This window comes from Pseudomonas sp. IPO3778 (assembly GCF_013386825.1).
Classification (GTDB): Bacteria; Pseudomonadota; Gammaproteobacteria; order Pseudomonadales; family Pseudomonadaceae; genus Aquipseudomonas.
In genome coordinates, this window is record NZ_JACARC010000032.1 from 56,926 (window position 1) to 113,553 (window position 56,628).

At 61.0% G+C, this 56,628-nt stretch carries 51 protein-coding genes, 1 tRNA gene and 1 pseudogene (2 of these 53 cut by a window edge); 25 read left to right on the forward strand and 28 right to left on the reverse strand.

Translation table 11 applies throughout. From position 1 onward, the window contains the following. A protein-coding gene (locus tag HX855_RS15670; protein ID WP_177088849.1) for an amidase crosses the window boundary here: on the forward strand, positions 1-52 show its end. The gene continues 1,202 nt to the left of window position 1, outside the view; only the last 52 of its 1,254 coding nucleotides appear in the window; the start codon falls outside the window, past its left edge; the stop codon is at positions 50-52. A 69-nt stretch (positions 53-121) separates the two neighbouring features. Beyond that, the gene (locus tag HX855_RS15675; RefSeq protein WP_177088848.1) at positions 122-523 is read left to right on the forward strand and encodes a type II toxin-antitoxin system HicB family antitoxin; all 402 of its coding nucleotides are present in this window, start codon (positions 122-124) and stop codon (positions 521-523) included. 69 nt (positions 524-592) lie between these two features. Here HX855_RS15675 and HX855_RS15680 read toward each other — a convergent pair. The 6 genes and pseudogenes from HX855_RS15680 to rpsU form a co-directional block, all read right to left on the reverse strand. After that, a pseudogene (locus HX855_RS15680) lies at positions 593-829 on the reverse strand (hypothetical protein); the annotation flags it as partial. Between the two features lie 205 nt (positions 830-1,034). Beyond that, a tRNA-Ile gene (locus HX855_RS15685) sits at positions 1,035-1,111 on the reverse strand. A gap of 15 nt (positions 1,112-1,126) precedes the next feature. Next, positions 1,127-4,870: a bifunctional diguanylate cyclase/phosphodiesterase gene (locus HX855_RS15690; RefSeq protein ID WP_177088847.1), complete on the reverse strand. Its 3,744-nt coding sequence runs from the start codon at positions 4,868-4,870 to the stop codon at positions 1,127-1,129. A 136-nt stretch (positions 4,871-5,006) separates the two neighbouring features. Continuing rightward, positions 5,007-6,857: an RNA polymerase sigma factor RpoD gene (gene rpoD / locus HX855_RS15695; protein ID WP_063026748.1), complete on the reverse strand. Its 1,851-nt coding sequence runs from the start codon at positions 6,855-6,857 to the stop codon at positions 5,007-5,009. A gap of 67 nt (positions 6,858-6,924) precedes the next feature. Beyond that, a complete protein-coding gene (dnaG, locus tag HX855_RS15700) occupies positions 6,925-8,886 on the reverse strand; it encodes a DNA primase (RefSeq protein WP_177088846.1) in 1,962 nt (653 codons plus the stop codon). 445 nt (positions 8,887-9,331) lie between these two features. Further along, the gene (rpsU, locus tag HX855_RS15705; RefSeq protein WP_002551877.1) at positions 9,332-9,547 is read right to left on the reverse strand and encodes a 30S ribosomal protein S21; all 216 of its coding nucleotides are present in this window, start codon (positions 9,545-9,547) and stop codon (positions 9,332-9,334) included. A 203-nt stretch (positions 9,548-9,750) separates the two neighbouring features. Between rpsU and tsaD the strand changes: the two genes are divergently transcribed. Next, on the forward strand, positions 9,751-10,776 hold the full coding sequence (gene tsaD / locus HX855_RS15710) for a tRNA (adenosine(37)-N6)-threonylcarbamoyltransferase complex transferase subunit TsaD (RefSeq protein ID WP_177088845.1): 1,026 nt from the start codon (positions 9,751-9,753) through the stop codon (positions 10,774-10,776). Positions 10,777-10,809: 33 nt separating this feature from the next. On the opposite strand, the gene plsY is transcribed toward tsaD, so the two are convergent. Then, positions 10,810-11,379 carry a glycerol-3-phosphate 1-O-acyltransferase PlsY gene (gene plsY / locus HX855_RS15715; protein ID WP_088423353.1) on the reverse strand — a complete coding sequence of 190 codons (570 nt, stop codon included), beginning with the start codon at positions 11,377-11,379 and terminating at the stop codon, positions 10,810-10,812. A gap of 74 nt (positions 11,380-11,453) precedes the next feature. Between plsY and folB the strand changes: the two genes are divergently transcribed. Then, positions 11,454-11,807: a dihydroneopterin aldolase gene (gene folB, locus HX855_RS15720; protein ID WP_003211007.1), complete on the forward strand. Its 354-nt coding sequence runs from the start codon at positions 11,454-11,456 to the stop codon at positions 11,805-11,807. Then, positions 11,798-12,316, forward strand: coding sequence for a 2-amino-4-hydroxy-6-hydroxymethyldihydropteridine diphosphokinase (folK, locus tag HX855_RS15725; protein WP_177088844.1), 519 nt, complete (start codon positions 11,798-11,800; stop codon positions 12,314-12,316). Before folB ends, folK begins: the two co-directional genes overlap by 10 nt. Here folK and HX855_RS15730 read toward each other — a convergent pair. The 11 genes from HX855_RS15730 to HX855_RS15780 form a co-directional block, all read right to left on the reverse strand. Further along, positions 12,286-13,521 (reverse strand): multifunctional CCA addition/repair protein, encoded by a 1,236-nt coding sequence (locus HX855_RS15730; protein WP_177088843.1) that lies wholly within the window; start codon positions 13,519-13,521, stop codon positions 12,286-12,288. The genes folK and HX855_RS15730 overlap by 31 nt on opposite strands. Before the next feature lie 63 nt (positions 13,522-13,584). Beyond that, on the reverse strand, positions 13,585-15,147 hold the full coding sequence (locus HX855_RS15735; protein ID WP_177088842.1) for a SpoVR family protein: 1,563 nt from the start codon (positions 15,145-15,147) through the stop codon (positions 13,585-13,587). Further along, entirely contained in the window at positions 15,144-16,415 is a 1,272-nt protein-coding gene (locus tag HX855_RS15740; RefSeq protein WP_003211000.1) for a YeaH/YhbH family protein, read from the reverse strand. Before HX855_RS15740 ends, HX855_RS15735 begins: the two co-directional genes overlap by 4 nt. Positions 16,416-16,541: 126 nt before the next feature. Then, positions 16,542-18,464: a PrkA family serine protein kinase gene (locus HX855_RS15745; protein ID WP_003210999.1), complete on the reverse strand. Its 1,923-nt coding sequence runs from the start codon at positions 18,462-18,464 to the stop codon at positions 16,542-16,544. 285 nt (positions 18,465-18,749) lie between these two features. Next, complete coding sequence (gene glpE, locus HX855_RS15750) at positions 18,750-19,079, reverse strand: thiosulfate sulfurtransferase GlpE (protein WP_088423358.1); 330 nt, start codon at positions 19,077-19,079, stop codon at positions 18,750-18,752. Positions 19,080-19,113: 34 nt separating this feature from the next. Next, the gene (locus HX855_RS15755; RefSeq protein ID WP_177088841.1) at positions 19,114-19,965 is read right to left on the reverse strand and encodes a symmetrical bis(5'-nucleosyl)-tetraphosphatase; all 852 of its coding nucleotides are present in this window, start codon (positions 19,963-19,965) and stop codon (positions 19,114-19,116) included. Next, positions 19,965-20,345, reverse strand: coding sequence for a Co2+/Mg2+ efflux protein ApaG (gene apaG / locus HX855_RS15760; protein ID WP_003210996.1), 381 nt, complete (start codon positions 20,343-20,345; stop codon positions 19,965-19,967). Before apaG ends, HX855_RS15755 begins: the two co-directional genes overlap by 1 nt. Before the next feature lie 107 nt (positions 20,346-20,452). Continuing rightward, positions 20,453-21,265, reverse strand: a complete 813-nt coding sequence (rsmA, locus tag HX855_RS15765; protein WP_177088840.1) for a 16S rRNA (adenine(1518)-N(6)/adenine(1519)-N(6))-dimethyltransferase RsmA — start codon at positions 21,263-21,265, stop codon at positions 20,453-20,455. Next, entirely contained in the window at positions 21,262-22,251 is a 990-nt protein-coding gene (gene pdxA / locus HX855_RS15770; RefSeq protein ID WP_177088839.1) for a 4-hydroxythreonine-4-phosphate dehydrogenase PdxA, read from the reverse strand. Before pdxA ends, rsmA begins: the two co-directional genes overlap by 4 nt. Then, on the reverse strand, positions 22,248-23,585 hold the full coding sequence (locus tag HX855_RS15775) for a peptidylprolyl isomerase (protein ID WP_375140084.1): 1,338 nt from the start codon (positions 23,583-23,585) through the stop codon (positions 22,248-22,250). The genes pdxA and HX855_RS15775 overlap by 4 nt, the downstream gene beginning before the upstream one ends. Then, positions 23,566-26,379, reverse strand: coding sequence for an LPS-assembly protein LptD (locus tag HX855_RS15780; RefSeq protein WP_177088837.1), 2,814 nt, complete (start codon positions 26,377-26,379; stop codon positions 23,566-23,568). The genes HX855_RS15775 and HX855_RS15780 overlap by 20 nt, the downstream gene beginning before the upstream one ends. Positions 26,380-26,509: 130 nt before the next feature. Here HX855_RS15780 and HX855_RS15785 point away from each other — a divergent pair, with 130 nt between their 5' ends. From HX855_RS15785 to HX855_RS15795, 3 genes are read left to right on the forward strand one after another with little or no spacing between them, the layout of a single operon-like run. Next, on the forward strand, positions 26,510-27,529 hold the full coding sequence (locus tag HX855_RS15785; protein ID WP_177088836.1) for an aminoglycoside phosphotransferase family protein: 1,020 nt from the start codon (positions 26,510-26,512) through the stop codon (positions 27,527-27,529). After that, positions 27,526-28,200, forward strand: coding sequence for an N-acetylmuramate alpha-1-phosphate uridylyltransferase MurU (murU, locus tag HX855_RS15790; protein ID WP_177088835.1), 675 nt, complete (start codon positions 27,526-27,528; stop codon positions 28,198-28,200). Before HX855_RS15785 ends, murU begins: the two co-directional genes overlap by 4 nt. Before the next feature lies 1 nt (position 28,201). Next, positions 28,202-28,969, forward strand: a complete 768-nt coding sequence (locus tag HX855_RS15795; protein ID WP_177088834.1) for a TerB family tellurite resistance protein — start codon at positions 28,202-28,204, stop codon at positions 28,967-28,969. A gap of 118 nt (positions 28,970-29,087) precedes the next feature. On the opposite strand, the gene HX855_RS15800 is transcribed toward HX855_RS15795, so the two are convergent. After that, complete coding sequence (locus HX855_RS15800) at positions 29,088-30,062, reverse strand: alpha/beta hydrolase family protein (protein ID WP_177088833.1); 975 nt, start codon at positions 30,060-30,062, stop codon at positions 29,088-29,090. Between the two features lie 77 nt (positions 30,063-30,139). Here HX855_RS15800 and HX855_RS15805 point away from each other — a divergent pair, with 77 nt between their 5' ends. The 10 genes from HX855_RS15805 to trpE all read left to right on the forward strand — a co-directional run bounded on the left by HX855_RS15805 (position 30,140) and on the right by trpE (position 42,307). Continuing rightward, positions 30,140-32,527: a PAS domain S-box protein gene (locus HX855_RS15805; protein ID WP_177088832.1), complete on the forward strand. Its 2,388-nt coding sequence runs from the start codon at positions 30,140-30,142 to the stop codon at positions 32,525-32,527. A gap of 25 nt (positions 32,528-32,552) precedes the next feature. Beyond that, positions 32,553-33,182: a response regulator transcription factor gene (locus HX855_RS15810; RefSeq protein ID WP_003210977.1), complete on the forward strand. Its 630-nt coding sequence runs from the start codon at positions 32,553-32,555 to the stop codon at positions 33,180-33,182. A 214-nt stretch (positions 33,183-33,396) separates the two neighbouring features. After that, entirely contained in the window at positions 33,397-34,509 is a 1,113-nt protein-coding gene (locus tag HX855_RS15815; RefSeq protein ID WP_177088831.1) for an ABC transporter ATP-binding protein, read from the forward strand. Positions 34,510-34,552: 43 nt separating this feature from the next. Continuing rightward, the gene (locus HX855_RS15820) at positions 34,553-35,593 is read left to right on the forward strand and encodes an ABC transporter substrate-binding protein (protein ID WP_177088830.1); all 1,041 of its coding nucleotides are present in this window, start codon (positions 34,553-34,555) and stop codon (positions 35,591-35,593) included. A 173-nt stretch (positions 35,594-35,766) separates the two neighbouring features. Next, on the forward strand, positions 35,767-36,999 hold the full coding sequence (locus tag HX855_RS15825) for an ABC transporter permease (RefSeq protein ID WP_010167250.1): 1,233 nt from the start codon (positions 35,767-35,769) through the stop codon (positions 36,997-36,999). 13 nt (positions 37,000-37,012) lie between these two features. After that, positions 37,013-37,837, forward strand: coding sequence for an ABC transporter permease (locus HX855_RS15830; RefSeq protein ID WP_003210970.1), 825 nt, complete (start codon positions 37,013-37,015; stop codon positions 37,835-37,837). Positions 37,838-38,035: 198 nt separating this feature from the next. Next, the gene (locus HX855_RS15835; protein WP_177088829.1) at positions 38,036-39,184 is read left to right on the forward strand and encodes an iron-containing alcohol dehydrogenase; all 1,149 of its coding nucleotides are present in this window, start codon (positions 38,036-38,038) and stop codon (positions 39,182-39,184) included. 83 nt (positions 39,185-39,267) lie between these two features. Then, the gene (rpe, locus tag HX855_RS15840) at positions 39,268-39,942 is read left to right on the forward strand and encodes a ribulose-phosphate 3-epimerase (protein WP_088423373.1); all 675 of its coding nucleotides are present in this window, start codon (positions 39,268-39,270) and stop codon (positions 39,940-39,942) included. Next, the gene (locus tag HX855_RS15845) at positions 39,939-40,757 is read left to right on the forward strand and encodes a phosphoglycolate phosphatase (protein ID WP_177088828.1); all 819 of its coding nucleotides are present in this window, start codon (positions 39,939-39,941) and stop codon (positions 40,755-40,757) included. The genes rpe and HX855_RS15845 overlap by 4 nt, the downstream gene beginning before the upstream one ends. A gap of 68 nt (positions 40,758-40,825) precedes the next feature. After that, on the forward strand, positions 40,826-42,307 hold the full coding sequence (gene trpE / locus HX855_RS15850) for an anthranilate synthase component I (protein ID WP_010167244.1): 1,482 nt from the start codon (positions 40,826-40,828) through the stop codon (positions 42,305-42,307). A gap of 138 nt (positions 42,308-42,445) precedes the next feature. Here the strand turns inward: trpE and estP are convergent, their stop codons facing one another. Further along, complete coding sequence (gene estP, locus HX855_RS15855; RefSeq protein ID WP_177088827.1) at positions 42,446-44,368, reverse strand: esterase EstP; 1,923 nt, start codon at positions 44,366-44,368, stop codon at positions 42,446-42,448. 412 nt (positions 44,369-44,780) lie between these two features. On the opposite strand from estP, the gene HX855_RS15860 reads away from it, so the two are divergent. The 4 genes from HX855_RS15860 to HX855_RS15875 are packed head-to-tail and all read left to right on the forward strand — an operon-like array spanning position 44,781 to position 47,964. Further along, positions 44,781-45,374, forward strand: a complete 594-nt coding sequence (locus HX855_RS15860; protein WP_177088826.1) for an aminodeoxychorismate/anthranilate synthase component II — start codon at positions 44,781-44,783, stop codon at positions 45,372-45,374. Positions 45,375-45,383: 9 nt separating this feature from the next. Then, positions 45,384-46,433 carry an anthranilate phosphoribosyltransferase gene (gene trpD / locus HX855_RS15865; protein WP_177088825.1) on the forward strand — a complete coding sequence of 350 codons (1,050 nt, stop codon included), beginning with the start codon at positions 45,384-45,386 and terminating at the stop codon, positions 46,431-46,433. Then, entirely contained in the window at positions 46,430-47,266 is an 837-nt protein-coding gene (gene trpC / locus HX855_RS15870; RefSeq protein ID WP_177088824.1) for an indole-3-glycerol phosphate synthase TrpC, read from the forward strand. The genes trpD and trpC overlap by 4 nt, the downstream gene beginning before the upstream one ends. A gap of 2 nt (positions 47,267-47,268) precedes the next feature. Continuing rightward, positions 47,269-47,964 (forward strand): lipoate--protein ligase family protein, encoded by a 696-nt coding sequence (locus tag HX855_RS15875; protein ID WP_177088823.1) that lies wholly within the window; start codon positions 47,269-47,271, stop codon positions 47,962-47,964. Here HX855_RS15875 and crp read toward each other — a convergent pair. Continuing rightward, positions 47,961-48,605, reverse strand: a complete 645-nt coding sequence (gene crp / locus HX855_RS15880; RefSeq protein ID WP_177088822.1) for a cAMP-activated global transcriptional regulator CRP — start codon at positions 48,603-48,605, stop codon at positions 47,961-47,963. The two genes, HX855_RS15875 and crp, sit on opposite strands and share 4 nt — an antisense overlap. A gap of 249 nt (positions 48,606-48,854) precedes the next feature. On the opposite strand from crp, the gene HX855_RS15885 reads away from it, so the two are divergent. Then, on the forward strand, positions 48,855-49,277 hold the full coding sequence (locus tag HX855_RS15885) for an OsmC family protein (RefSeq protein ID WP_005792019.1): 423 nt from the start codon (positions 48,855-48,857) through the stop codon (positions 49,275-49,277). Positions 49,278-49,442: 165 nt separating this feature from the next. On the opposite strand, the gene coq7 is transcribed toward HX855_RS15885, so the two are convergent. The 6 genes from coq7 to hemJ all read right to left on the reverse strand — a co-directional run bounded on the left by coq7 (position 49,443) and on the right by hemJ (position 53,958). Further along, on the reverse strand, positions 49,443-50,090 hold the full coding sequence (coq7, locus tag HX855_RS15890; RefSeq protein WP_177088821.1) for a 2-polyprenyl-3-methyl-6-methoxy-1,4-benzoquinone monooxygenase: 648 nt from the start codon (positions 50,088-50,090) through the stop codon (positions 49,443-49,445). A gap of 181 nt (positions 50,091-50,271) precedes the next feature. Beyond that, a complete protein-coding gene (locus HX855_RS15895) occupies positions 50,272-50,610 on the reverse strand; it encodes a histidine triad nucleotide-binding protein (protein WP_010167221.1) in 339 nt (112 codons plus the stop codon). Positions 50,611-50,656: 46 nt separating this feature from the next. Further along, positions 50,657-51,445, reverse strand: coding sequence for an SDR family oxidoreductase (locus tag HX855_RS15900; RefSeq protein ID WP_177088820.1), 789 nt, complete (start codon positions 51,443-51,445; stop codon positions 50,657-50,659). Between the two features lie 62 nt (positions 51,446-51,507). Beyond that, on the reverse strand, positions 51,508-52,473 hold the full coding sequence (locus HX855_RS15905; protein WP_177088819.1) for a DUF805 domain-containing protein: 966 nt from the start codon (positions 52,471-52,473) through the stop codon (positions 51,508-51,510). A 63-nt stretch (positions 52,474-52,536) separates the two neighbouring features. Then, positions 52,537-53,505 (reverse strand): nitronate monooxygenase family protein, encoded by a 969-nt coding sequence (locus tag HX855_RS15910; protein ID WP_177088818.1) that lies wholly within the window; start codon positions 53,503-53,505, stop codon positions 52,537-52,539. 24 nt (positions 53,506-53,529) lie between these two features. Then, a complete protein-coding gene (gene hemJ / locus HX855_RS15915; RefSeq protein WP_088423386.1) occupies positions 53,530-53,958 on the reverse strand; it encodes a protoporphyrinogen oxidase HemJ in 429 nt (142 codons plus the stop codon). A gap of 136 nt (positions 53,959-54,094) precedes the next feature. Here hemJ and argC point away from each other — a divergent pair, with 136 nt between their 5' ends. Beyond that, positions 54,095-55,129: an N-acetyl-gamma-glutamyl-phosphate reductase gene (gene argC / locus HX855_RS15920; protein ID WP_177088817.1), complete on the forward strand. Its 1,035-nt coding sequence runs from the start codon at positions 54,095-54,097 to the stop codon at positions 55,127-55,129. 162 nt (positions 55,130-55,291) lie between these two features. Beyond that, positions 55,292-55,642, forward strand: coding sequence for an iron-sulfur cluster insertion protein ErpA (erpA, locus tag HX855_RS15925; protein WP_003176443.1), 351 nt, complete (start codon positions 55,292-55,294; stop codon positions 55,640-55,642). A 66-nt stretch (positions 55,643-55,708) separates the two neighbouring features. Here the strand turns inward: erpA and HX855_RS15930 are convergent, their stop codons facing one another. After that, positions 55,709-56,628, reverse strand: partial view of an anhydro-N-acetylmuramic acid kinase gene (locus HX855_RS15930; RefSeq protein WP_177088816.1) — the 3' portion only. The gene runs 172 nt beyond the window's last position; 920 of the gene's 1,092 nt are visible here — the last part of the coding sequence; its start codon lies beyond the right edge, outside the window — the gene reads right to left on this strand; its stop codon occupies positions 55,709-55,711.

The window sequence follows — 56,628 nt, forward strand, 5'->3', positions numbered from 1 at the left end:
TGCGTCGTTGCTAGCGACGGCGCAAGTCATTGTTGATGCGCTGGTGGGCTGAAAGGCACTATGGGGGAACACGTCGCTAATCTGTTGAGTGAGCCCAGGTGGCTCATTCAGAGGATGGAAAATGAAGTTCCCCGTGGTGATGCATAAAGACGCTGAGTCAGATTGCAGTCTGACAGTGCCCGATATTCCGGGCTGTTTCTCGGCAGGTGCCACCTTTTCCGAGGCTCTGGATAATGTCCGTGAAGCGTTGGCGCTGCACTTGGAAGGGTTGGTTGCTGATGAGGAGCGTCTTCCCCAGGCAAGGGAAGTCGACTTTCACTTGGAGAATCCGGACTTCGCGGGCGGCGTGTGGGCGGTGATTGATTTTGATCTCACTCCTTACCTGGGCAAGTCAGTTAGGTTCAACGCTTCCTTGCCGGAGCAGCTGTTGAATCGCATCGATGAGCGAGTACAGAAGGACCATCGCTATGCCTCACGCTCAGGGTTTCTCGCGACGGCCGCGTTGCGTGAACTTTCCGTTTGATTTCGGGCGGAGAAAGCAAAAAATCCACAGTACAAAAAAGGCTTACGCCGCAAAGCGTAAGCCTTTCTTCTATTCAAGGCGTTTTGCCCGGCGAGAGCAAGACGCCTTGCACTCCTTCGCAGCAGCAGGATCGTTCGGGATAAACGAATCCGGTGCGCCAGGCTTCAACACCACGTACCCGCGTCGCCACGGTTGATCATCCACCGGATTCCAGCGATGGCCTGTGCCGGTATTGTCTTCGGCAATCAGTACTTCACCCGGATGCAGCGTGAACTTCTCACCGCCTCGCGTCACGAACACCAGCGTGCGGCACGCAGGCCCAGGCTGAGGATAGCGTTTTGCGGCGAACGTTTCTTCGGATGCATGGAACAAGTTTCCGTCGTGCAGGATTGGCATTGACTGGGAATCATGGTCTTTGCCGTAGCAGGTCGGGACAACTGACTAATGTTTCATTGCTGCACGACTCAGGCGCCAAAAACGACAAAAGCCGCGCAGTGCGCGGCTTTCAAGATGGTGGGCCCAGTAGGACTCGAACCTACGACCAAGGGATTATGAGTCCCCTGCTCTAACCAACTGAGCTATAGGCCCTCAGTAGGCCGCGGATTATAGCGATGGTTTCTGCACTGTGCCATCCGAAAAGTCCGAAACACTCATACGAAGGAACGTAGCCGCGAATTGCTCCGGCGGCAGGGGCAGGCTGACGATGTAGCCTTGCATCTGTTCGCACCCTTCAGCCGCCAGGAACGCTTGCTGGGCAGGCGTTTCCACCCCTTCGGCAATGATGGTGAATTGCATGCTGTGGCCCAGGGCGATGATGGCGCGCACGATCGCCGCATCATGGGGGTCATCGGGCAGGCCGCGCACGAACGATTGGTCGATCTTCAGGAAGTCCAGCGGCAGGCGTTTCAGGTAGCTGAGGGACGAGTAGCCGGTGCCGAAGTCGTCGATGGCCAGTTGCACGCCGAGGCGCTTGAGTTGGTGCAGCACCTCCAGCGCTTCTTCGGCCTGGCTCATGATGAAGTTTTCGGTGATCTCCAGTTGCAGGCAGCCGGGTTCGAGGTGGTTGTCCCGCAGCAGTTGCTCGATGCGTGCCAGCAGGTTGGGGTGGCGCAGTTGCGCGCCGGCGAGGTTGACGGACAGTGGACCAAAGTCTTCGAAGGCCTCTCTCCAGTCGTGCATTTGGCGGCAGGCCTGTTCGAGTACCCAGTCGCCAATCTGCAGGATCATGCCGTTCTCTTCGGCCAGGGCAATGAAGTGCTCGGGCGGCACTTCGCCGAAGGTGGGGTGCCGCCAGCGAATCAGGGCTTCGGCGCCGATCAGTTGTTGGGTGTCGAGGCTCAGCTTCGGCTGGTAGTAAAGAAACAACTCGTCGCGTTCGATGGCCCGGCGCAGTTCGTGTTCCAGCGCTACCCGCTCGTTGGCCTGGGCGGTGAGGTCCTGGGTGTAGCTTTCGACGCGGTTGCGGCCTTTGGCCTTGGAGCGGTACATGGCGGCGTCGGCGTTTTTCACCAGGGTGGCGACGTCGACGCCGTCCCGTGGATACAGGCTGGTGCCGATGCTGGCGCTGATAAAGAACTCATGCTCGCCCGCCTGGAACGGCGGGGTGAAGCAGGCCAGCAGTTTATTGGCCAGGTGTTCGGCGTCGCTGGCTTGTTGCAGGCCGGGCAGCAGGATGATGAATTCGTCGCCGCCCAGCCGCGCGACGGTGTCGACGTCCCGCAGTTGGTCCTTGAGGCGTACGGCGATGTCCTTGAGCAGCAGGTCGCCAATCGGGTGGCCGAGGCTGTCGTTGATGTGTTTGAAGCGGTCGAGGTCGAGGAACAGCACCGCGCCCTGGCTGCCGGTTTCCTGCTGGTTGATCAGTGCGGCCTGCAGGCGGCTTTCAAACAGAGTGCGGTTGGGCAGGCCGGTCAGCGGGTCGTGGTGGGCCTGGTAATCGAGCCGCGCCTGGGCGTGCTTGAGGCTGGAAATGTCGGCAAACACGGCGACAAAGTGGGTGATCGACTGCTCGCGGTTACGCACCGCGCTGATGGTCAGCCAACTGGGGTACAGCTCGCCGCTCTTGCGCCGGTTGGAGATCTCGCCCTGCCAGTGGCCGTTGGCCGTCAGTTGGTGCCACATCGCCGCGTAGAAGGCGCTGTCGTGAAGGCCAGAGGCGAGCAGGCGCGGGGTGTGGCCGAGGGCTTCGGCTTCGCTGTAGCCAGTGATCTCGCTGAAGGCACGGTTCACGGCGCTGATGTTTTGGCGGATGTCGGTGATCAGTACGCCTTCGGCGGTGCTCTCGAACACGGTGGCGGCCTGTTGCAGTTTTTCCTGCATCAGTTGGCGTTCGGTGATGTCCCGGGCGATGGTCAGCATGCAGTCTTCGTCGCCGATGGGCAGCGGGCGGCTGGAGACTTCACAGAGGCGAATCTGGCCATCGTTGCGCCGAATATGGCAGACAAAGTCGCGGACAAATCCGTCCCGCTGCAACCGCTCCAGCATGTCCTTGCGTTCGTTCAGGTCGACCCAGATTCCGAGGTCCAGGGTTGACTGGTCCAGTGACATCACGCTGGTGAAGCCGGTTATGTGGCTGAATCCTTCGTTGACCTCAATCAGTAAGCCATCGCTTTGGCGGGTCAGCAGCAGCCCATCGGGAGAGGCGTGGAAGGCCTTGGCGAATTTCTCTTCGGAGGTTTGCAGGCGCTGCTGGGTTTCTTTCAGCTCGGAGATGTCCCGTACCGCTACCACCAGTGCTTCCGTGGTCTCGAGTTGAAACGGTTCGGCTGAAATCAGCCCGGTGAAGACTTGGCCGTTGCTGCGCAGGAAGGGCATTTCCAGGTTGCGGATACTGGTGGTCTGTACCCGTTGCAGCAGGCCGGGGCCTACGCCCTGAATGCCCCATATGTTCAGTTCGGTGGCGGTTTTTCCCACAACTTCTTCGGCGCTCAGGCCGATCTGGTCCTCGAATGCCTTATTGACCTCCATCAAGCAACCGTCGGACAGCCGGGCGATGACCAGGATGTCGGGGCATTGCTGGAACACCGAGGCGAACTTCTGTTCCGAAAGCTGCAACGCCTCCTCGGTACGCTTGGCTTCGCTGATGTCGATCATCAGGCCGCGCAGCACCGGCTCGTGGCCGTGTTCGATCAGGCTGACGATGTCCCGAACCCACAGGCAGCGACCGTCGGCGGTAATGACCCGGTAGTCGATGCTGTGGTCGCGGGCGGCGCGGGTTTCGGCGTAGCAATAGGCTTCTGTGCGGGTCAGGTCGGCCGGGTGAATGATGTTGCGCCAGAACCCCGGAATCAGCCAGTGGGCGCGTGGGTAGCCCAACAGCTCCTCTGCGTGGGGTGACACGTAGCTGTAGGTGAAGTCGCTGATGCTGGCCTCCCAGGCAATCGCCGAAAGGCTCTCCACCAGGCCGCGATAGTGGTATTCGCTGCTGCGCAGTTCCTGTTCGAGGGCGACCCGGCGGGAAATCTCCGAACTGAGCCGGCGATTGATCCGGATGACAATGGCCAGCACGATGCTCAGCAACAGTACGGCCGGCAGCCCGTAGAGCAGCACATCCGTCCAGAGCGTGCGATGGTCGACGACATTGCCGACCCAGCGTTGCTGGATGGCCTCGGTCTCTGCCGGGCTGATGTCGGCCAGGACTTTATCGAGGATGCCCACCAGCATCTTGTCGTCCTTGGGGACGCCCATGGCCAATTGATAGCGGTAAGGTGTTTCGCCGCTGATGTACAGGCCTTCCAGCTTGAGTTGGCGCAGGCTCCATACGCTGGATGCCAGGTCGCCGACCACCGCATCGACCTTGTCGGTGGCCAGTGCCTGCAGGGTGGCGCTGACATTGGGCATGGCCACCAGGTTGAGGTCCGGGTGGTGAGTGCGCAACAGTTCGTGAGGGGCGTAGTTCTCCACCACGGCGACCTTCAGCCCATACAAGTCCTTGAGGCTGCGCGGTTGCGGGCCGCCTTCATGGGCGAGGATGACGATGGGGAAGTCGAGATAGGGCCGGGTAAACGACAGGAAGTCCTGGCGTTCCGGGGTGGACATGATGCCCGGCAGCAGGTCGATCTGATTGCTGCGGGCCTGTTCCAGCACGGCGCTCCAGTTCGCCGGCTCGACCAGCTTGATCCGGACGCCGAGGCGGTCCTGCATCAGCCGCACGTAATCAGCGGCCAGGCCTTGGTAGCGGCCATTTTCATCACGGTATTCAAAGGGTGGCCAAGAGGCATCGACGCCCAGGCGCAGCTCTTGATGGTCCGCCAGCCAGCCACGCTCTTCATCGGTGAGAGTCAACGCGCCAGCCGTTGCGGTCCAGGTCAGCAGCGACAGCAGTAACACAGTCGGCAATCTGGGCATAACGGTCTCGTTATGGCACGGGGAATGTTTCGAGTGTAGACGGGCATTTCAGGGCAGGGGATGCAGCGGGGCAGTTAATCGGTAGAAAGCAATCTGCAGAAAGCAAAAACCCCGGCCTGGGCCGGGGTTTCTGTGATCACTCGTCGAGGAAGGAGCGCAAATGCTCGCTTCTCGTCGGGTGGCGCAGCTTGCGCAGCGCCTTGGCTTCGATCTGACGAATCCGCTCACGGGTAACGTCGAACTGCTTACCGACTTCCTCAAGGGTGTGGTCGGTATTCATGTCGATACCGAAGCGCATGCGCAGTACCTTGGCTTCACGGGCAGTGAGGCCGGACAGTACGTCGCGAGTCGCTTCTTTAAGGCTCTCAACGGTCGCTACATCGATTGGCGACTGCATGGTCGAGTCTTCGATGAAGTCACCCAGGTGGGAGTCTTCGTCATCACCGATCGGGGTTTCCATGGAGATCGGCTCTTTAGCGATCTTCAATACCTTGCGGATTTTATCCTCAGGCATTTCCATGCGTTCGCCCAGCTCTTCCGGGGTCGGTTCGCGACCCATTTCCTGCAACATCTGCCGGGAAATACGGTTGAGCTTGTTGATCGTCTCGATCATGTGCACCGGAATACGGATGGTGCGGGCCTGGTCGGCGATCGAGCGAGTGATCGCCTGACGGATCCACCAGGTGGCATAAGTCGAGAATTTGTAGCCGCGACGGTATTCGAACTTGTCCACCGCTTTCATCAAGCCGATGTTGCCTTCCTGGATCAGATCGAGGAATTGCAGGCCACGGTTGGTGTACTTCTTGGCGATGGAGATCACCAGACGCAAGTTCGCTTCAACCATCTCTTTCTTCGCGCGGCGGGCCTTGGCCTCACCGATCGACATGCGACGGTTGATGTCCTTGATCTCGGCAATCGTCAGACCGGTTTCGGTCTGCAATGCGGTCAGCTTCTGCTGGCAGCGAACGATGTCGGCCTGGAAGCGACCAATGGCTTCAGCGTATTTGCTTTTGCCTTTGGCCAGTGCGTCGGTCCAGCTTTCGTCGACTTCGTTGCCCGGGAACTGGCGCAGGAAGTCGGCACGCGGCATGCGCGCATCACGGACACAGAGCTGCATGATCGCGCGCTCTTGTGCACGCAGACGCTCAAGGGCGCTACGAACCCGCTCAACCAGGCCTTCGAATTGCTTCGGTACCAGTTTGATCGGCATGAAGAGTTCAGCCAGTGCCAGCAACTCAGCAGTTGCCTGCTTGCTGCCGCGACCGTGCTTCTTCAGGGCCTTGCGAGCCAGTTCCATCTGATCGGAGACCGCGCCAAAACGCTGGGCTGCGATGATCGGATCCGGGCCGCTTTCGACTTCTTCTTCGTCATCGGTGCTGGCTTCAGCTTCTTCATCGTCGGTGTCGTCGTCTGCTTTCGCAGCCTTGGCGTCGATCGGTGGAGGAACTTCAGCCGCCGGTGGCGCAATGCCGTCGTCCGGGTCGATATAACCGCTCAGGACGTCGGACAGGCGACCACCTTCGGTGGTGACGCGAGTGTACTCGGAGAGAATGTGGTCAACCGTGCCTGGGAAGTGCGCGATTGCGCCCATCACTTCACGGATGCCCTCTTCGATACGCTTGGCGATTTCGATTTCGCCTTCACGTGTCAGCAGCTCTACCGTACCCATTTCGCGCATATACATGCGCACAGGGTCAGTCGTGCGACCGATGTCGGTCTCGACCGCTGCCAACGCGGCGGCTGCTTCTTCAGCGGCTGCCTCGTCGGTATCGGCGTCGGCCAACATAAGGGCGTCCGCATCCGGAGCACTCTCGTGTACGGGGATCCCCATGTCATTAATCATGCGGATGATGTCTTCCACCTGCTCTGGATCTGAAATATCCTCAGGCAGGTGGTCGTTGACCTCTGCGTAAGTCAGATACTTCTGCTCACGACCAAGGGTGATCAACTCTTTGATACGAGACTGCTGTTGCGCTTTTCCGGACATAACACCCTATCCACTGAAGGTCTTGGCGGGCAAAAAACAAGCCGAGGATTATACCCGAGCTATGACCTCACACGCCAGCTGAGGTCGGGTTTGATGCGGAAACATTGCGACTTAAAAGGTCGCGCAGTTGATTTTTCTCTTCGGCGGTCAATTCACTCTGACGCGCTTTTCGAAGAAGTTGTTCCAGGTTTCGCTCGCGTTGACGAGCTACCAGGCTAGTAATGGTGTCGAAAAACTGTTGTTCAAGGTTGTCGCCATCAATCAGCCATTCCTTTTCTGCCAATGCCTTCAGCAAGCGGCCCTGTTCGGTGCCGTGCCAGCGTGCAATCAGCTGGAATGAGTTTAGCTTAGGATTCTTCTGTACGGCTTCGAGCAGCGCCACCAACAGTTGCGTATTGGTGTGGTCTTCGGCCGCAAAGTGCCCCGCGTCTTCGACTTTTTGTGCCAGTTGCGGGTGGTGCAAAAGCGTACGCAGGGCTGCCATGGTGGGCGGCTCTACTGCTGCTGGGACGCGTGGGCCGCGCGGTTCGTCACGGTCACCGCCACGTTTGCCGTTTTTATCCCAGGGTTTCTTGTCCCATTTCTTGCCGCCGGCGCCGGGTTTCTTCGGTGTCCACTCTTGCTGGGGCGTGTAGGCCTCCTGCGGTTGGTGGAAGTCGGAATAGTCCGGCATGGCGTCGTAATCCATGCCCGGGTCGTAGGCCGGCGGCGCCTCTTGCGGCGCGCTGCGCGCCAGCTGGCTGATGGCCTCGCCACTCAATCCGGTAATTTCCAACAGGCGCTGACGCATCAGGGTCCGCAGGTTGGCGCCTGGAACCTTGTCGATCAACGGTGCCGCGAGGGTGACCATGTGGGCCTTGCCTTCGAGGGAGCGCGGGTCGGACTCTTCAGTCAGTTGCTGGAAAAAGTAATCGGCCAGCGGTTGTGCATGTTGGTTGATGCGCGCGCGGAACGCGTCGGTGCCTTCGGAGCGGACCAGGGTGTCCGGGTCTTCGCCTTCGGGCAGGAACAGGAAGCGCGCGCGCCGCCCGTCCTGCAGGCTCGACAGTGTCGACTCAAGGGCGCGCCATGCCGCATTGCGGCCGGCCTGGTCGCCGTCGAAGCAGAACAATACGTTGGGCACCACGCGAAACAGGCGCTTCAAGTGCTCTTCGCTGGTCGCGGTGCCAAGGGTGGCCACGGCATTGCGCAAACCTTGCTGGGCCAGGGCAATCACGTCCATATAGCCTTCAACCACGATGATTTCATCGAGATTGCGGTTGTTCTTGCGCGCTTCAAACAGGCCGTAGAGTTCCTGGCCTTTGTGAAACACCGGGGTTTCCGGTGAGTTCAGGTATTTGGGCTTGTCGTCCCCCAGCACCCGGCCGCCGAACGCGATGATACGGCCGCGACTGTCACGGATCGGGAACATCACCCGGTCGCGGAAACGGTCATAACGCTTGCCGGTCTCGGCGTTTTCCACCAACAGGCCGGCGTCGATCATGGCTTTTTGCTGCAGGGTGTCGCTGCTCAGGTGCTTGTACAGGTTGTCCCAGCCGGGAGGGGCGAAGCCGAGGCCGAAGTCGCGGGCGATTTCACCGGTCAGGCCGCGGCCCTTCAGGTAATCGACGGCGGCTTTGCGCTGCGGGTGGCTTTTCAGCGCCTGGCGGTAAAAGTCGGCGGCGGCGGTGAGCAGCGGGTACAGCGGCGAGTCGGTGGGTTGTCGCGGTTTGTGCGGGCGGCCACTTTCTTCGCGGGGGATTTCCATGCCGGCGGCTTTCGCCAGTTCCTCGACGGCCTGGGGGAAGTCCAGGTTGTCGTGGTCCATGATGAAGCCGAGGGCGTTGCCGCCGGCGCCGCAGCCGAAGCAGTAGTAGAACTGCTTGTCGGGGCTGACGCTGAACGACGGCGTCTTTTCTTTGTGGAACGGGCAGCAGGCAGTGTAGTTCTTGCCGGCCTTTTTCATTTGCAGGCGCGAGCTGACAACATCGACGATGTCGGTGCGGTTCAGAAGGTCGTCAATAAAGCTCTGGGGAATTAGCCCGGCCATGGCGTTCTCGTCATCACTGCGTGTAAAAGAGGGCCCGCAAAGTGCTCAAGGCGCGCGTATCGTGCGGCTCGATCAACTGTCGTCTGCTTGGTCTGTCAGGAAGTGTATCTGCCGAACATTCACTGACGTTAGTTCCGATCAGTGCCCGGCGTAGAAATGTTGCCCGGGAGTCCGGTCTTGGCCATGTGGGGGCCTCGGAAGCTCATCGTTGGGCGCAGCCGACCTGTTGATCGCCTGTTAAAAAATAAGTGTGCTCGTCAGTAGCCTTGTTAGGCTCGTCAGAAGAGACGTGCACCGCTGGCAAAAGAGCCAGTCCTGACGTGTGAAGCAGTTCGTTTCAGTCGCGTGTGCGGCGTCAACGGTGAAGCATCAAGCGATATCCGCAAATGCCAACAGCCCGGCTGAGGGCCGGGCTTGGCAGAAGCTTGCTACGAACGTCTGTGTATTAGTACAGACGAACGGCGCGGCGCTGCTCGCGCTGAACTTTCTTGGCGTGACGCTTAACAGCGGCTGCTGCTTTACGCTTACGCTCAGAAGTTGGCTTCTCATAAAATTCGCGGCTACGAACTTCAGCCAGAACACCGGCTTTTTCGCAGGAGCGCTTGAAACGACGCAGAGCTACGTCGAAGGGTTCGTTCTCTTTTACTTTGACGGCTGGCATCCAGAGCTACCTTCTTTCATTACCGGGAATCAACGTTCTCGTCGCAAAAAATTCGCGGCTGAGGTCGTCGGTTTTTAAGGGTTGCGGATGTTAACCCCTCATTGCCCGGAATGCAAAGCCTCTGATCGAAAACCGCTAGTCGGGAGGGGGAGCGACGACTATTATGCGCGCCTTCGAATTCAGCCTCTGCAAGGCGCAAACCCATGCTAGTTCTGGGATTAGAAACCTCGTGCGACGAAACCGGTGTCGCACTTTACGACAGTGAACGCGGGCTTTTGGCCGACGCACTGTTCAGTCAGATCGACCTGCATCGCGCCTATGGCGGCGTGGTGCCGGAGCTGGCCAGCCGTGACCATGTGAAGCGCATGCTGCCGTTGATTCGCCAGGTGTTGGACGAGGCCGGCTGCGTGCCGACCGAGATCGATGCCATTGCCTACACCGCAGGCCCCGGATTGGTCGGGGCCCTGCTGGTTGGGGCGTCCTGCGCCCAGGCGCTGGCATTTGCCTGGGGCATTCCGGCCCTCGGTGTGCACCACATGGAAGGCCATTTACTGGCACCGATGCTGGAAGAAAACCCACCGCAGTTCCCGTTCGTCGCTTTGTTGGTTTCAGGGGGCCATACGCAGCTGGTTCAGGTGGACGGAATCGGCGAATACACACTCCTGGGTGAAAGCCTGGACGACGCGGCCGGTGAAGCGTTCGACAAGACTGCGAAGATGATGGGCCTCAATTATCCTGGCGGTCCGGAAATCGCGCGGCTGGCGGAAAAGGGCGTGGCGGGGCGCTACACCTTTCCGCGTCCGATGTGCGATCGCCCTGGCCTGATGTTCAGCTTCAGTGGCCTGAAAACCTCTGCGCTGAATACCTGGCAGCAGAGCGTCAGCGCCGGAGACGACAGTGAGCAAGCCCGTTGCGACATCTCGCTGGCGTTCCAGCAGGCCGTGGTGGAGACTTTGACCATCAAGTGCAAGCGGGCCTTGAAGCAGGCGGGTATGAAGCGCCTGGTGATCGCCGGCGGCGTCAGCGCCAACAAGGCGTTGCGCAGCTCCCTGGAGAAGATGCTCGGCGACATGAAGGGCGAGGTGTTTTATGCCCGTCCGGAATTCTGCACCGATAACGGCGCGATGATCGCCTATGCCGGCTGCCAGCGTTTGCAGGCAGGGCAGCATGAGAGCCTGGCGATCAGTGTGCAGGCGCGCTGGCCGATGGAACAGTTGCCGCCGCTGTAACCGGCGAACGTGAGACGGGCTCATCGGACGTATTTAAAAATGCCGTTCGCGCCCGGCAAACAGGTCGCGTAAATTGCCCCGGTGGCGCCAGACGATCAGCAGCGTCAGCACGCTCATCGGCACCAGCGCCGCCGGCTCCTGCCAGGCCAGCAATGGCAGGGTCAGGGGCGTGGCGATCAGTGCGGCCAGCGAGCTGGTACGGGTGAGGTAGAACGTCAGCAGCCAGGCCAGGATGGCCAGCAGCGCCGCCGGTGGGTAGATCCCCAGCAGCATGCCGGCGGCCGTCGCAACGCCTTTGCCGCCGCGAAAGCGGAAGTACAGCGGGAACAGGTGGCCGAGTACGGCGCAGACGCCAATCCAGGCTTGCTGTTGCAGCGAAAGCCCGGCCAGGTCGGCGATCAGCACCGGCAACAGGCCCTTGCAGACGTCGCCGAACAGCGTCAATACGGCGAGTTTCTTGCCGGCCAGGCGCAACATATTGGTGGCGCCGGCATTGCCTGACCCACTCATTCGCGGGTCGGGATTTCCCGTCAGGCGGCTGAGCAAAATGGCAAAGGACAGCGAGCCGAGCAGGTAGGCGAGAGTCGCCAGTAACCAAAACATGCTAACTATTCCGGGCGAGGACGCCCTGATTCTAACGGGGCATTGCGCCCTTGTCGTGCAGCGGAGAAGAGTGCTTGGACAGAGTGTTTATCGAAGGCCTGGAAGTCGACACCGTAATCGGGGCCTACGACTGGGAGCGCGGTATCCGGCAATGCCTGCGTCTGGACCTGAGCTTCGCCTGGGATAACCGCCCGGCCGCTGCCGGCGACGACCTGACCCTGGCGCTGGATTACGCCAGTGTGTCCGCACGTATCCAGGCCTTCGCCGAGCAGGCGCAGTTTCAACTGGTGGAAACCTTCGCCGAGCGCCTGGCCGAAGTGTTGATGAGCGAATTCCAGATCCCCTGGCTGCACCTCAAACTGACCAAGCCTGGCGCCGTTCCGGCTGCCAAGGGTGTGGGCGTGGAGATCGAGCGCGGATGTCGCTAACTCAGGTTTACCTTGGCCTTGGCAGCAATATCGAGCGCCAGGCCCATCTGTGTGCAGGCCTCGATGCGCTGGCGGGTTTCCTGACGGATGTGCGCTGCTCGCCGGTGTTCGAAAGCCAGCCGGTGGGCATCAAGAGCGGACCCTTCTTCAATCTGGTGGTGTCGGCTTATACCGACTTGCCGTTGATGGAGCTGGACCGCCGACTGAAGTTCATCGAGGCCGACAATGGCCGTTACGCCCCGGATCGCAAGGGCTTGCCGCTGGACATCGACGTGCTGCTGTATGGCGAATTGGTGGGTAACTTCGACGGCCTGATCCTGCCCCGGGCCGAAATCCTGAAGAACGCGTTTGTGCTGTGGCCGCTGTCGTTGATGGCGCCGGAGCGCGTGCATCCTGAAGCGGGCAAGTCATTTGCCGCGCTCTGGCAGGATGCACAGATCGATCAGGTATTGGCGCCGGTCGCATTCGTGTGGCGTGATCAGTCGTTAACGCCAGATGCGCTCTTGTAGGCTTTCAACGCCTTGAGCCGTTCGCGTTTGAGCGCGTCACCCAGCTCGGGGCCTTTGAAGCCTTGTTCCAATAGCGGCGCGACGGCCACACCTCTGGCCGCCAGTGCTGCGCCGCGTAAATAATCTGCCTGTGGATAAGTTCGCTGCTCAAGGCCCTTGCGGCCGCGGGCGTCCATTTCGCACGCCACCACAAACTCTTCAAAACGCTGTGGGCGACGGTAAACGTCAAAGCTTTGCAGCAGCTCCAGCAACCTCGAGGGCCTCAGCTCCAGCGCGCGATGGCCATGGGTGTGATATTCGCCCACCAGCAGCGCCAGTTCCTGGCAATCCCTTGGCACCTTGAAACGCTCGTTGACGGCCTTGATCAGCTTCAGGCCGCGCTGCTCATGGGCTATGTGCTGCGGCAACTTATCCACAGGTGTAAGGCCCTTGCCCAGGTCGTGCAGCAGGCAGGCCCAGCGCACGGTCAGCGGTTGGGCATGGAGGGCGGTCTGTTCCAGCACGCTCAGCGTATGCACGCCGGTATCAATCTCGGGGTGATGGGCTTCGGGTTGCGGCACGCCAAACAGCGCGTCGATTTCCGGCATCAAGGTTTTCAGGGCGCCGCAGTCGCGCAGTACCTGGATAAACACCTGCGGCTGATTTTCCATCAGTGCGCGGGAAATCTCCTTCCAGCTGCGCTCGGGCGTGAGGGCTTCCAGTTCGCCAGAGTCGCTGAGTTCGCGCATCAGCTCCAGAGTTTCTGGCGCAACGGCAAAGCCGAGGCTGGCGTAACGCGCAGCAAAGCGTGCAACGCGCAGGACCCGGAGCGGATCTTCGGCAAATGCGGGAGAAACGTGGCGGAGAATGCGTGCTTTCAGATCTTCCTGGCCGTGATACGGATCGGTGAGGTTACCGTCGTCATCCTCGGCCATGGCGTTGATGGTCAGGTCGCGGCGGATCAGGTCTTCTTCCAGGGTGACTTCGGGGCTGGCGTGAAACAGAAACCCGCCATAACCCCGGCCGCTCTTGCGCTCCGTACGGGCGAGGGCGTACTCATCGCCGTTTTTCGGGTCTAGGAATACGGGGAAGTCAGCGCCCACGGGCTTGTAGCCCAAGGCGAGCATTTCTTCAGTGGTAGCGCCGACTACGACACGGTCGACATCGGTAACGGGGATGCCCAGCAGGCGATCACGTACCGCACCGCCGACTTTGTAGATTTGCATGAAAAAGCCTCCATTAGCGGCACAGGATAACGCCTGTGGCCCGCCAGTGGAGGCTTTGCCGTTTCACAGATGCACGACGGCCAGGTCCAGGCGACCGTAATCGTTATCGCTGTGTTCGTTGCGGGGCGGAACATGGTGGGTTTTCATCACTTGATCGCCTTGCAGCGTCTCCAAGTGGATATCGAACCCCCACAGCCGGTGCAGGTGCTTGAGGACCTCCTCAGTGGACTCGCCCAGCGGTTTGCGGTCGTGCTGCTGGTGGCGCAGGGTCAGCGAGCGATCGCCGCGTACGTCGATGCTGTAGATCTGCACGTTGGGTTCGCGGTTGCCCAGGTTGTACTGCGCCGCCAGGGTTTCGCGGATGGTGCGATAGCCCGGCTCGTCATGGATCGCCGGTACCAGCAGGTCGTCCTTGAGGTCGTCATCCATGATGCTGAACAGCTTGAGGTCACGAATCACCTGGGGTGACAGGTACTGCAGGATGAAACTCTCATCCTTGAAGCTGCTCATGGCGAACTTGATGGTCGACAGCCAATCGCTCCCGGCAATGTCCGGGAACCAGCGGCGGTCTTCTTCGGTGGGGTGTTCGCACATGCGTCGGATATCCCGGTACATGGCAAAACCCAGGGCATACGGGTTGATACCGCTGTAGTAGGGGCTGTCGAATCCCGGCTGGAACACCACGCTGGTGTGGGACGTCAGGAACTCCATCATGAAGCCGTCGGTCACCAGGCCTTCGTCGTACAGGTCGTTCATCAGGGTGTAATGCCAGAACGTGGCCCAGCCCTCGTTCATCACCTGGGTCTGGCGTTGCGGGTAGAAGTACTGGGCGATCTTGCGCACGATTCGCACGATTTCCCGCTGCCAGGGTTCCAGCAACGGTGCGTGTTTTTCGAGGAAGTACAGGATGTTTTCCTGAGGTTCGGCGGGGAAGCGCGCATTGTCCTTGTCGCTGTTCTTGCCGGCGCGTTTGGGAATGGTGCGCCACAAATCGTTGATCTGCTTTTGCAGATGCTCTTCACGGTCCTTCTGGCGCAGGCGTTCTTCTTCGGCAGAAATCGGATAAGGGCGTTTGTAGCGGTCGACACCGTAGTTCATCAACGCATGGCAGGAGTCCAGCAAGTCCTCCACTGCGTCGATGCCGTGGCGCTCCTCGCACTGCATGATGTACTGCTTGGCGAACACCAGGTAATCGATGATCGAGCTGGCATCGGTCCAGGTGCGGAACAGGTAGTTACCCTTGAAAAAGCTGTTATGCCCATAGCACGCATGGGCCACCACCAACGCCTGCATACAGATGGTGTTTTCTTCCATCAGGTAGGCAATGCACGGGTCGGAGTTGATCACGATTTCGTAGGCCAGGCCCATCTGGCCGCGGGTGTAGGACTTTTCAGTGCTGAGGAAGTGTTTGCCGTAGGACCAGTGGTGATAGCCCAAGGGCATGCCCACGGACGCATAGGCGTCCATCATCTGTTCGGCGGTGATCACTTCGATCTGGTTGGGGTAGGTGTCCAGGGCATAACCCGCCGCGATGCGGCTGATTTCCCGGTCATAGGCCTGGATCAGTTCGAAGGTCCATTCGGACCCCGTGGATATGGGTTGGCGCTTATGCTCTTTGGCGGTCATGTCACTAACCTGCGCTGGAAGAGTTCACGGAAGACCGGATAGATATCGCCGGCCGAGACCAATTGTTGCTGGGCGAAGGTGTCAGCGAAGGCTTCGCTGATGCGCTCGTATTCGAACCACAACGCCTGATGTTCGCGCGGGGTGATTTCGACGTAGGTGTAGTACTGCACGAACGGCATGATCTGGTTGATCAGGATGTCGCGGCAGATCGGCGAGTCGTCGTTCCAGTTGTCGCCGTCGGAGGCCTGGGCGGCGTAGATGTTCCATTCATTGGCCGGATAGCGTTCGGCCATGATTTCCTGCATCAGCTTCAAGGCGCTGGAAACGATGGTGCCGCCGGTTTCCCGCGAGTAGAAGAACTCCTCCTCATCGACTTCCCGGGCGCTGGTGTGATGGCGGATGAACACCACATCGATCTTGTCGTAGTTACGCTTGAGGAACAGGTACAGCAGGATGAAGAAGCGCTTGGCGATGTCCTTGGTCGCCTGGGTCATGGAGCCGGACACGTCCATCAGGCAGAACATCACCGCCTTGGAGCTGGGGTTGGGTTGCTTGACCAGCAGGTTGTACTTCAGGTCAAAAGTGTCAAGAAACGGTACGCGGTGAATTCGCGCGCTGAGTTTGGCAATTTCGGCCTCGATTTCCTGGATATCGCCGAAGTTGTCCGGCTCTTCGCGTTTCAGGCGTTCCAACTCAGCCTTGGCGTCCCGCAGTTTTGCCCGGCTGCTCCCAGACAACGCAATACGTCGCGCATGGGCCGAGCGCAGGGTGCGGATGATGTTGATCCGTGACGGATTGCCTTCGTTGCTGATGCCGGCGCGTACGGTTTTGAAGGTGTCGGTGCCGGTCAGGTTGCGTTTGACCAGATTGGGCAGTTCCAGGTCTTCAAACATGAACTCCAGGAACTCTTCCTGGGTGATCTGGAACACGAATTCATCCATGCCTTCGCCGGAGTTGCCGGCCTTGCCCGGGCCTTTGCCGCCGGCACCGCCTTGGGGGCGCTGGATATGTTCGCCGCTGGTGAATTCCTTGTTGCCGGGATGCACGACCGTCTGTTTGCCGCCCCGGCCGTGGTGCAGCACCGGCTCATCGATGTCACGCCCGGGAATGCTGATCTGTTCGCCATGCTCCATGTCAGTGATGGAGCGGCGGCTGACGGCCTCTTCGACGGCCTTTTTGATGTGGTCACGGTAACGCCGCAGGAAACGCTGGCGGTTTACCGTGCTCTTGTTCTTGCCATTGAGACGTCGGTCGATCACATAGCTCATGTGGGAGCCCTCCGGGCAGCTTCAAGTTACAAGCTTCAAGCGGCAAGCTGGAAGCTTAAAGACAAGCGGTCGATTGCCAGGCTGACCGGCGCACCGGGAGCCTGGCACTTCACGCTTGTCGCTGCCTTACTGTGATTTCCGGACCCGCAGGTACCACTCGGAGAGCAGACGTACCTGTTTGTCGGTGTAGCCGCGCTCGACCATTCGAGTGACGAAGTCGTTGTGTTTTTGCTGATCCTCCTTGCTGGCCTTGGCGTTGAAGCTGATGACCGGTAGCAGATCCTCGGTGTTGGAGAACATTTTCTTCTCGATGACCACCCGCAGCTTCTCGTAGCTGAGCCAGGTAGGGTTCTTGCCGTTGTTGTTGGCCCGGGCGCGCAGCACGAAGTTGACGATTTCGTTGCGGAAATCCTTCGGATTGCTGATGCCGGCGGGTTTTTCGATCTTTTCCAGTTCCTCGTTGAGGGCCACGCGGTTGAGGATTTCGCCGGTTTCCGGGTCGCGGTATTCCTGGTCCTGGATCCAGAAGTCCGCGTACAGCACATAGCGGTCGAAGATGTTCTGGCCGTATTCGCTGTAGGACTCCAGGTACGCGGTCTGGATTTCCTTGCCGATGAACTCGATGTAGCGCGGTGCCAGGTATTCCTTGAGGAAGCGCAGGTAGCGCTCGCGGGTTTCGGCCTGGAACTGTTCCTGTTCGATCTGCTGTTCCAGCACGTAGAGCAGGTGTACCGGGTTGGCAGCGATTTCGTGCGGGTCGAAGTTGAAGACCTTGGACAGGATCTTGAATGCAAAGCGTGTCGACAGGCCGTTCATGCCCTCATCCACGCCCGCGGTGTCGCGGTATTCCTGGATCGACTTGGCCTTCGGATCGGTGTCCTTGAGGTTTTCGCCGTCGTATACCCGCATCTTCGAGTAGATGTTGGAGTTTTCCGGCTCCTTGAGGCGCGACAGCACGGTGAACTGGGCCAGCATCTTCAGGGTGTCGGGCGCGCAATGGGCCTTGGCCAGGGAGCTGTTGAACAGCAGCTTGTCGTAAATCTTGATTTCATCGCTGACCCGCAGGCAGTACGGCACCTTGACGATGTAGATCCGGTCGATGAAGGCTTCGTTGTTCTTGTTATTGCGGAAGGTGTGCCATTCCGATTCGTTGGAGTGGGCCAGCAGGATCCCGGTAAACGGAATCGCCCCCAGGCCCTCGGTGCTGTTGTAGTTGCCTTCCTGGGTGGCGGTGAGCAGTGGGTGCAGCACCTTGATCGGTGCCTTGAACATCTCCACGAACTCCATCAGGCCCTGGTTGGCCCGGCACAGTGCGCCCGAGTAGCTGTAGGCGTCGGCGTCGTTCTGCGGGAATTCTTCCAGTTTGCGGATATCGACCTTACCCACCAGCGCCGAGATGTCCTGGTTGTTCTCGTCACCCGGTTCGGTCTTGGCCACGGCGATCTGGTTGAGGATCGACGGGTAGAGCTTCACCACCCGGAACTGGCTGATGTCGCCGCCAAACTCGGCCAGGCGCTTGGTCGCCCAGGGCGACATGATGGTGTTGAGGTAGCGTCGCGGAATGCCGAAGTCTTCTTCGAGGATCGCGCCATCTTCCGTGGCGTTGAACAGCCCCAGGGGCGACTCGAACACCGGTGAGCCCTTGATGGCGTAGAACGGCACCTTCTCGATCAGCTGTTTGAGCTTCTCGGCCAGGGACGACTTGCCGCCACCGACGGGACCCAGCAGGTAGAGGATCTGTTTCTTCTCTTCCAGGCCTTGGGCGGCATGGCGGAAATACGAGACGATCTGGTCAATGCATTCTTCCATGCCGTGGAAGTCTTCAAAGGCCGGGTAGCGGCGGATCACCTTGTTCGAGAAAATTCGCGACAGGCGCGAATTGGCTGCGGTGTCTACTAGTTCCGGCTCGCCGATCGCCAGTAGCAGGCGTTCAGCGGCAGACGCGTAGGCGCTGCGGTCCTTTTTGCACAGTTCGAGATACTCCTGAAGCGAGAGCTCTTCCTGGCGGGTGGACTCGAAGCGTTGTTGGAAGTGGCTAAAAATACTCATGACGTCGTCACCTCGCTCGATACGTGGAGCCGACGCCGGATCAATCAGTCGATGCTGGCAGTCATTGGTGGACACCAACGGCCGTTTTCCCCCCAGAACACCCTGAAACGCTACCGATGACCCGCACGCCGGTGTACCGGCTCTCCCCTGATTCGGATGGCCTGCGCTTAAGGATAGTTCGGAATCGGGGAGGTCAAGGCGCGATACGAAATTAGTTTGGCCGCGCCGTTCGTCAGAAACGGCGCGAGGCCAAGCATCACGCGGGATAGAGGGGTTTGAAAAAAATTATTGCGCGTCGCCTGCGGCAATTTCTGCAGGATAGGTCGTACGCCACAGCTCAAAGCCACCGTCCAGGCTATAGACGTCGGAGAAGCCCTGGCTGACCAGATAGGCGGCCGCGCTTTGGCTGGAGTTGCCGTGGTAGCACGCCACGATCACCGGTGCATCGAGGTCGGCGGCACGGATGAAGTCGGCAATGTTGTGGTTGTCCAGATGTTGGGCGCCACTGATGTGGCCGGCGATGTAGGTCGGCTGGTCACGGATGTCGACCACCACCGCGCCTTGCTCACGCAGGGCCTGCGCTTGTTCGGGTGGGATACGTTTGAATTCAGTCATGGCGGGCTCCTTGAGGCCTGTATGAAAGCGCGGCTCAGCGCTTTGCCGTGGCCTGCAGTTGTTCGGGAATGGGTGCTTCACATTGGCAGCTCGAGCGCTCGCCGGTGTCGATGTTCATCAGGGTCATGGCACCGCCCCACACGCAGCCGGTGTCGAGGGCGAACACACCCGGTTCATCACATTTGCCTTCCAGGGCTGCCCAATGGCCGAAGATGATCTTCGTGTCACGGGTCTTGCGCTCCTTGTGGGCGAACCAGGGTTTGTAGCCGGGCAGGGCGGTGTCGGCGCCTTCCTTGCTCTTGAGGTCCAGCTTGCCTTCGGCGGTGCAGAAACGCATGCGGGTGAAGTAGTTGGTGATCACCCGCAGGCGAGCGACGCCGGTGAGTTCGTTGTCCCACTTCACGGGGTCGTTGCCGTACATGCCATCCAGATAAGCCGTGTACAGGTTGTCGTCGGCCAGGGCGGCTTCGACTTCGCCTGCACACTTGAGGGCTTTCTTCAGCGTCCACTGGGGTGGAATCCCGGCATGCACCAATGCGATGTCGCGGCTCTCGTCGTAATGCATGATTTTTTGCCGGCGTAGCCAGTCCAGCAGCTCGGCGCGGTCCGGGGCCTCGAGGATTTCCCGCAGGGTATCGCCCTTTTTCAGGCGCTCGATGTTATTGCCGGCCGCCAGCAGGTGCAGGTCATGATTGCCCAGCACGCACACCAGGGAGTCGCGCATGCCATAAAGGAAGCGCAGGGTCTCCAGGGATTGCGGGCCACGGTTGACCAGGTCGCCCACCAGCCACAGGCGATCCTTGGCCGGGTCGAAGGCCGCGCGGTCGAGCAGGCACTTGAGCGGTTCCAGGCAGCCTTGCAGGTCGCCGACGGCATACGTCGTCATCAGTGCAGGGCTCCGGGCACCGCGAGGCGGAACGGGGCGATGATGGCGTCGAAGTGTTTGCCGTCGTCGGCGAGCATCTGGTAGCTGCCTTGCATATTGCCGACGCGGGAGGTCATGACGGTGCCACTGCTGTAGGTGTGGCTCTTGCCGGGGGCGATCAGCGGCTGTTGGCCGACCACGCCGGCGCCGCGTACTTCTTCTACCTGGCCGTCACCGTCGGTGATGACCCAGTGCCGCGACAGCAGCTTGGCCGGCAGTTCACCGTTGTTTTGCACGGTAATGGTGTAGGCGAACGCAAAACGGTTCTGCTCGGGTTGCGATTGTTCCGCCAGAAAGCGGGTGACGACGCTGACGTCGATCTGATAACGAGGATCGGACATGCAAGAGGCCTTAAAAGCAAAAGCGGGGGAACAGCGGATGCCGGTCAGTCTAGGCCAAGTGGTGGGCACTAGGCCAGACATGCTGTCTGGCTGTGCCCGACTCCGCTTTATTCGGCCGCTGGCGCTGGCTGAATGGCGAGCTGATCCGCCAGGCGCACGAAGGCGGCCAGGTCCAGTTGCTCGGGGCGCAGGCTGCCGTCGACACCGGCGGCTTCGATTTCAGCGTTGCTGAGCAAGGCCTTGAGGGTATTGCGCAGGGTCTTGCGGCGTTGATTGAACGCTTCGCGTACCACGCGCTCCAGCAACTTGTGATCTTTGGCCGGGTGCGGCAACACCGCGTGAGGCACCAGGCGCACGATGGCCGAGTCGACCTTCGGCGGCGGGTTGAACGCGCCAGGGCCAACGTTAAACAGGTGCTCAACCCGGCAATGGTACTGAACCATGATCGACAGGCGACCCCAGTCACCGCCGCCAGGGCCCGCGGCCAAACGCTCAACCACTTCCTTTTGCAGCATGAAGTGCATGTCGCGGATGATGCCGGCGTTGTTCAGCAGGTGAAAAATCAGCGGGGTGGAGATGTTGTAGGGCAGGTTGCCGACCACACGCAGGCTGTTGGGCGCCGCGTTGAGGCTGGTGAAGTCGAACTTCAGCGCATCGCCCTGGTGCAGATTGAAGTTGGGCATGCCGGCGAACTGCTGGTTGAGGATCGGGATCAGGTCCTTGTCCAACTCAACCACGTCCAACTGGCCGCCGCTGTTCAGCAGGCCTTGGGTCAGGGCGCCCTGGCCCGGGCCGATTTCCAGCAGGCGGTCTTCTGGCTTGGCATGGATGGAGCGCAGGATGCGATCGATCACGCCAGCGTCGTGCAGGAAGTTTTGCCCGAAGCGCTTGCGCGCCCGGTGTTGGTAATGCTCAGTCATAAACGGGTCTCGGCCATCTGATAGGCGGTTTCCAGGGCCACGTGCAGGCTGCCGGTATCGATCTTGCCGCTGCCCGCGAGGTCCAGGGCGGTGCCATGGTCGACGGACGTACGGATGATCGGCAGGCCCAGTGTCACGTTGACGGCGGCGCCGAAGCCTTTGTACTTCAGCACGGGCAGTCCCTGGTCATGGTACATCGCCAGCACTGCGTCGCAGTGCTCCAGATATTTGGGGGTAAACAGAGTGTCGGCGGGCAATGGGCCGCGCAGGTCCATGCCTTCAAGGCGCAGACGCTCCAGGGTGGGTTCGATGATGTCGATTTCTTCATGGCCCAGGTGGCCACCTTCACCGGCGTGGGGGTTGAGCCCGCAGACCAGGATGCGTGGTTGGGCGATGCCGAATTTCTGTTGCAGGTCGGCGTGCAGGATGCGTGTGACACGCTCCAGGCGCTCGGGGGTAATGGCGTCGGCAATCTCGCGCAGGGGCAGGTGGGTGGTTACCAGCGCCACCCGCAGGTCACCCGTTGCCAGCATCATCACCACTTGCGCGGTGTGGGTCAGCTCGGCGAGGAATTCGGTATGGCCGGAAAAGGCGATGCCCGATTCGTTGATCACGCCCTTATGTACCGGTGCGGTGATCATTCCGGCGAAATCCCCGTCGATGCAGCCTTGACCGGCCCGCGTCAGGGTTTCCAGGACGAAGGCCGCATTGGCCTTGTTCAATTGCCCGGCGACGACCTTGGCCGCCAGCGGGGTGTCCCACACGTACAGGCTGTTGGCCGGCGCCGGCAGATCAGGCCAGTGGCCCGGGCCCACCGACAGCAGGTCGACGGCCACACCCAGCTGCGCGGCCCGCTCTAGGAGCAGGTCGCGGCTGGTAATGGCAATCAGGGGGTGTGGCTGGGGGTGCGAGGCGAGCAGCAGGCACAGGTCAGGACCAATGCCGGCCGGCTCGCCGGGTGTCAATGCGAAACGCTTGGGTTTCACTGGGCTGCCTGGTCAGTGCCTGTTTGGTCGGCACCAGGAAGCTTGTTCTCTACGTAGGCTTCGTCACGGATCTGACGCAACCAGGTTTGCAGCTCTTCGTCGTATTTACGGTTACGCAGTACGGTCAGGGCTTGTTGCTCGCGGGCCTGGGCGGTGTTGTCGGTGGCGCGGCGGCCAAGGACTTCCAGCACATGCCAGCCGTATTGGGTCTTGAACGGCTTGGACAATACGCCTTGCGGGGTCTTGGCCATCACGTCCTGGAACTCGGGAACCAGGGCTTTCGGGTCGATCCAGTTCAGATCGCCGCCGTTAAGCGCCGAACCCGGGTCTTCGGAATAGCTCTTGGCCAGCTCGCCGAAGTCTTCGCCCGCTTCGATACGGTCATAGAGCTTCTGGGCCAGTTCCTTGGTTTGGGCTTCGGTACGGATCTCGCTTGGCTTGACCAGGATGTGACGAACGTGAACTTCGTCCTTCATCTGGGCTTCTTCGCCGCCACGTTTGCCGAGCAACTTGAGGATGATGAAGCCGCCTGGCGTGCGGGCAGGCTGGGTGATGCCACCCACTTCCATTGAGCTCAGCTCGCGGTCGAACGGTGGTGGCAGTTGCGCGGCTTTACGCCAGCCCATGTCACCGCCCTCCAGGGCGTTGTCGCTGCCGGACTGAGCAATGGCCATCTGAGCAAAGTCAGCGCCTTGCTTGAGCCGGTCATAAACAGCCTGGGTTTTTGCCGCTGCCGCGTTGAGCTGCTCAGCGTTGGCGCTGTCTGGTGTAGGAATCAGGATGTTGGCCAGGTGCAGTTCTTCGGAAAGCTGCATCTTGCCAAGGTCGGAGGCGAGGAAGTTCTTCACTTCCTGTTCGGACACCTGAACCCGCTCGGCCACGCGGCGCTGACGCACACGGCTGATGATCATTTCACGGCGAATCTGGTCACGGGCGTCCTCATAGGACAGGCCATCGTGAGCCAGGGCGGCGCGGAACTGGTCAACACTCATGTTGTTGCGCTGGGCAATGGTGCCGACCGCCTGGTTCAATTCTTCGTCGCTGATACGGATGCCGGAACGATCGCCGATCTGCAGTTGCAGGTTTTCAACGATCAGGCGTTCGAGCACCTGCTGGTCCAGCACGCTGGTAGGCGGTACGCCGCCGCCGCGCTTGGCGATGGTTTGCTGGACTTCCTTGACCCGTTGGTCCAGTTGGCTCTGCATGATCACGTCGTTATCGACGATGGCCACTACCTTGTCCAGCGGTTGAACCGCCGCGTGAGCGGCGGCAGTACCCAGGAACAGCGCGCCCAGCATCAGCGGGCGCAGACAATCAGAAAGCTTGGTCTTCACGTTCACGATAACCTTCAATGCCTTTGTCGAGGAAGCTCTCTACCTTGGCGCCGGTCAGGCCGCCGAGTCCTTTAAGGACAACTTGGAAGAAGAGCCCGTGGTCACCCTTTTCGTTCAGCGGGGCGATCTGGCTGTATTCGTCGTTGGAAACCCAGTAACGGTTGATGACGCGCAGTTTCCAGCAGCAGTTGTCGTACTCGAAACCACCGAAGGCTTCCAGGGTACGGTTGCGGGCATAGTCATACTGCCAGCGGGTGATCAGGTTCCACTGGGGAACGATCGGCCACATCATCGAGAAGTCGTGTTGCTGGATTTTGTAGTAATCCTTCACGAAAGTGCTCGGGTCCGCAGCGCTGCCGTAGTCGCCACCAAACTGCCATTTGCCGGTCAGCTGGTTGTAGACCACCTGGTCGTTGCGATAGCGATAGCCAACGTTGATAACCTTGTTAGGGTTGTCTTCCGGCTGGTAGTGGAACATCGCGCTGCCGGAGCGTGGGCTGTGGCTTTCCGGATCCCAGTTGTAGTCGGCTGTTGCGCGCCAGTCGCGGTTGAAGCGGAACTCGTAGTCCAGGGCGATGGGCGAGACGTCGGATTGAGCATCTGCGCGCGCGCTGGCCAGGATGCCCGGCAGTTGAACTTCGCGATTCTTGAAGTACACGGCTTCGCCGACGCTGATGCGCTGACGTTCGAAGCCATTTTCTTCGATCCAGCGGCTGGTCACGCCCAGGGACAACTTGTTCTCGTCGCCGATGCGGTCTGAGCCGCTGAAGCGGTTGTCACGGAACAGCGATGCGTAACTGAACGAGTACTCGCTGCTATCGAATACCGGGATATCGCTCTGGTCCTTGTTCGGCACATACAGGTAGTACGCACGCGGTTCCAGGGTTTGACGGTAGTCTTTGCCGAACCAGTTGGTATTGCGGTCGAAGTACAGGCCGCTGTCTACGCTGGCAACCGGAATTGCACGGTCTTGTGAGCTTTTAAAGGTGCCGCCCGCATAAGGAGCCGCCGCGGTTGATAATGCCTGAGCTGCAATGATCTGGTCCTTGCCGGTGCTGTCCAGATCAAGATCGTACTTGGTATAGACGTACTTCAACTTCGGCGTAACAAAACCGTAGGTCCAGTTCATCGGGTATTCGACGGCTGGAGCCAGGTTCAGGCGAGTACCGTTGGTACGGGTCAGGCCTGTCACGTTGGTGTCCAGTCGAGCTGAAGTCAGGCCGTTCTCGTCGGTGAAGGTACCGCTCTCCAGGTCCCGATCAAAACGTACCGCTTCGGTTTCATACGTGAAGTTCAGCCCACCCGGATGGTACGGCAACGTGCCATTGAAGGTGATCTGCGGCAACCGGTCATACGGCGTGATCTGGGAGACCGTCGCCAGTTGATACGCCTGCAGGTTCAACGCCGCCTGGTAGCTGTCCCCACGATAGGTTATGGAACCTTGCTGGTTCACGTAGTCCTGGCTCCTGACCCCTTCCTGATAGGACTTCAAGTCCTGGAAGTAGTAAGGATCGCTGATCTTGGTGTAGTCGACCTGGGTCAGTAAGCGCGAATCCAGCCCGCCCTTGTGTTGCCAGTTGAGCATGTAGCGAGTTTTTTCGTAGTCGGTCTGGCCTTTACGCTCGCTGCTGTCGTCGTTCAGGTACGCGCCGCCGAACTGGCCTTCGCTGGACTTGGTGAGGTAGCGGAATTCGCCTTCCATCAACAGGCCGCGCTTGGTCATGTATTGCGGGTACAACGTGGCGTCGTAGTTCGGCGCCAGGTTGAAGTAGTACGGCGTAACCAGCGTGAAGCCGGTTTCGCTGCCGGTGCTGAAGCTCGGCGGCAGGAAGCCGGATTGACGACGGTTATCGATCGGGAAATAGATGTACGGGGTGTAAAGGATCGGAATGTCCTTCACTCGCAACGTCACGTTGGTCGCGGTACCGAAACCGGTGGCCGGGTTGAGCGTGATGTTGTTGCCCTTGAGCTGCCAGGCGTTGCTGTTCGGCTCGCAGGTGGTGTACGTACCGTCCTTGAGACGGATGATCGCGTTCTCGGCACGCTTGGCGTACAGCGCGTTGCCGCGGATGCGCGATTTGTGCATCACGTATTCGGCGTTGTCGACCTTGGCGGCACCGGTGTCCAGTTGGACTTCCGCGTGGTCGCCCACCAGCAGGGCGCCGTTGTCGCGCAGACGGACGTTGCCGTTCAGCTCGCCACGGTTCTCGGCCTGGTACAGGTTGGCCTCGTCGGCCTCGACCTGCATGCTGCCCTGGCGCATGACGACGTCACCGGCCAGGGAAGCGATCTGTTGTTCCTGCTCGTAACGAGAGGCCTTGGCACCGATGAAGGTCGGCGCGTCGCTCTTGTTCGTCTTGTCGTTCATGCCAGGACGAATCGGCTCGATGTACGCACCGGAGCAATACGGGCCGGTTTCGGCCAGTTGCGCGGCGGTGAGCTTTTCGCGAGGGACCCAGTCCAGGTGGCTGTAGTCGGCGCTGCGCGAACGCAGGCCGCGGCCCTTGGCTTCGGTGACCAGTGCGGTCTGGGGCACGGCCTCGGTTCCACCGGCAGACTCGCCTTGCGGCGTGCCATTGGCGGAGCTGACGGCACTGCCGTCATGCACCGGGCGCGGTGGCAGCGGGGCTGCGGCCGTCTTCGGCGCGCAATCCCAGGCACCCGAAGCAGAGACTGAGCAGTCATACTGTTCCGCGGCGACCACGAATGAGGTGGCGAAAGGTTGCATGGCCAGCAGACTGCCGGTTACCAGCAACGGAAATTTTCTACGAAACGCGGGGGATTTCAATGCCATCTTATTAGTCCGGGCTTCCTGCGTGCCATCTGCCCGCGGTGTGGGCCGCACGCCTCTCGATGGTCTGAAAAAGATGCGTGATAATAAAGCATGACCCGCTTGACGGCTAGCGCCGTCGGAGACCCTTGTAATGCCCGACCAAGATCTACGTTTGCAACAGCTGAAAGTCTGGCTTGATGAGCAATTGCCTCGCCTTTTTACCGCCCACGGCTGGGGTGTCGTACCCCCGGCCACGTTGACTGCGGCCAGCAGTGACGCGAGTTTCAGGCGTTACTTCCGGTGGGAGGGAGGCGGTCGCAGTTTCGTCGTAATGGACGCTCCACCCCCCCAGGAAAACTGCAAACCTTTCGTCGATATCGCTCATTTGCTCGAACAATCGGGAATAAATGTTCCGAAAATTTATGCGCAAGATCTGCTTCGCGGCTTTCTTTTGCTGAACGACCTGGGGAAAAAAACTTATTTGGACGTGATTGACGCTGAAAATGCCGATCAATTGTTCTCTGATGCCATCGACGCGTTGCTGGCTTTTCAGCAGTTGCCGATGGAGGCACCGTTGCCCAGCTATGACGTGGCGCTGTTGCGCCGCGAGCTGGAATTGTTTCCCGAATGGTACGTTCGTCGGGAACTGGGCATCGAGTTCGACGCCCGGCAACTTGCCCTGTGGCAGCGCGTCAGCGACCACCTGATCGACAGCGCCCTGGCCCAGCCCAAGGTGTTGGTGCACCGTGACTACATGCCCCGCAACCTGATGATCAGCGAGCCGAACCCCGGCGTGCTGGACTTCCAGGACGCGGTCTACGGCCCGGTGACCTATGACATCACGTGCCTGTTCAAGGATGCATTCCTCAGCTGGCCCCAAGCCCGCGTGCGGGAATGGCAGCACGGCTATTGGCAGCGCGCCGCCGCGCTGGGCATTCCGGTGCAGGCAGACTTCGACGAATTCCTGCGGGCCAGCGACCTCATGGGCGTGCAGCGTCACCTGAAGGTCATCGGCATCTTTGCGCGCATCTGCCATCGTGACGGCAAGCCACGCTACCTGGCCGACGTGCCGCGCTTCTTTGCTTATATAGACGCGGTACTGGCGGACCGGCCTGAGTTGAGCGAACTGGGTGAATTGCTGGCGAGCCTGCGCGTCGGGGCGGCCGTATGAAGGCCATGATCCTGGCCGCCGGCAAAGGTGAGCGGATGCGTCCGCTCACCTTGCATACGCCCAAGCCGCTGATCCAGGCCGGCGGCAAGCGCCTGATCGAGTACCACCTCGAGGCGCTGGCGAAAGCGGGCTTTACCGATATCGTCATCAACCATGCCTGGCTCGGCCAGCAGATTGAAGGCTACCTGGGTGACGGCTCCCAGTACGGCGTACGCATCCAATACTCGGCCGAAGGCGAGCCGCTGGAAACCGGCGGCGGGATTTTCAAAGCCCTGCCGCTGCTGGGGGACGAACCGTTCCTGGTGGTCAATGGTGATATCTGGACCGACTACGACTTCGCCAGCCTTGACCGGCCTTTGAACGGCCTGGCCCACCTGGTGATGGTCGACAACCCGCCCCATCATCCGTCTGGCGGTGACTTCTACTTAAAGGACGGCGCGCTTCATGATGCCGCTCCCGGTGCCGATAACCTGACCTTCAGTGGCATATCCGTGCTCGACCCCAAGCTGTTCTCGGGTTGCAGCGCGGGTGCCTTCAAGCTGGCGCCGCTGCTGCGGGACGCCATGGCCAAAGGGTCGGTGACGGGGGAACACATGAGCGGACGCTGGATTGATGTCGGGACGCTGGAGCGCCTGGCGCAAGTCGAAACCCTGCTGACCGCGGGGCACTAGGATGTTGTGGCCAGGGACTCTGATTGGAGCCGGGGCGGGCTTTGCCATTGCCAGCATTCCGGGGGCCATGTTGGGCGCGCTGTTGGGCCAGGCGCTGGACCGGCGCCTGGAGCTGCAAAGCTGGGCGCAACTGCGCGAACGCCTCGGCGGCCGGGCGGCACTGCGCAACGACGAATTGCTGTTCGTGTTGCTCGGCCGCCTGGCCAAGAGCAACGGCCGGGTGGTGGACGGGCATATCCAGCAGGCGCGCCAGGAAATGCGTTCGCTGGACATGGCCGAGCCGGCCCAGCGCCGCGCAATTGCTGCGTTCAATCGCGGCAAGTCGGGCTCGGACCGGGTGCGCAGTTACCTGCGCTTGCTCAAGGCCCAGCCCCATGCGGCGGAAGGCGTGCTGCGCGCTTGCTGGCGAATGGCCTGGGCAGACGGCAAGGCCAGCACCGCCGAGCGCGAGTTGATTGAGCAATGGGGTAAATGGTTGGGCTGGACCCTCCAGCAGCTCCAGGCGCTGGCGGCTGACTACGAGCCGGAGCGCAAGCCGCTGGCCAATCGGGGCGGGGCTTATCAGGAGGCGCTGCGGATTCTGGGGGTGACCGCCACCACCGAGCCGTCGGTGATCAAGCGTGCGTATCGACGCCTGCTCAGTCGGCACCATCCGGACAAGATTGCCGGCAGTGGCGCCAGCCCCGCGCAAGTGCGCGAGGCGACCGAGCGCACCCGCGAGCTGCACAACGCCTACGCGCTGATTCGCGAAAGGCGGGACTTTCGCTAAAGGTGGGAGCTGGCTTGCCTGCGATGCGGGCAACTCGGTCTCACTGATGCGCCGAGGTGATGCCATCGCAGGCAAGCCAGCTCCCACAGTTGGTCTTCATCCGTTTCAAAAACTGCGCTCAACTCCCGCTGGCTTGTGGGCTCAACCACCCGCGTACCCGGCGGTACAGTTGTTCTTGCCCGGCCTGGCTGTTATCGGGGAAGGCCTTTAGGGACACCTGCTTGTAGCTGTCATTCTTCAAACGCTTGCTGGCCTGGGAACGTTCCTGGGCCGCTTTACGTGCCTGGGCGTTGTCCTGGTAGAAAAAGTCTGCCGTGGCCAGCTTCAGTTTCGGTGCCAGTTGTTGCAGGTCCGGGGCACGGCCCGCCGGGGTCTGCCCGGCCACCATGACAAATTTTTGCACCTGCGCCGGTTGTTTTTCACTCAGGTAGCGCGCGGCCCACCAGGCGCCAGTGCCGTGGCCGAGCAGCACAATGCTGCGGGCGTTCTGGGTCTGGGCGAAGGCGAGGGCGGCATCAATGCGCGCGAAGATTCGCGTGGTGTCGGTCTTGTCTTGTTCTTCGCTACCCGCAAGGCCGGCCGGGTCGGTGCCTTCCGCTTCGGCACTGGCGGCTTGCTCCACAGGTTTGGCCACGGTGCTGGCGTCTTTGCTGCTGGTGTCCACGGCCGCTTTTGGCGATTCGATAACGCGGGGTGGCAGCGTGTCGAGGGTCAGGTCCGGCAGGGACAAACTGAGGGTGCCCCAGGCCGCATCCGGTAATTTCTGGCGTAATGGCCCGACTGCTTGAGGCCAGTCAGCACTTTCGCCGTTGCCCGGGACGATAATCACCACGCCCTCGGGTTCGCCACTGTTGGCCGGCTTCCACAAGGCGAGGAAAGAATCGCTGCCCGCCTGCAACTGTTGCTGTTCCTGTTGCGGGATTTGTCGCTCCAGGGCGTTGGCTTCTTCCTGGCTGCGCTCGGGCAAGGGCTGGCGCACCACCGGTTTTTCCGGGGCAGGTGCGGGAGTGTCGGCGGCTGCGACACAAAAGGCGCTGGTAAACAGCAGCGACAGGCACAATGCTGGCAGTGCCGAACGGTGGGAAAGTGGCATCGTTGATTTCCGGCCAGAAGTGATTCCGGCAGCCTAATGGGTTGGTCAGTATTTGTCAGTGCTATGAGACGTGGATCATGGGTTTTCGCTACCTGCTGGTTATCGGCTGTTTATGCTTTCCCTTGATCGCGGGCGCTGTGCCTGCGCCTGCCGCTCACCCGGCGCCGCTCGATGCGGGCCAGCGTGAATGGCTGGGCCAGCACCCGGACCTGCGGGTCGGCCTGGTGTTGCAGGCGCCGTATGCTCAATACGATCGGCGCTTGCAGCGGCTGTCCGGGGCGAATGTCGAGCTGATGCAATGGCTGGCCAAGGCGCTGAACATTGACCTGACCTGGCGCAATTTCCCCAATCAGGAGCAACTGGAGGCGGCGGTGCGGGACGGCGAGGTCGACCTCGCCCCCGGCCTGTTACAGACCCCGGCCGGCCTGCGCTTGTGGTTGTTTTCCGACCCTTATATGCGCGTGCCCCAGCACATCGTCGGGGTTCGCGATGGCGGCACGGCGGTCGACCTGGAAAAACTCGACGACCAATCTCGCGTCGCCGTGCGCATGCCCAGCGCGGTGGCCGATTACCTGCGCAGCACCTACCCGAGTCTCAACCTGCAAGGCGTGCCCATGGAGCGCCAGGCCCTGCAACTGCTGGTGAGTCAACAGGCCCGGTATGCGGTGGTGGATGAGGCGCAATTGAGCCGTTTGTCTGGCGAGCCCGAATTTGCCGGCCTCGCCGTGGTGGGCGATATCGGCCTGCCGCAATTGCTGCGGGTAGCAACGCGACGCGACTGGCCGGAACTGGCCGACATCATGCAAAGCGCCTTGCGCACGATCCCCGCGCGCGACCTGGACCAGTTGCACGCGCGCTGGCTGCAGCCCAAATACCCGCGGGTAACCGAGTCGCCCGGCTTCTGGCAAAACCTCACGCTGCTGTTGGGCCTGCTCTTGTTGGCCAGCCTGGCCGTGGTGTTCTGGCAGCGCCGCCAGCAACGTGGCCTGGAGCACAACCTATTGGCTGCCCGCGAGGAAAGTGCCGCCCGCGCCGCCGGTGCCGAGGCGTTGCGCCTGACCCAGTTCTCCATTGATCAAAGCACCGTCGGCATCCTGTGGGTCAATTGGGACAGCCATGTGCGCTACGCGAACCGTGCGGCAGAAACCATGCTCGGCTACGCCCCCGGCGCGCTGATCGAACGTCCGCTGATCGAATTCGACCCGACGCTGACCATGGACCGCTGGCTCAACCTGTGGAAACGCGCCCGGGCCAGTGAAGACGGGCCGCAAAGTTTTGCCACAAATTGCCTGCGGGCCGATGGCAGCGTGCTGCCGGCTGATGTGTCCCTGAGTTTCCTGCGGTTTGCCGACGGCGAATACCTGCTGGTTTACCTCAACGACGTCACGGAGCGTCGCCGGGCGCTCGCGGCCTTGCAGGAAAGTGAAGCGCGCCTGCAAGGGATCGCGGCCAACGTGCCGGGGCTGGTGTTTCGCCTGGAGCGCTTGCCGATGAGCGCCGACATCGAGTTTGCCTATATCAGCCAGGGCAGCGAAGGTCTGGTGGGTTACTCCCCCGCAGTGCTCAGCCACCGGGACATGGGGATCCGCAACCTGGTGCATCCCGAGGACCGCGCCAGCTACCACCGCACCCAGGACCAGGCCACGGACACTGAAAGCAACTGGACATGGCAAGGTCGCCTGCTGACGCGCACGGGTGAGCAGCGTTGGACCGAGATCAAGGCCGTCAGCCGCCGTCTCGAAGATGGCGCTGTGGTCTGGGACGGAATTGTCTGGGACATCAGCGAGAGCAAGCGCATCGAACTGGAGCTGGACGCCTCCCGCGCCCAACTGCGGGAACTGTCCGCCCACCTGGAAACGGTGCGTGAAGAGGAAAAGGCCCGCATTGCCCGGGAAGTGCACGACGAACTGGGGCAAATGCTCACCGTGCTCAAGCTGGAAACCTCGATGTGCGAACTGACCTACGCCCAACTCGACCCCGGCCTGCACGAGCGGCTGAACAGCATGAAGCGCCTGATTGCCCAACTGTTCCAACTGGTACGTGATGTGGCCACCGCCCTGCGTCCGCCGATCCTCGATGCCGGGATTGCCTCGGCGATCGAATGGCAGGCCCGGCGTTTCGAAGCCCGCACCCAGATTCCCTGCCTGGTGCAGGTGCCGGATAACCTGCCGGCCCTGAGCGACGCCAAGGCCATCGGCCTGTTCCGCATCCTGCAGGAGGCGCTGACCAATGTGATGCGCCATGCCCGGGCGCATACTGTCGAGCTGACGCTGGTGGTGGAGGGCGCGCACCTGCGGCTGACCATCAGCGACGATGGTGCGGGTTTTGTTCAAGCGCCGGGCCGCCCGGTGTCATTTGGCCTGGTGGGCATGCGCGAGCGGGTGCTGATCATGGGCGGGCAATTGAGCCTGGACAGCGAGTTGGGCGAGGGCACCACCCTGAGTGTGACGGTGCCCCTGGATTGATAACCAAAAGAAGAGGACCTCCACAGTGATCCGTGTACTGGTAGCCGAAGACCACACCATCGTTCGCGAAGGCATCAAGCAACTGATCGGCCTGGCCAAGGACCTGCTGGTGGTGGGCGAGGCGAGCAATGGCGAGCAGTTGCTGGAAACCCTGCGCCACGTGCCCTGCGAGGTGGTGTTGCTGGACATCTCGATGCCCGGCGTCAACGGCCTGGAAGCGATCCCGCGGATTCGTGCGCTGAATAACCCGCCGGCGATCCTGGTGCTGTCGATGCACGACGAAGCGCAAATGGCCGCCCGTGCACTGAAGGTCGGTGCCGCCGGCTATGCCACCAAGGACAGCGACCCGGCGTTGCTGCTGACGGCGATCCGCAAGGTCGCAGCGGGTGGACGGTATATCGACCCGGACCTGGCAGACCGCATGGTGTTTGAAGTCGGCCTCACCGATTCCCGGCCCTTGCACTCGCTGCTGTCGGAGCGCGAGTTCTCGGTGTTCGAGCGCCTGGCCCAGGGCGCCAACGTCAACGACATCGCCCAGCAGTTGGCGTTGAGCAGCAAAACCATCAGCACCCACAAGGCGCGCCTGATGCAAAAGCTCAATATCACCTCCCTGGCGGAACTGGTGAAGTACGCCATGGAACACAAGCTTTTATAACCACCTGTCTATTTGCGACCACCCACAGGCCCCGAAAACCCCATTCCTGCCGCGTGTAGCTGTCGCACTGTTCTGTGCCCGCCATCCGTGTAGGGCAATCCCTACCCCAAACCTTCCATCCTGCTGATGCCAATCTCTCCGGGCCCCCGATTTCCGGGGGCTTGCGGCTGGACTACGCTTGTTCGATGGCAGTCCAAAACAAAAAGGTGCGGGTATGAGCGAGGTGGATTCAAATGATGTGCTGGTCAGCTTTCGTGGCGTGCAAAAGAGCTACGACGGCGAGAACCTGATCGTCAAAGACCTCAACCTGGAGATTCGCAAGGGCGAGTTCCTGACCCTGCTCGGGCCGTCCGGGTCGGGCAAGACCACCAGCCTGATGATGCTCGCCGGTTTTGAAACCCCCACCGCCGGCGAGATCCAGCTGGCCGGCCGCTCCATCAACAACGTGCCGCCCCACAAGCGCGACATCGGCATGGTGTTCCAGAATTACGCGCTGTTCCCGCACATGACCGTCGCCGAGAACCTGGCGTTTCCGCTCTCGGTGCGCGGCTTGAGCAAGACCGACATCAGCGAGCGGGTAAAGCGCGTGCTGAGCATGGTGCAGCTCGATGCCTTCGCCCAGCGCTACCCGGCGCAACTCTCCGGCGGCCAGCAACAGCGTGTGGCCCTGGCCCGTGCACTGGTGTTCGAACCGCAACTGGTGCTGATGGACGAACCCCTCGGCGCCCTCGACAAGCAGCTGCGTGAACACATGCAGATGGAAATCAAGCACCTGCACCAGCGCCTCGGCGTCACCGTGGTGTACGTGACCCACGACCAGGGCGAAGCGCTGACCATGTCCGACCGGGTGGCGGTATTCCATCAGGGCGAGATCCAGCAGATCGCCGCGCCGCGCACCTTGTATGAAGAGCCGAAAAACACCTTCGTCGCCAACTTCATCGGCGAGAACAACCGCCTCAATGGCCGCCTGCACAGCCACACCGGCGACCGCTGCGTGGTTGAGCTGGCGCGCGGCGAGAAGGTTGAGGCGCTGGCGGTGAACGTCGGCCAGGTCGGCGGCCCGGTGACCCTGTCGGTACGCCCGGAACGCGTCAGCCTGAATGGCTCCAGCGAGAGCTGCGTCAACCGCTTCTCCGGGCGGGTGGCCGAATTCATCTACCTGGGCGACCACGTGCGGGTGCGCCTGGAAGTCTGCGGCAAGACCGATTTTTTTGTGAAACAACCGATCGCCGAGCTGGACACGGCCCTGGCGGTTGGCGACGTGGTACCGATTGGCTGGCAAGTCGAGCACGTTCGCGCACTCGACCCACTTCTAGAGGCGAATTGATCGCCCCCTTGCTTCACCAACCTCGCACGTGGAGAGAACAACAATGTTGAGATCCCTGAAATATTCGGCCCTGGCTCTGAGCTTGATGGGCGCGACACAGGCCATGGCAGGCCCTGATTTGACGGTCGTGTCCTTCGGTGGCGCGAACAAGGCGGCGCAGGTCAAGGCCTTCTATGCACCGTGGGAAAGCGCGGGCAACGGCAAGATCATCGCCGGCGAGTACAACGGTGAAATGGCCAAGGTCAAGGCCATGGTCGACACCAAGAGCGTGTCCTGGGACCTGGTGGAAGTCGAGTCGCCGGAACTGTCCCGTGGCTGTGACGAAGACATGTTTGAACCCCTGGACCCGAAACTGTTCGGCAACCCGGGCGACTACGTCAAAGGTGCTATCCAGCCGTGTGGCGTGGGCTTCTTTGTGTGGTCCACCGTGCTGGCCTACAACGCCGACAAACTGAAAGCACCGCCCGGCGGCTGGGCCGATTTCTGGGACACCAAGAAATTCCCGGGCAAACGCGGCCTGCGCAAGGGCGCCAAGTACACCCTGGAATTCGCCTTGATGGCTGATGGCGTGGCGCCGAAGGATGTGTACAAGGTGCTGGCCGGCAAAGATGGCCAGGACCGTGCGTTCAAGAAACTCGATGAGCTCAAGCCGTACATCCAGTGGTGGGAAGCGGGCGCCCAACCGCCGCAATACCTCGCTTCTGGCGACGTCGTGATGAGTTCTGCCTACAACGGCCGGATCGCGGCCGTGCAGAAAGAGAGCAACCTGAAAGTGGTGTGGAACGGCGGGATCTACGACTTTGACGCCTGGGCGATTCCAAAAGGCCTGGCGAAAGACCGTGCCGACGCGGCGAAGAAATTCATCGCCTTCTCGGTGCAGCCGCAGCAGCAGAAGACCTACTCGGAAAACATCGCCTACGGCCCGGCCAATACCCAAGCCGTACCGTTGTTGGCGAAGGACATCCTCAAGGACATGCCGACCACGCCGGAAAACATCGCCAACCAGGTGCAGATCGACGTGAGCTTCTGGGCGGATAACGGTGAGCAACTGGAGCAGCGCTTTAACGCGTGGGCGGCCAAGTAACCCGGTCGCTGATGTGACACCAACCTTGTGGCGAGGGAGCTTGCTCCCGCTGGACTGCACAGCAGTCCCATCTTTTGGGGCCGCTTCGCACCCCAGCGGGAGCAAGCTCCCTCGCCACAGGACAAGCGCTACACCCACGTTTTTCATTTATGTTTAAGAATCCGGAGTTCGTCATGGCCATCGCCATTCCCAGCCCCACCCTGAAACAGCGCCTGGCGCGTGCCGAGCGGCTCAACCGCTGGAAGGCCCAGGCCTTGATCGCGCCGCTGGTGGTGTTTTTGCTGCTGGTGTTCCTGGTGCCGATTGTGGCGCTGCTTTACAAAAGCGTGGGCAACCCGGAAGTGGTGGGCGGCCTGCCGCGCACGGTGGTGGCGGTGACGGCCTGGGACGGTCGTGGCTTGCCCGGCGAGCCGGTGTACCAGGCCATCAGCGAAGACCTGGGCGAAGCCCGGAAAAACTCGACCCTGGGCGATCTGTCGAAACGCTTGAACATGGAACTGGCGGGCTATCGCAGCCTGCTGACAAAAACCGCGCGGGCGCTGCCGTTTACCGAAGCGCCTGCCTCCTATAAAGAAGCGCTGGAAAACCTCGACGAACGCTGGGGCGACCCGGCGTACTGGCAGGCGATCCGGCGCAACACCAGCAGCCTCACGCCGTACTACCTGCTGGCGGCTGTTGATCACCGCATCGACGACCTCGGCGAAATCGCCCCGGCCACCCCCGACCAGGCGATCTACCTCGATATCTTCGCCCGGACGTTCTGGATGGGCCTGGTGATCACCGTGTGCTGCCTGCTGCTGGCGTACCCGCTGGCGTACCTGCTGGCCAACTTGCCGGCGCGGCAAAGCAACCTGCTGATGATCCTGGTACTGCTGCCGTTCTGGACGTCGGTGCTGGTGCGCGTAGCGGCCTGGATCGTGTTGCTGCAGTCCGGCGGCTTGATCAACAGCGCGCTGATGGGCATGGGCCTGATCGATAAACCGGTGGAGTTGGTGTTCAACCGGCTGGGGGTCTACATCTCCATGGTGCACATCTTGCTGCCGTTCATGATCCTGCCGATCTACAGCGTGATGAAAGGCATCTCGCCCACCTATATGCGGGCGGCGATTTCCCTGGGCTGCCACCCGTTCGCCAGCTTTTGGCGCGTGTACTTCCCACAGACCTATGCAGGCGTTGGCGCCGGCTGCCTGTTGGTGTTCATCTTGGCGATCGGCTACTACATCACCCCGGCCTTGCTGGGCAGCCCGAACGACCAGATGGTCAGCTACTTCGTGGCGTTCTACACCAACACCAGCATCAACTGGGGCATGGCCACGGCCCTGGGCGGCTTGCTGCTGCTGGCCACCGTGGTGCTGTACCTGATCTACAACTGGCTGGTGGGCGCCAGCCGCCTGCGCCTGAGCTAAGGAGACCGTTGCGATGCTGAGCCCTTATATGTCGCCCGTGGAACGGGTCTGGTTCTACAGCTTGCGGATTCTCTGCGGCCTGATCCTGTTGTTCCTGATCCTGCCGGTGCTGGTGATCATCCCGCTGTCGTTCAACAGCGGGAGTTTCCTGGTGTACCCGTTGCAAGGTTTCTCGCTGCACTGGTACCAGGACTTCTTCGGTTCGGCGGAATGGATGCGCGCCCTGAAGAACAGCATCATCGTCGCCCCGGCGGCGACGGTGCTGGCGATGGTGTTCGGCACGCTGGCGGCAATTGGCCTGACCCGCGGGCATTTCCCCGGCAAGGCGCTGGTAATGGCCCTGGTGATTTCGCCGATGGTGGTGCCCGTGGTGATTATCGGCGTGGCCAGTTACCTGTTCTTCGCGCCGCTGGGCCTGGGCAACAGCTTCTTCTCGCTGATCGTGGTGCACGCGGTGCTGGGCGTGCCGTTTGTGATCATCACCGTGTCGGCGACCTTGCAAGGGTTCAACCATAACCTGGTGCGGGCGGCGGCCAGCCTGGGTGCGTCACCGCTGACGGCGTTTCGCCGGGTGACCTTGCCGCTGATTGCGCCGGGGGTGATTTCCGGAGCGCTGTTTGCCTTTGCTACCTCGTTTGATGAGGTGGTCGTGACGCTGTTCCTCGCAGGACCTGAGCAGGCGACCTTGCCTCGGCAGATGTTCAGCGGTATTCGCGAAAACCTCAGCCCCACCATCGCGGCGGCGGCGACCTTGCTGATCGCCTTCTCGGTGGTGCTGTTGCTGACCCTGGAATGGCTGCGCGGGCGCAGCGAAAAGCTGCGCACCGCCCAAGTCTAAAGACCGAGTCGAGATCGGAATGTGGGAGCGGGCTTGCTCGCGAATGCGTTGGATCAGTTAATAAATAGAGTGACTGACGCACCGCATTCGCGAGCAAGCCCGCTGCCACAGTTGATCGCATTCAGCCCATGAATGGGAGACAACCTCAAATCCCAAGCTACTCTTGTGCCAGCCCACAACTGATAAGAGGCCGCGCACATGAGTACTTCCTCATTCAAGATCGCCCACAAACTGCTCACCGGCCCCGGCGCCATCGAGCAACTGGCTGCCGAGCTGACGCGGCTGGACGTGGACAACCCGCTGATTGTCACCGATGCGGCGCTGGTCAAGTCCGGTACCGTGGCGCTGGCGCTGGCCCACTTGGGCGAACGGACCTATGAAATCTTCGACCGCGTACTGCCCGACCCGGAAATCGCCATTGTCGAAGACTGCATGCGCGTCTACCGCGAAGGCGGGCATGACGGGCTGATCGGCCTGGGCGGCGGCAGTGCCATCGACATCGCCAAGAGCGTGGCGGCCTACGCCGGTTACCACGGGGCCCTGGCCGACCTGTTCGGCGTTGACCAGGTGCCCCGCAAAGGCCCGCCGCTGATCGCGATCCCCACCACCGCCGGTACCGGTTCGGAGGTGACCAATGTGGCGATTCTGTCGGACAAGGTTGCGCAATTGAAAAAAGGCATCGTCAGCGATTACCTGCTGCCGGACGTGGCCCTGATCAGCCCGCAAATGACCCTGACCTGCCCCCGTGGTGTCACGGCTGCCAGCGGTGTAGACGCGCTGGTGCATGCCATCGAATCCTACCTGTCGCTGAATGCCTCGCCGATCACCGATGCGCTGGCGATTGGCGCGATCAAGCTGATCGCCAAGGCGCTGCCCAAGGCGTACGCCAACCCGGCCAACCTGCAAGCCCGTGACGACATGGCCACCGCCAGCCTGATGGCCGGGATGGCGTTTGGTAATGCCGGCGTGGGCGCCGTGCATGCGTTGGCGTATCCGTTGGGCGGGCGCTTCAACATCGCCCATGGCGTGAGCAACGCCTTGCTGCTGCCCTACGTGATGCACTGGAACAAGCTGGCATGTGTGGAGCGCATGCAGGAGATTGCCCAGGCCATGGGCGTGAATGTCACGGGGCTAAGCGCGGTGGATGCCGCCGACCAGGCGGTTGATGCGATGACGCGACTGTGTGCCGCGGTGGAGATCCCGTCCGGACTGCGCAGCTTCGGGGTACCCGAAGACGCGATCCCGGCCATGGCGGTAGAAGCGGCGGGGATCGAGCGCCTGATGCGCAACAATCCGCGCAAGCTCAGTGCGGCCGATATCGAGAAAATCTACCGGGCAGCGTTCTAACCATTGAGCGAGGTCACGGTGCGCGCGGCAAAGCATGAGGTATACAATGCGCGCCATCGTGATTTAGCTCAAAAAGGTGCGTCATGCAGCCCTTCGTCATTGCTCCATCGATTCTCTCCGCCGACTTCGCCCGCCTGGGTGAGGAAGTGGACAACGTGTTGGCCGCCGGTGCCGACTTCGTTCACTTCGATGTCATGGACAACCACTATGTACCGAACCTGACCATTGGTCCGATGGTCTGCGCCGCCCTGCGTAAATACGGCGTGACCGCGCCGATCGACGCGCACTTGATGGTCAGCCCGGTGGACCGCATCGTCGGTGACTTCATCGAAGCCGGCGCGACCTACATCACCTTCCACCCGGAAGCCACGCTGCACGTCGACCGTTCCCTGCAACTGATCCGCGAAGGCGGTTGCAAGGCGGGCCTGGTGTTCAACCCGGCCACGCCGTTGAGCGTGCTCGAGTACGTGATGGACAAGGTCGACATGGTGCTGCTGATGAGCGTCAACCCGGGCTTTGGCGGGCAGAAGTTCATCCCCGGCACCCTCGACAAGCTGCGCCAGGCGCGGGCGCTGATCGATGCCTCGGGCCGTGATATCCGCCTGGAGATCGACGGTGGCGTCAACGTCAACAACATCCGCGAAATCGCCGCAGCCGGTGCCGACACGTTTGTCGCCGGTTCGGCGATCTTCAACGCGCCGGACTATCAGGAAGTGATCGCCAAGATGCGTGCAGAACTGGCGCTGGCGCGTCCATGAGCGGCTTTGAGCAGCTGTTCCCCGGCAAACTGCCACGGCTGGTGATGTTCGATCTGGACGGTACGTTGATCGATTCGGTGCCGGATCTGGCGGCTGCCGTGGACGCCACGCTGCTCAAGCTCGGTCGCCAGCCGGCGGGTGTCGAATCGGTGCGCGAGTGGGTTGGCAACGGCGTGCACATGCTGGTACGCCGGGCCCTGGCCAACCATATCGACGCCGAGGGTGTCGATGAGGTGGAGGCCGAGCATGCGCTGGAACTGTTCAACGTGGCCTATGAAAACGGCCATGAGCTGACCGTGGTTTACCCCGGCGTGCGCGATACCCTGAAATGGCTGCACAAGCAGGGCGTGGAAATGGCCCTGATCACCAACAAGCCGGAACGCTTCGTCGCGCCGCTGCTGGACCAGATGAAGATCGGCCGGTATTTCCGCTGGATCATCGGTGGCGATACCTTGCCGCAGAAAAAACCTGACCCGGCTGCACTGTTCTTCGTGATGAAAATGGCCAATATCCCGGCCTCCCAATCGCTGTTTGTCGGCGATTCGCGCAGCGATGTGCTGGCGGCGAAGGCAGCAGGCGTCAAGTGCGTGGCCTTGAGTTATGGCTATAACCATGGCCGGCCGATTGCCGAAGAATCCCCGGCGCTGGTCATCGATGACCTGCGCCTGTTAATCCCCGGTTGCTTGGGAGCGGGCGCTGAGATAACGTTGCCCGACGCTGTTCCAACCCCTTCTGGAAATCCCATCGTGGTGGTCACTCGCAAACTCTGGATGAAAGTCATCAAGGCCCTGGCCCGCTGGCGTTGGCGCGCCTGACTGATCCTGGCCGCGCTGCGGCACGTTTGCACACCTGACCGTTAGACCCTCATGCCACGAGGCACCTCATGATCCGCGAAGAATTCCTGCGTTTGGCCGCTGCCGGCTACAACCGTATCCCCATGGCCTGCGAAACCCTGGCCGACTTCGACACCCCGCTGTCGATCTACCTGAAACTGGCCGACGAGCCCAACTCCTATCTACTGGAGTCGGTGCAGGGCGGCGAGAAATGGGGCCGTTATTCGATCATCGGCCTGCCATGCCGCACGGTGCTGCGTGTACATGATCACCATGTCAGCATCACCCTGGATGGCGTCGAGATCGAAAGCCACGACGTGGAAGATCCGCTGGCCTTCGTCGAAGACTTCAAGGCGCGCTACAACGTGCCGACCATCGCCGGCCTGCCGCGTTTCAACGGCGGCCTGGTGGGTTACTTCGGCTACGACTGCGTGCGCTACGTGGAAAAACGCCTGGGCAAATGCCCGAACCCCGATCCATTGGGCGTGCCGGACATTCTGCTGATGGTTTCCGATGCCGTGGTGGTGTTCGACAACCTCGCCGGCAAGATGCACGCGATTGTGTTGGCCGATCCTTCCCAGGCCGATGCGTTCGAGCAAGGCCAGGCCAGCCTCGAAGCGTTGCTGGAAAAACTGCGCCAGCCGATCACCCCGCGTCGCGGCCTGGACCTCAGCCGTCCACCGGCGGCGGATCCGGTGTTCCGTTCCAGCTTTACCCAGGATGACTACGAGCGTGCCGTCGATACCATCAAGGAATACATCCTTGCCGGTGATTGCATGCAGGTGGTGCCGTCGCAACGCATGTCCATCGACTTCAAGGCTGCGCCGATTGATTTGTACCGGGCGCTGCGCTGCTTCAACCCGACGCCGTACATGTACTTCTTCAACTTTGGCGACTTCCACGTCGTGGGCAGTTCGCCGGAAGTGCTGGTGCGTGTGGAAGACAACCTGATCACTGTGCGCCCGATTGCCGGCACGCGCCCTCGCGGTGCGACCGAAGAGGCTGACCTGGCGCTGGAACAGGACCTGTTGAGCGACGACAAGGAAATCGCCGAGCACTTGATGCTGATCGACCTGGGCCGCAATGACACCGGGCGCGTCTCGGAGATCGGTTCGGTGAAGCTCACCGAGAAGATGGTGATCGAACGTTATTCCAACGTGATGCATATCGTGTCCAACGTCACCGGCGAATTGAAGGCCGGGCTGACGGCGATGGACGCACTGCGGGCGATCCTGCCGGCGGGCACCCTGTCGGGTGCGCCGAAGATTCGTGCGATGGAAATCATCGACGAACTGGAGCCGGTGAAGCGTGGTGTGTATGGCGGTGCGGTGGGGTATTTCGCCTGGAACGGCAACATGGACACCGCGATTGCGATCCGTACGGCGGTGATCAAGGACGGCGAACTGCATGTGCAGGCAGGCGGCGGGATTGTGGCCGACTCGGTGCCGGCCCTGGAATGGGAAGAGACGCTGAACAAGCGTCGGGCGATGTTCCGGGCGGTGGCGCTGGCTGAGCAAACGCCGCAGGGCTAACTGCTGATCTCGATCCAAATGTGGGAGCCGGGCTTGCCCGCGATGGCGGTGTGACAGTCGACAGATTAGTTGATTGATCTACCGCCATCGCAGGCAAGCCAGCTCCCACAGTTGTTTTGTGAGGGATTTAAGATCGGATCAGAAGTCCAGGCTCACCCCAACGCTGACCCCTTGCTGGGTAAAGTTGTCATCCTTTCTCACGTTATAGGCCGCATTCAACGCCAGGTCCTTGGTCAGCTTGTGGGTGATTCCCAGGTTCAAGCGATCCGAATTGCTGCGTGGCGTGTAGCCGTCCAGTTTGAAATCAATCCCAGGCACGCTGTTAAGGGACATGCCCACGCGCTGGGTGTCATTTTCAAACTCGTGCTCGTGGGCCACTTCGCCAAACATGAGGGTTTGCGGGGTGAAGCGGTAGTTGGCTTGCAGGCCGATCCCCAGGCGCTTGGAGTCACGCTGTTGGTCATCAAAGGTCAAGGCCGTGGACCGGGCATCCTTCTCCGAGTAGCCGTTAACTTCGACCCGCGAATAGTCGGCGCTGATGAAGGGCGAGAAGTGCCATTCGCTGTTCGGCTCGGCGATGTCATAGCCCACACGTGCGCTCAAGGCCCATAGCCAGCCGTCGGTGTCGCCTTTCTCGGTGCCTTCGCTGACGCCCAGGGCGAACTTGCGCTTGAGGCTGTCGAAGTCCAGCTTGCCGCCGGTCAACGCGGCGTCGGCCCACCAGTGGTCTTCTTGATACTGGGCGAACGCAGTACCCAGATAACTGTTGAGTTTGTAGTCCGAATCGCTGGCGCCGACCTCAAGGCTCTGGCGATAGAACCCTGCAGCCACACCCACCCGCCATTCGTCATTGAGCCGGTAGCTGCCGCCGATGTTCAGGTTGTAACCGCTGCCGTCACCGCTGGCCGAGCTGCTTTGATCGTCGAAGTCCAGGTGTTGGCCGCCGGCGGCAACAATGGCTCGCCATTGCCCCACGGCCTGCCAGTGGCCGGAGTCGGCTTGCCACTGGTTGCGCAATTCATCCTGGTGCGCGCGCAAGGTGCCTTGGGCCATTTCCGGAAGCAGGGTGATTTCCCAGGGGGCGGCGAGCAGCGAATACGCGTAATCGGCGATCAGCACCTGGCCGGCTTCGGTGGGGTGGACGGTGTCGTTGTAAATCAGCTTGCTCGGGTCCGGGTTGGTACCGCCGACGCCATACACGGGGTTCCTGCAGGTGGTACCGCTAAAGCAGGTCTGGTTGAGGTTCTGGTCGGTGGCGAAACCAAAGCGGCCGGGGTCGGCGAAGGTTTCCTTGAGCAGCAATGGAATGTTCAGCGGGATGATCTGCGCGTCGATTTGCGACAGGCGCTGTACCAGTGTCTGGTTGAAGACGCCGGCCAAGGCGCTGACGGTGCCTTGAAGCGGCGTGCCATTGACCGCAGGTGTCAGGCCCAGGTCCGGCAGCATCCACACCATCACGTAGCGGGCGCCTGCCTGTTGCAGGGCCTGGGCGCTGTTGGCCAGGCGCCCTGCTGCAGCCGAGGCCTGATCGGGGCTGAGGACCAGGCCGTCGAGAAAGTCATTACCGCCGCCGGACAGAAAGTACAGCGCGTTGGGGTCGGCTCGGCCACCGGTGGATGCCAGGTATCCGGGGCGTGTACGCAACACCTGCCCGGTGTCGCTATCGGTGACGGTGGAGTTACCGGTGATGGCGTCGTAGATCTGCTGGGTGGTGTAGCCGCCGACGGCCCAGTTATTGCCGTCTGCCTGGCCCAGCGCGGCCCGCTCCGGCGAGGTCGAGGCATTCAGGTCGCCGGGAGCAACCCCCAGCTTGCCGCCCAGTAATGTTGAGGAAATCAGCGACGTGCTTTCGCCGCTGCCGTCGAAGTATTGCGGGCCGGTGCGGTTGGTGAAGCGATAGGTTGAGCCGGGGGCGCCAGGGTCGGCGAATGTCCCGGCGTCGGCCAGGCTGTCACCGAACACAATCATGGTCGAGTAGGGTGACGGCGCGGCGAAGGCTTGCGAGCAGGCCAGCGTGAGCACGCAGCCGACCAGTGGAGCGAAGTAAGGCGTCTTGGTCATGAGTCCGTCCATGATTTATTGTTTTCTCAGCACTGTGACTGTAGCGGCCCCCCAAGGGTTCTGAAAAATTTGACGCCAATTATCGGTCGGGCAGTTTCCCCCGTATTTGCGGCGCCATATTGCACCGCTGGCGAGGCTACGTTACTGTGCTTGGACGTATGAATGAGACCCTCCCCGTGTTGATCATCAGCAAACTCTTGATGCGAGTAGTCAAGGCACACGCCCGTTGGCGTTGGCGCGCCTAACTTTTCTCTACCGGCCACGCCGGACCTGTACCGATTCGCCTTTCTTCACCCTTTGTTCGACGCCCCTTGCCGGCTCACCCTGGCAACCGGAACGTGCGTCTGGCAGCGGGTCACTCCCTTGGAAGGCCGTCATTAGAAGTCAGTGAATTCAAGAGGTTTTAACCCACATGTTGCTGATGATTGATAACTACGATTCCTTTACCTACAACGTTGTGCAGTACCTGGGCGAGCTCGGCGCCGAGGTCAAGGTGGTGCGCAACGACGAATTGACTGTGGCCCAAATCGCCGCGTTGAACCCTGAGCGCATCGTCGTTTCCCCTGGCCCGTGCACGCCGACCGAAGCCGGCATCTCCCTCGAAGCCATCAAGTATTTCGCCGGCAAGCTGCCGATCCTGGGCGTGTGCCTGGGGCACCAGTCCATCGGCCAGGCGTTCGGCGGCGATGTGGTTCGCGCCCGCCAGGTGATGCACGGCAAGACCAGCCCGGTGTTCCATAAGGACCAGGGCGTATTCCACGGCTTGAACCTGCCGGTGACGGTGACCCGTTACCATTCGTTGGTGGTCAAGCGTGAAACCCTGCCCGAGTGCCTTGAGCTGACGGCCTGGACCCAGTTGGAAGACGGCTCCGTCGACGAGATCATGGGCCTGCGTCACAAGACATTGAACGTCGAAGGGGTGCAATTTCACCCGGAATCGATTCTGACCGAGCAGGGCTTTGAGCTGTTCGCTAACTTTCTCAAGCAGAGCGGCGGCACGCGCTAAGGACTTTTCATGGATATCAAGACTGCCCTGAGCCGTATCGTCGGCCACCTGGACCTGAGCACCGCTGAAATGAGCGATGTGATGCGCGAGATCATGACCGGTCAATGCACTGACGCGCAGATCGGCGCGTTCATGATGGCCATGCGCATGAAGAGCGAAAGCATCGACGAGATCGTTGGTGCCGTGTCGGTGATGCGTGAGCTGGCGGACAAAGTCGAACTCAAGACCCTCGACGGCGTGGTCGACGTGGTTGGCACTGGCGGCGACGGTGCGAATATCTTCAACGTATCGACGGCGGCCTCCTTTGTGGTGGCGGCTGCCGGCTGCACCGTGGCCAAACACGGTAACCGTGCGGTGTCGGGTAAAAGCGGCAGCGCCGACTTGCTGGAAGCGGCAGGTATCTATCTGAACCTGACGCCGGTACAAGTGGCGCGCTGCATCGACAACGTCGGCATCGGCTTCATGTTCGCCCAGGCCCATCATGGCGCGATGAAACATGCCGCCGGCCCGCGCAAAGAGTTGGGCTTGCGCACCCTGTTCAACATGCTCGGCCCGCTTACGAATCCGGCCGGCGTGAAGCATCAGGTAGTGGGCGTGTTCAGCCAGGCGCTGTGCCGGCCATTGGCTGAAGTGTTGCAACGCCTGGGCAGCAAGCACGTGCTGGTGGTGCACTCCAAGGATGGCCTGGACGAATTCAGTCTGGCGGCACCGACCTTCGTGGCGGAACTGAAGAACGACCAAGTCACCGAGTATTGGGTCGAGCCCGAAGACCTCGGCATGAAAAGCCAGAGCCTGCACGGCCTGGCGGTGGAAAGCCCGGCGGCTTCCCTTGAGTTGATCCGCGATGCCCTGGGGCGTCGCAAGACCGAAAACGGCCAGAAAGCCGCAGAAATGATTGTGCTCAATGCCGGTGCGGCGCTGTATGCCGCGGACCACGCCTACAGTCTCAAAGAGGGCGTTGCCCTTGCTCATGATGCATTGCACACCGGGCTGGCGCGCGAAAAGCTCGAAGAACTGGGTGCGTTTACTGCGGTGTTCAAAGTGGAGAATGAAGGATGAGTGTGCCGACCGTTCTGGAAAAAATCCTGGCCCGCAAGGCAGAAGAAGTTGCTGAGCGCCGTGCCCGTGTCAGCCTGGCCGAGCTGGAAGGCCTGGCGAAAAGCGCCGATGCACCGCGCGGTTTTGCCAATGCGTTGATCAAGCAGGCCAAGGACAAGCAGCCGGCCGTCATCGCTGAAATCAAAAAAGCGTCGCCGAGCAAGGGCGTGATTCGCGAGATCTTCATTCCTGAAGACATTGCCAAGAGCTACGAGAGGGGCGGTGCGACGTGCCTCTCGGTGTTGACCGATATCGACTTCTTCCAGGGCTCCGACCTGTACCTGCAGCAAGCGCGCGCGGCCTGCTCGCTGCCGGTGATCCGCAAGGACTTCATGGTTGACCCGTACCAGATCGTCGAAGCCCGTGCGTTGGGCGCCGATTGCGTGCTGTTGATCGTCTCCGCACTGGATGACGTGAAAATGGCCGAACTGGCTGCCGTGGCCAAAAGTGTCGGCCTGGATGTGTTGGTGGAAGTGCACGACGGTGATGAGCTGGAGCGCGCGCTGAAAACCCTCGACACACCGTTGGTGGGTGTCAACAACCGCAACCTGCATACCTTCGAAGTCAGCCTGGAAAACACCCTCGACCTGTTGCCGCGTATTCCGCGCGACCGGTTGGTGATCACCGAAAGCGGCATCGTCAATCGCGCCGATGTCGAACTGATGGAGATCAGCGGTGTGTACTCGTTCCTGGTCGGCGAAACCTTTATGCGCGCCGAGAACCCGGGGGCTGAACTTCAGCGCCTGTTCTTCCCGGAGCGTGGCGTTGCCGTCAGTGGTTCCACCCTGGATTGATGATGACCCAGCCGGTGGCGATGACGGTCGAGGCAGGCCTTAAGGCCGAGCAGGATTTGCTCGCCGCCGTCTGCGCGGGTGAGCAACCGTTTGGCCTGCTGTTCTGGCAACCCAGCGATCAAGCGCTGGTAATGCCTCGTCGCCTGAGCCGTCTTCCGGCGTTCGAGACGGCCAGCCAGGTCTCGGCTGATGCCGGTTGGCCGGTGCTGTTGCGGGAAACGGGCGGTGAGCCGGTCCCGCAGTCGGCGGCCACGGTCAATATTGCACTGGTCTACGCGCCGCCGCGCAGTGAAGGTGACCCGGGCCGCATCGAAACCGGCTATCAGCGTTTGTGCCAGCCGATTTGCGACCTGCTGATCGAGCTGGGCGGCGATGCTTCGGTGGGTGAGATCGACGGTGCATTTTGTGACGGTCGCTATAACGTCAACCTGGATGGCCGCAAAATGGTCGGTACCGCCCAGCGCTGGCGCCAGAGTGGCGGGCGCCCGGTGGGGTTGGTGCACGGTGCACTGTTGCTGGATGACGATCGTGTAGAGTTGATTGCGGCGGTCAATCGCTTCAATGCAGCGTGTGGCCTGGAACAACGGGTGCGCGCTGAAAGCCATATCGCCTTGCACGAAGCCTTTGCGGCACCAGACGCGATTGCGCGGCTTGATACGCTGTACCGACAGATGCTGGCAAGCTTCCTGCCGGGTTAGCGCGTACCGAACACCACCATGGTCTTGCCTTTGACATGGACCAGGTTGCGTTCTTCCAGGTCCTTGAGCACCCGACCTACCATTTCCCTTGAGCAACCCACGATCCGGCCGATTTCCTGGCGGGTGATCTTGATCTGCATGCCGTCGGGATGGGTCATGGCGTCCGGCTGTTTGCACAGTTCCAGCAGGCAGCGGGCAACCCGGCCGGTGACGTCGAAAAACGCCAGGTCGCCGACTTTGCGCGTGGTGTCTCTCAGGCGTTGGGCGATCTGGCCGCTCAAGGCGTACAGAATGTCGGGATCCTGCTGGGCCAACTCGCGAAATTTCGCATAGCTGATCTCGGCGACTTCGCATTCGACCTTGGCCCGCACCCAGGCACTGCGCTGCTGTTCCTTGCCGGCTTGTTCGAAAAGCCCGAGTTCACCAAAGAAATCACCGGTATTGAGGTAGGCGATGATCATTTCGCGACCATCGTCATCCTCAATCAGGATGGTGACCGAGCCCTTGATAATGAAGAACAGGGATTCCGAACGCTCGCCCGCGCAGATGATGTTGTGCTTGGCCGGATGACGCCGGCGCTGACAATGCATCAGCAGTTTGTCGAGGTTTTTGATTTTGGGTGTGGGAGTAATAGCAACCATGGTTGTATCCCGAAAAGACTGCACGGTGTTGTTGAGCTTGTTTTTTTATCCAGCGCGATCAACGGCCACGCTACATCATCCGTGGATGGCAATGCGCCATTGATTTGGCGCCAGCTTAACAGACACATTCTGACTCCATTAGGGAATTTACCCAGCAAACACTGCTGTTGATCGCTTTCATGGGAAACGCTGCCGGCCCAAAGCCCTGTGCTAAGCTGGCGACCCTTTTTTAGCAGTGGAGTCTGGGCGATGAAGGCACGCATCCAATGGGCGGGCGAAGCCATGTTCCTCGGTGAGTCGGGCAGTGGCCACGTGGTGGTCATGGATGGTCCGCCGGAGGCCGGTGGCCGTAACCTGGGCGTACGCCCGATGGAAATGCTCCTGCTCGGTGTAGGCGGTTGCAGCAATTTCGATGTGGTCAGCATCCTGAAGAAGTCCCGCCAGGCGGTGGAAAGCTGCGAAGCGTTCCTGGAAGCCGAGCGTGCGACTGAAGACCCGAAGGTGTTCACCAAGATCCACATGCACTTCGTCGTTAAGGGCCGGGCGTTGAAAGAAGCCCAGGTCAAACGGGCCATCGAGTTGTCGGCGGAGAAGTATTGTTCGGCCTCGATCATGCTGGGCGCGGCGGGCGTTGCCATTACTCATGATTACGAGATCATTGAGTTGGGCTGATCGTTGATTGACAGGCAAAAAGAAAGGGCGCTCAAAAAGCGCCCTTTGTTGTTTTTTGTAGGAGCAAGCTTGCTCGCGATGGGCGTTAACGATAACGCTGGCATCCTGAATGAATGCGGTGCTCTTGCGTTTTTCGCGAGCAAGCTCGCTCCTACAGGAGTTGGCTCAGATGCGGTAAGTGCTCTTGGTCATGACCTTGGCCAGCAGGCTCATGCCAAATTTCACCGGTGCCGGGAAGCGGAAACCGCCCGCGTCCAGCGCGCTTTCGGCGTGATGTTCTTCATCGATGCGCATCTGCTCAAGAATCGCCCGGGACTTTTCGTCCTCGACCGGCAGTTGTTCAAGGTGTTCATTGAGGTGTTTGCACACCTGATGCTCGGTGGCGGCCACAAAGCCGAGGCTGACTTTGTCGCTGATCAGCCCCGCCACCGCACCAATCCCAAACGATAAACCGTAAAACAGTGGGTTCAATACGCTGGGATGGCTGTTCAGTTGGCGAATGCGTTGTTCGCACCAGGCCAGGTGATCGATTTCTTCTTCAGCAGCATGCTCCATCGCGGCGCGCACTTGCGGCAGCTTGGCGGTCAGGGCCTGGCCCTGGTACAGCGCCTGGGCACACACTTCGCCGGTATGGTTAATGCGCATCAGGCCGGCGACGTGGCGGGTGTCGGTCTCGCTCATCTGCACGTCAGGCTGCACGATGGCGGGCGACGGGCGGTGCGGCTGGCCACTGAAAGGCAACAGCGTGCGCATGGCCGTATCGGCTTGCAGCAACAGGCGATCAATCGGCGAGTAGTGACGTTGGGTAGTCATGCTGACCTCCGGGAAGAGTCTCGGCGGCCAGTTTACCGCAAGAGAGGGGGAAGCGTTTGCGCTGGGTCAAATTGCTTGTGTGGCGAGGGAGCTTGCTCCCGCTGGAGTGCGCAGCGCTCCCGGTTTTTATGCGGCCGCTATGCGGCCCAGCGGGAGCAAGCTCCCTCGCCACAGGTAGTGCTCAGCCCGGCGGCCAGTTCATCTGGCGCTGACCCAGCACATGCATGTGGATGTGATACACGGTCTGCCCGCCGTCTTCGTTGCAGTTCATCACCACACGGAAGCCCTTTTCGCAGCCTTGCTCAACGGCCAGGCGCTGGGCGGTGAACAGGATATGCCCGGCCAGTGCCTTGTCTTCCTCGGTGAGGTCGTTAAGGGTACGGATCGGCTTTTTCGGGATCACCAGGAAATGCACGGGTGCCATTGGCGCGATGTCGTGGAAGGCCAGGACCTGGTCATCTTCGTAGATGATCCTCGCGGGTATTTCTCTGTTGATGATCTTGGTGAACAGAGTATCCACAGCTGTTTCTCCATTGTGAAAGTGCAGGGTGAGTGTACGCAGGCGATCAGCGCGGGCAATAGGCCTTGTTGATGGCGCCGGCGATCTTGCGCGTCAGCCAGCGCGGGCTCAGCCGCGGGCTGAAGGCCAGCCAGCGATTACGCCGACCGGGAATGATGATGGCTTTGTTCTTGTCCAGGGCGCGTACGGCATAGAGCGCGACCTCTTCCGGGCTCATCAGCTGTTGGCTGCGGTCGAGCTTGGCGGTGTCCATTTGTGCAGTGCCGTAGAACGCGGTGCGGGTCGGGCCGGGGCAGAGCACGGAAACCTTGATACCGCAGGTTTTCAGCTCTTCGCGCAAACCTTCGGAGAAATGCAGCACGTAGGCCTTGCTGGCGTAGTAGGTGCTCATCCACGGCCCCGGCTGGAAGGCGGCAACCGATGCGACATTGAGAATCTGTCCGCCACCGTGCAGCGCCATGGCGTTGCCGAGGGCGTGGCACATGCGGGTCAGGGCCAGGATGTTGACTTCCATCAGGTCCTGCTCGGTCATCCAGTCCTGTGCCAGGAACGGGCCGCTGGTGCCGATGCCGGCGCAGTTGACCAGCAGGTCGATCTGCCGTTCGCCTTCTTCCAGCTCCAGCAGAAACCCGGACAGCCGCAATGGCTCGCCCAGGTCGCAGGCGCGGAACAGCACCTCGACGCCAAAGCGCTGAGTCAATTCGATTGCAATGCTTTCCAACTGATCACGCTGGCGGGCCACCAGAATCAAGCTGCGGCCGCGACGGGCCAGTGCTTCGGCCAAGGCCAGGCCGATGCCGCTGGAGGCACCGGTGATCAGAGCGTAACGGGTCATGCGTTTCTCCATCGCAACGCTACCGGGCCTGTGACAGAGGCGTCACAGGCGTCGGGCGTTTTTCACTGTTGCGTAGAGTCTACAGGTTCGGCTGTGTCGTCAGCACTTTGCACATCGACTTCATCGACGGTGGTGGCTTGGTCGCTGTCGTCATCGGCATTGATGGAGCTGCTTTCGTAGCTGGCGCCTACGTCGCTTTCCAGTTGATCCAGGTACCCGCTCATGCCTACTAACACTGCGCCGGCAAAGATCAGCGGAATGAAGGCCAGCCACAGGGCAGACAGGATTTTTACCGCGGTAGAGTTGCGCGGTGGTGGCGCGCCATACTGGTTGGCCCCTGTATTGCCCGGCAGAACCATCAACAGAATCGGGAAAATGCTGCCTACGAATGGGACCAGGTGCAGGAACCACAGCCAGCCGGACCAGCCCAGGTCATGCAGGCGCTGCACCGTGATCTGCACGCTGACCCACACCGCGGCCACGAGTAAGGCAATCCCGACCAGGAAGCCAATGACCATGGCAATCATCGGAGACACCGCGGCGATGCCCAGCCCGACAGTAAAGAACGCGCCCGACACGAGCATCATCACCACGCTCAACACCAGTGTCCACGCCAGGAAGCGCAAGCGCCCGATACGTCCGTTGACGGTGAATACCTTAAGGGTGGAAAACTCCGGCAGGTTCTCGCCTACAGCGGCCCGGGGCGGGGCGTAAGGCGAAGCGGCGGGGCTTGTGTAATCGGTCGAGCTGCCGGAGCCCGTTTCGTGGGTTTCGGCAAGGCTGAAGGCGACGGGCTGCTCTTCTTCTACGCGTGCATCGACCCCGGCGTTTTTCAACGCCTGCAGGTAAGTTTCGGCGTCGGCGCGGGAAAGATCGCGCTTCAGGGCGACCGGGCGCCCGGTGAAGAGCTTTTCGATCGCTTCAACTTCGCTTTTGAACAGCTCGGCAAGGTTCAGTTTCGCGGTAGTGCTCTCGACACCCGGGAGCAATGCGCCATCAAACACAATCTTGAAACGGTTGTCGCTCATGCGGGCATCCTTGTCTCTTGAATAGGGGAAGCCTGCTTCGATCGGCAGGCTTTGGATCGCGGATCAGCGTGGCCAGCGTTTCGGCAGTTGTGCCGCGTGCTCGAGCGCCTTGCGGTATTCGGCATCCAGGCGGGCCACGAGTTCATCGACGCTGGGCAAATCATCAATCTCACCGACACCCTGGCCGGCCGACCATACGGTCTTCCAGGCTTTGGCTTCGTCGTTGAGTGGCTTGAGCTTGGAGCCGAAATTGACTTCGCCCTTGCCTTGCAGTGCGGCCAGGTCGAAACCGGCGTTTTCCAGGCTCTGACGCATGAAGCTTGCGGGAACGCCGGAGACGGCTGGAGTGTGCACGATGTCGGCGGCGCGCGATGTGAGCAGCATCTCTTTATACGCATCCGGGGCGTGGCTTTCGGTGGTGCCTATAAAGCGGGTGCCGAAATACGCCAGGTCTGCGCCGAGCAGTTGCGCGGCCAGGATCTCGTGGCCGTGGTTGAGACAGCCGGCGAGTAGCAGCGTCTTGTCGAAGAACTGACGAATCTCAGCGATCAACGAAAACGGGCTCCAGGTTCCCGCATGGCCACCGGCGCCTGCGGCGACGGCAATCAGGCCGTCGACGCCCGCTTCAGCGGCTTTCTCGGCATGGCGCCGGGTGGTGACATCGTGGAATACCAGGCCGCCGTAGCTGTGTACGGCGTCCACCAATTCTTTCACCGCGCCCAGGCTGGTGATGACGATCGGCACCTTGTGCTCGACGCAGATCGCCAGGTCAGCTTCCACACGCGGGTTGCTGTTGTGCACAATCAGGTTGACCGCATAGGGCGCCGGGTTGTCCAGCAGCGCCAGGCCCGCTTCGATCTCTTCCAGCCACGCCTTGAAACCGCTGCTTTCCCGTTGGTTGAGGGCCGGGAAACTGCCGACTATCCCGTTACGGCAGCAGGCCAGGACCAGTTGCGGGTTGGAAATCAGAAACATCGGCGCGGCCACCAGAGGCAAGCGCAGACTGTGTTCGAGCGAAGCGGGCAGCGACATTGGAAGTACCCCGAGTAATAGAAATTAGAACGGTTTGACCACGACCAAAATTACGATAGCCAGCAATATCAGAACCGGCACCTCATTGAACCAGCGATAAAAGACATGGCTGCGGGTGTTTTCGCCACGGGCAAAACGTTTTACCTGTGCGCCGCACATGTGGTGGTAGCCGATCAACAGTACTACCAGGGTCAACTTGGCGTGGATCCACCCGCCGGATTGAAAGATGGCAGGGTTGAGGTAGATCAACCAGCCGCCGAACACCAGGCTGGCAATCATTGCTGGCCCCATGATCCCTCGGTACAGCTTGCGCTCCATCACGCTGAAGCGTTCCTTGCTGACCGTGTCCTCGCTTTGGGCGTGGTAGACGAACAGGCGCGGAAGGTAAAACAGCGCGGCAAACCAGCAGACGATGCTGACGATATGAAAGGCTTTGACCCATAGATAAAGCATTTTTAGTTATTCCCAGGTTCACGGTAGCTGAAGATAGTAGTGGCTCAAGCGTCTGCACGTCACGTTGACGGTTGTCGCAGGACGATACGAACCCTATTATCGACGGCTTTCCAGTGGGTTCGTTGAGGGCAGGTTTATGGTCAAGGTCGGTATCGTCGGCGGCACGGGTTACACCGGTGTCGAATTGCTGCGTCTGTTGGCTCAGCATCCGCAAGCTGAGGTGGTGGTGATCACTTCCCGATCCGAGGCCGGCCTGGCCGTGGCCGACATGTACCCCAACCTGCGAGGCCATTACGATGGCCTGGCGTTCAGCGTGCCGGACATCAAGACTCTGGGGGCCTGCGATGTGGTGTTCTTCGCCACGCCCCATGGTGTTGCCCATGCGCTGGCGGGTGAGTTGCTGGCAGCCGGCACCAAAGTGATCGACCTGTCGGCAGACTTCCGCTTGCAGGACGCCGAAGAGTGGGCCAAGTGGTACGGCCAGCCCCACGGCGCGCCGGAGCTGTTGGAAGAAGCGGTGTACGGCCTGCCTGAGGTCAATCGTGAGCAAATCAAGCAAGCGCGCCTGATCGCTGTGCCGGGCTGCTATCCGACTGCTACCCAGTTGGGCTTCCTGCCATTGCTGGAAGCCGGTTTGGCAGATGCTTCGCGGCTGATTGCTGACTGCAAGTCCGGCGTCAGCGGTGCGGGTCGTGGTGCTGCAGTAGGCTCGCTTTACTCCGAGACGTCGGAAAGCATGAAAGCCTACGCGGTCAAAGGCCATCGTCACTTGCCGGAAATTCGCCAGGGGCTGCGTCGCGCAGCCGGTAAAGATGTCGGCCTGACGTTTGTGCCGCACCTTACGCCGATGATCCGCGGGATTCACTCCACGCTGTATGCAACCGTTGCGGATCGTTCGGTGGATCTGCAGGCGCTGTTTGAAAAGCGTTATGCCAATGAGCCGTTCGTCGATGTGATGCCGGCGGGCAGCCATCCGGAAACTCGTAGCGTGCGCGGTGCCAACGTATGCCGTATCGCAGTACACCGTCCACAGGATGGTGACCTGGTGGTGGTGTTGTCGGTGATCGATAACCTGGTCAAGGGCGCTTCGGGCCAGGCCGTGCAGAACATGAACATCCTGTTTGGCCTGGATGAAAAGCTGGGTCTGTCCCACGCAGGCATGCTGCCGTAAGTTTTCTGCTGTTGCGCAAAGGCCCGTTGACCGGGCCTTTCGTGTTTTTAATGGCCGCTGCGCTGATTGATATACCGTAACAATAGTTGACCGCTTTTCTAGGAGAAGCGGATAATGCCCGCCATCACGCATATGGCGGCGCTACGCCGGGAGATTATCAGCATGAGCGTTGAATCCTTCACCCCCACGGCTTTGCAATTCACCCACGGTGCTGCGCACAAGGTGAAGAGCCTGGTCGATGAAGAGGGTAATGATCGCTTGAAGCTGCGCGTATTTGTTACGGGCGGCGGTTGTTCAGGATTTCAGTACGGTTTCACCTTCGATGAAGACGTGGCCGATGACGACACCATCGTTGAGCGCGAGGGCGTAAGCCTGGTTGTGGATCCGATGAGCTTCCAGTACCTGGCAGGAGCCGAGGTGGATTATCAGGAAGGTCTGGAAGGTTCGCGCTTCGTGATCAAGAACCCGAATGCCACCACCACCTGTGGTTGCGGTTCTTCGTTCTCGATCTGATCGGCAGCGGATGAAAAAACGCCGCTTGGCCTTGATAGGGCCAAGCGGCGTTTTGCTGTGTGGGGGTCAGGCGGGGTAGATTGCGCCGAGTACGCGAAGGCCGCGGGCGCCGGTGACGCTGGGGCGGTTGGCGGCGATACCTTCCAGGCAGCAATGGGCCAGCCAGGCGAAGGCCATGGCTTCGACCCAGTCGGGGTCTACGCCGTAGGCGGCAGTACTGCTCACTTGGGTGGCGGGCAGCAGGGCGCTCAGGCGGTTCATCAAGGTCGCGTTGTGGGCGCCACCGCCGCAGACCAGCAGGGTTTCGGTCTGTGGTTGGGCGGTTTGCAGGGATTCGACGATGGTCTGGGCGGTCAACTCCAGCAGCGTGGCTTGCACATCTTGAGCTACGAATGGCGGTAACCGCCCCAGGTGATGCTCCAGCCACCCGAGGTTGAAGACTTCACGGCCGGTGCTTTTCGGCCCTTTGGTCATGAAGAACGGGTCGCTGAGTAAGGCCTTGAGCAGCGACTGTTCAACGTTACCGCTGGCAGCCCATTGGCCATCACGGTCAAAGTTCTCACCGCGTTGCTGGTGAATCCAGGCGTCGAGCAGGACATTGCCTGGGCCACAATCAAATCCAGCCACTGGTTTGCCGGTCTCGATCAGGCTGAGGTTGCTGAACCCGCCGACGTTCAGCACGGCCCGGTTTCCCGCACGTTCGCCAAACAGTGCCTCATGAAAGGCGGGGACCAGCGGGGCGCCTTGGCCACCCGCGGCGACGTCGCGGCTGCGGAAATCACTGACGACGGTGATTCCGGTCAACTCGGTGAGCAGCGCCGGGTTGCCAATCTGTACGGTAAAGCCCCGTGCAGGTTCGTGGCGAATGGTTTGCCCATGGCTGCCAATTGCTCGAATGTCCCGGGGCTTGAGGTTCTGTTGACCGAGCAGGGTATGAATGCCCTGGGCGGCGAGTGTCACCCAGTTGTGCTGGGCGATCGCCGAGC

Excerpts from the sequence above, each read along its gene's own strand:
- HX855_RS15805 (WP_177088832.1), top strand. The coding sequence starts at position 30,140 with ATGGGTTTTCGCTACCTGCTGGTTATCGGCTGTTTATGCTTTCCCTTG.
- HX855_RS15735 (WP_177088842.1), bottom strand. The coding sequence starts at position 15,147 with ATGACCGCCAAAGAGCATAAGCGCCAACCCATATCCACGGGGTCCGAA.
- HX855_RS15780 (WP_177088837.1), bottom strand. The coding sequence starts at position 26,379 with ATGGCATTGAAATCCCCCGCGTTTCGTAGAAAATTTCCGTTGCTGGTA.
- HX855_RS15860 (WP_177088826.1), top strand. The coding sequence starts at position 44,781 with ATGTTGCTGATGATTGATAACTACGATTCCTTTACCTACAACGTTGTG.
- hemJ (WP_088423386.1), bottom strand. The coding sequence starts at position 53,958 with ATGCTTTATCTATGGGTCAAAGCCTTTCATATCGTCAGCATCGTCTGC.
- HX855_RS15815 (WP_177088831.1), top strand. The coding sequence starts at position 33,397 with ATGAGCGAGGTGGATTCAAATGATGTGCTGGTCAGCTTTCGTGGCGTG.
- HX855_RS15755 (WP_177088841.1), bottom strand. The coding sequence starts at position 19,965 with ATGACGACGTATGCCGTCGGCGACCTGCAAGGCTGCCTGGAACCGCTC.
- HX855_RS15800 (WP_177088833.1), bottom strand. The coding sequence starts at position 30,062 with ATGCCACTTTCCCACCGTTCGGCACTGCCAGCATTGTGCCTGTCGCTG.
- HX855_RS15675 (WP_177088848.1), top strand. The coding sequence starts at position 122 with ATGAAGTTCCCCGTGGTGATGCATAAAGACGCTGAGTCAGATTGCAGT.
- coq7 (WP_177088821.1), bottom strand. The coding sequence starts at position 50,090 with ATGACTACCCAACGTCACTACTCGCCGATTGATCGCCTGTTGCTGCAA.
- apaG (WP_003210996.1), bottom strand. The coding sequence starts at position 20,345 with ATGTCCGATCCTCGTTATCAGATCGACGTCAGCGTCGTCACCCGCTTT.
- HX855_RS15900 (WP_177088820.1), bottom strand. The coding sequence starts at position 51,445 with ATGACCCGTTACGCTCTGATCACCGGTGCCTCCAGCGGCATCGGCCTG.
- rpe (WP_088423373.1), top strand. The coding sequence starts at position 39,268 with ATGCAGCCCTTCGTCATTGCTCCATCGATTCTCTCCGCCGACTTCGCC.
- dnaG (WP_177088846.1), bottom strand. The coding sequence starts at position 8,886 with ATGGCCGGGCTAATTCCCCAGAGCTTTATTGACGACCTTCTGAACCGC.
- crp (WP_177088822.1), bottom strand. The coding sequence starts at position 48,605 with ATGGTTGCTATTACTCCCACACCCAAAATCAAAAACCTCGACAAACTG.
- glpE (WP_088423358.1), bottom strand. The coding sequence starts at position 19,079 with ATGACTGAATTCAAACGTATCCCACCCGAACAAGCGCAGGCCCTGCGT.
- tsaD (WP_177088845.1), top strand. The coding sequence starts at position 9,751 with ATGCTAGTTCTGGGATTAGAAACCTCGTGCGACGAAACCGGTGTCGCA.
- HX855_RS15730 (WP_177088843.1), bottom strand. The coding sequence starts at position 13,521 with ATGCAAATCTACAAAGTCGGCGGTGCGGTACGTGATCGCCTGCTGGGC.
- HX855_RS15745 (WP_003210999.1), bottom strand. The coding sequence starts at position 18,464 with ATGAGTATTTTTAGCCACTTCCAACAACGCTTCGAGTCCACCCGCCAG.
- erpA (WP_003176443.1), top strand. The coding sequence starts at position 55,292 with ATGAGCGTTGAATCCTTCACCCCCACGGCTTTGCAATTCACCCACGGT.
- HX855_RS15885 (WP_005792019.1), top strand. The coding sequence starts at position 48,855 with ATGAAGGCACGCATCCAATGGGCGGGCGAAGCCATGTTCCTCGGTGAG.
- argC (WP_177088817.1), top strand. The coding sequence starts at position 54,095 with ATGGTCAAGGTCGGTATCGTCGGCGGCACGGGTTACACCGGTGTCGAA.
- HX855_RS15740 (WP_003211000.1), bottom strand. The coding sequence starts at position 16,415 with ATGAGCTATGTGATCGACCGACGTCTCAATGGCAAGAACAAGAGCACG.
- trpD (WP_177088825.1), top strand. The coding sequence starts at position 45,384 with ATGGATATCAAGACTGCCCTGAGCCGTATCGTCGGCCACCTGGACCTG.
- estP (WP_177088827.1), bottom strand. The coding sequence starts at position 44,368 with ATGACCAAGACGCCTTACTTCGCTCCACTGGTCGGCTGCGTGCTCACG.
- folK (WP_177088844.1), top strand. The coding sequence starts at position 11,798 with ATGTCGCTAACTCAGGTTTACCTTGGCCTTGGCAGCAATATCGAGCGC.
- HX855_RS15830 (WP_003210970.1), top strand. The coding sequence starts at position 37,013 with ATGCTGAGCCCTTATATGTCGCCCGTGGAACGGGTCTGGTTCTACAGC.
- rsmA (WP_177088840.1), bottom strand. The coding sequence starts at position 21,265 with ATGACTGAGCATTACCAACACCGGGCGCGCAAGCGCTTCGGGCAAAAC.
- trpE (WP_010167244.1), top strand. The coding sequence starts at position 40,826 with ATGATCCGCGAAGAATTCCTGCGTTTGGCCGCTGCCGGCTACAACCGT.
- HX855_RS15825 (WP_010167250.1), top strand. The coding sequence starts at position 35,767 with ATGGCCATCGCCATTCCCAGCCCCACCCTGAAACAGCGCCTGGCGCGT.
- HX855_RS15905 (WP_177088819.1), bottom strand. The coding sequence starts at position 52,473 with ATGAGCGACAACCGTTTCAAGATTGTGTTTGATGGCGCATTGCTCCCG.
- HX855_RS15910 (WP_177088818.1), bottom strand. The coding sequence starts at position 53,505 with ATGTCGCTGCCCGCTTCGCTCGAACACAGTCTGCGCTTGCCTCTGGTG.
- HX855_RS15690 (WP_177088847.1), bottom strand. The coding sequence starts at position 4,870 with ATGCCCAGATTGCCGACTGTGTTACTGCTGTCGCTGCTGACCTGGACC.
- HX855_RS15845 (WP_177088828.1), top strand. The coding sequence starts at position 39,939 with ATGAGCGGCTTTGAGCAGCTGTTCCCCGGCAAACTGCCACGGCTGGTG.
- HX855_RS15795 (WP_177088834.1), top strand. The coding sequence starts at position 28,202 with ATGTTGTGGCCAGGGACTCTGATTGGAGCCGGGGCGGGCTTTGCCATT.
- HX855_RS15785 (WP_177088836.1), top strand. The coding sequence starts at position 26,510 with ATGCCCGACCAAGATCTACGTTTGCAACAGCTGAAAGTCTGGCTTGAT.
- murU (WP_177088835.1), top strand. The coding sequence starts at position 27,526 with ATGAAGGCCATGATCCTGGCCGCCGGCAAAGGTGAGCGGATGCGTCCG.
- HX855_RS15875 (WP_177088823.1), top strand. The coding sequence starts at position 47,269 with ATGACCCAGCCGGTGGCGATGACGGTCGAGGCAGGCCTTAAGGCCGAG.
- rpoD (WP_063026748.1), bottom strand. The coding sequence starts at position 6,857 with ATGTCCGGAAAAGCGCAACAGCAGTCTCGTATCAAAGAGTTGATCACC.
- plsY (WP_088423353.1), bottom strand. The coding sequence starts at position 11,379 with ATGTTTTGGTTACTGGCGACTCTCGCCTACCTGCTCGGCTCGCTGTCC.
- trpC (WP_177088824.1), top strand. The coding sequence starts at position 46,430 with ATGAGTGTGCCGACCGTTCTGGAAAAAATCCTGGCCCGCAAGGCAGAA.
- rpsU (WP_002551877.1), bottom strand. The coding sequence starts at position 9,547 with ATGCCAGCCGTCAAAGTAAAAGAGAACGAACCCTTCGACGTAGCTCTG.
- HX855_RS15835 (WP_177088829.1), top strand. The coding sequence starts at position 38,036 with ATGAGTACTTCCTCATTCAAGATCGCCCACAAACTGCTCACCGGCCCC.
- HX855_RS15820 (WP_177088830.1), top strand. The coding sequence starts at position 34,553 with ATGTTGAGATCCCTGAAATATTCGGCCCTGGCTCTGAGCTTGATGGGC.